General features: G+C 53.7%; 42 protein-coding genes (2 of these 42 running past the window's edge). 17 read left to right on the top strand and 25 right to left on the bottom strand.

Going from position 1 to position 57671, the window contains the following annotated elements; genetic code table 11:
• On the top strand, positions 1-561 hold the 3' portion of the coding sequence (locus tag RCJ00_RS09475) for a nuclear transport factor 2 family protein (RefSeq protein WP_316221591.1). It extends 234 nt beyond the left edge of the window; only the last 561 of its 795 coding nucleotides appear in the window; its start codon lies beyond the left edge, outside the window; its stop codon occupies positions 559-561.
• A gap of 6 nt (positions 562-567) precedes the next feature.
• Here RCJ00_RS09475 and RCJ00_RS09470 read toward each other — a convergent pair whose 3' ends face one another.
• From RCJ00_RS09470 to RCJ00_RS09445, 6 genes are all read right to left on the bottom strand, one after another.
• Positions 568-1299: a sugar transferase gene (locus RCJ00_RS09470; RefSeq protein ID WP_316221590.1), complete on the bottom strand. Its 732-nt coding sequence runs from the start codon at positions 1297-1299 to the stop codon at positions 568-570.
• A gap of 516 nt (positions 1300-1815) precedes the next feature.
• The gene (locus RCJ00_RS09465) at positions 1816-4095 is read right to left on the bottom strand and encodes an O-antigen ligase family protein (RefSeq protein ID WP_316221588.1); all 2280 of its coding nucleotides are present in this window, start codon (positions 4093-4095) and stop codon (positions 1816-1818) included.
• Positions 4092-5201, bottom strand: a complete 1110-nt coding sequence (locus RCJ00_RS09460) for a glycosyltransferase (RefSeq protein WP_316221586.1) — start codon at positions 5199-5201, stop codon at positions 4092-4094. Before RCJ00_RS09460 ends, RCJ00_RS09465 begins: the two co-directional genes overlap by 4 nt.
• A gap of 74 nt (positions 5202-5275) precedes the next feature.
• A complete protein-coding gene (locus RCJ00_RS09455) occupies positions 5276-6319 on the bottom strand; it encodes a glycosyltransferase (RefSeq protein ID WP_316221584.1) in 1044 nt (347 codons plus the stop codon).
• A gap of 106 nt (positions 6320-6425) precedes the next feature.
• Entirely contained in the window at positions 6426-7949 is a 1524-nt protein-coding gene (locus RCJ00_RS09450; RefSeq protein ID WP_316221583.1) for a lipopolysaccharide biosynthesis protein, read from the bottom strand.
• A complete protein-coding gene (locus tag RCJ00_RS09445; RefSeq protein ID WP_316221582.1) occupies positions 7946-8872 on the bottom strand; it encodes a glycosyltransferase family 2 protein in 927 nt (308 codons plus the stop codon). Before RCJ00_RS09445 ends, RCJ00_RS09450 begins: the two co-directional genes overlap by 4 nt.
• Before the next feature lie 509 nt (positions 8873-9381).
• Here RCJ00_RS09445 and RCJ00_RS09440 point away from each other — a divergent pair.
• On the top strand, positions 9382-10401 hold the full coding sequence (locus RCJ00_RS09440; RefSeq protein ID WP_316221581.1) for a glycosyltransferase family 2 protein: 1020 nt from the start codon (positions 9382-9384) through the stop codon (positions 10399-10401).
• A 344-nt stretch (positions 10402-10745) separates the two neighbouring features.
• Complete coding sequence (locus tag RCJ00_RS09435; protein WP_316221579.1) at positions 10746-11036, top strand: hypothetical protein; 291 nt, start codon at positions 10746-10748, stop codon at positions 11034-11036.
• Positions 11037-11108: 72 nt separating this feature from the next.
• Here RCJ00_RS09435 and RCJ00_RS09430 read toward each other — a convergent pair whose 3' ends face one another.
• Entirely contained in the window at positions 11109-12188 is a 1080-nt protein-coding gene (locus tag RCJ00_RS09430; protein ID WP_316221578.1) for a glycosyltransferase, read from the bottom strand.
• Between the two features lie 284 nt (positions 12189-12472).
• On the opposite strand from RCJ00_RS09430, the gene RCJ00_RS09425 reads away from it, so the two are divergent.
• The gene (locus RCJ00_RS09425) at positions 12473-12895 is read left to right on the top strand and encodes a hypothetical protein (RefSeq protein ID WP_316221577.1); all 423 of its coding nucleotides are present in this window, start codon (positions 12473-12475) and stop codon (positions 12893-12895) included.
• A gap of 51 nt (positions 12896-12946) precedes the next feature.
• On the opposite strand, the gene RCJ00_RS09420 is transcribed toward RCJ00_RS09425, so the two are convergent.
• Both RCJ00_RS09420 and RCJ00_RS09415 read right to left on the bottom strand, forming a co-directional pair.
• Entirely contained in the window at positions 12947-13351 is a 405-nt protein-coding gene (locus RCJ00_RS09420; RefSeq protein ID WP_316221575.1) for a VanZ family protein, read from the bottom strand.
• Positions 13351-13560, bottom strand: a complete 210-nt coding sequence (locus tag RCJ00_RS09415; RefSeq protein ID WP_316221574.1) for a hypothetical protein — start codon at positions 13558-13560, stop codon at positions 13351-13353. Before RCJ00_RS09415 ends, RCJ00_RS09420 begins: the two co-directional genes overlap by 1 nt.
• A 185-nt stretch (positions 13561-13745) precedes the next feature.
• Here RCJ00_RS09415 and RCJ00_RS09410 point away from each other — a divergent pair, with 185 nt between their 5' ends.
• The 3 genes from RCJ00_RS09410 to RCJ00_RS09400 all read left to right on the top strand — a co-directional run bounded on the left by RCJ00_RS09410 (position 13746) and on the right by RCJ00_RS09400 (position 17535).
• Positions 13746-14813 (top strand): calcium:cation antiporter, encoded by a 1068-nt coding sequence (locus RCJ00_RS09410; RefSeq protein WP_316221572.1) that lies wholly within the window; start codon positions 13746-13748, stop codon positions 14811-14813.
• A 232-nt stretch (positions 14814-15045) separates the two neighbouring features.
• Positions 15046-16026 carry a UDP-glucose 4-epimerase GalE gene (gene galE, locus RCJ00_RS09405; RefSeq protein WP_316221571.1) on the top strand — a complete coding sequence of 327 codons (981 nt, stop codon included), beginning with the start codon at positions 15046-15048 and terminating at the stop codon, positions 16024-16026.
• Positions 16027-16713: 687 nt separating this feature from the next.
• Positions 16714-17535 (top strand): IclR family transcriptional regulator, encoded by an 822-nt coding sequence (locus RCJ00_RS09400; RefSeq protein WP_316221570.1) that lies wholly within the window; start codon positions 16714-16716, stop codon positions 17533-17535.
• Here the strand turns inward: RCJ00_RS09400 and RCJ00_RS09395 are convergent.
• The 4 genes from RCJ00_RS09395 to RCJ00_RS09380 form a co-directional block, all read right to left on the bottom strand.
• Positions 17503-19635: a malate synthase G gene (locus RCJ00_RS09395; RefSeq protein ID WP_316221569.1), complete on the bottom strand. Its 2133-nt coding sequence runs from the start codon at positions 19633-19635 to the stop codon at positions 17503-17505. The two genes, RCJ00_RS09400 and RCJ00_RS09395, sit on opposite strands and share 33 nt — an antisense overlap.
• Before the next feature lie 134 nt (positions 19636-19769).
• Positions 19770-20015, bottom strand: a complete 246-nt coding sequence (locus tag RCJ00_RS09390; RefSeq protein ID WP_316221568.1) for a hypothetical protein — start codon at positions 20013-20015, stop codon at positions 19770-19772.
• Positions 20016-20427: 412 nt separating this feature from the next.
• Positions 20428-21360, bottom strand: coding sequence for a UDP-glucuronic acid decarboxylase family protein (locus RCJ00_RS09385; protein WP_316221567.1), 933 nt, complete (start codon positions 21358-21360; stop codon positions 20428-20430).
• A gap of 95 nt (positions 21361-21455) precedes the next feature.
• Positions 21456-22517 (bottom strand): mannose-1-phosphate guanylyltransferase/mannose-6-phosphate isomerase, encoded by a 1062-nt coding sequence (locus RCJ00_RS09380; protein WP_316221566.1) that lies wholly within the window; start codon positions 22515-22517, stop codon positions 21456-21458.
• Positions 22518-22709: 192 nt separating this feature from the next.
• Between RCJ00_RS09380 and RCJ00_RS09375 the strand changes: the two genes are divergently transcribed.
• A complete protein-coding gene (locus RCJ00_RS09375) occupies positions 22710-23873 on the top strand; it encodes an AGE family epimerase/isomerase (RefSeq protein ID WP_316221565.1) in 1164 nt (387 codons plus the stop codon).
• A 70-nt stretch (positions 23874-23943) separates the two neighbouring features.
• A complete protein-coding gene (locus tag RCJ00_RS09370) occupies positions 23944-26184 on the top strand; it encodes a glycoside hydrolase family 3 C-terminal domain-containing protein (RefSeq protein ID WP_316221564.1) in 2241 nt (746 codons plus the stop codon).
• A gap of 4 nt (positions 26185-26188) precedes the next feature.
• Here the strand turns inward: RCJ00_RS09370 and RCJ00_RS09365 are convergent, their stop codons facing one another.
• Positions 26189-27742: an amidase gene (locus tag RCJ00_RS09365; protein WP_316221563.1), complete on the bottom strand. Its 1554-nt coding sequence runs from the start codon at positions 27740-27742 to the stop codon at positions 26189-26191.
• Positions 27743-27855: 113 nt separating this feature from the next.
• On the opposite strand from RCJ00_RS09365, the gene cysQ reads away from it, so the two are divergent.
• Positions 27856-28635, top strand: coding sequence for a 3'(2'),5'-bisphosphate nucleotidase CysQ (gene cysQ, locus RCJ00_RS09360; RefSeq protein WP_316221562.1), 780 nt, complete (start codon positions 27856-27858; stop codon positions 28633-28635).
• Positions 28636-28639: 4 nt separating this feature from the next.
• Here cysQ and rfbA read toward each other — a convergent pair whose 3' ends face one another.
• The 4 genes from rfbA to rfbC are packed head-to-tail and all read right to left on the bottom strand — an operon-like array spanning position 28640 to position 32017.
• Positions 28640-29503, bottom strand: coding sequence for a glucose-1-phosphate thymidylyltransferase RfbA (rfbA, locus tag RCJ00_RS09355; RefSeq protein ID WP_316221561.1), 864 nt, complete (start codon positions 29501-29503; stop codon positions 28640-28642).
• Positions 29504-29512: 9 nt separating this feature from the next.
• Positions 29513-30403 carry a dTDP-4-dehydrorhamnose reductase gene (rfbD, locus tag RCJ00_RS09350; RefSeq protein ID WP_316221560.1) on the bottom strand — a complete coding sequence of 297 codons (891 nt, stop codon included), beginning with the start codon at positions 30401-30403 and terminating at the stop codon, positions 29513-29515.
• A 3-nt stretch (positions 30404-30406) separates the two neighbouring features.
• Positions 30407-31459 carry a dTDP-glucose 4,6-dehydratase gene (gene rfbB / locus RCJ00_RS09345; protein ID WP_316221559.1) on the bottom strand — a complete coding sequence of 351 codons (1053 nt, stop codon included), beginning with the start codon at positions 31457-31459 and terminating at the stop codon, positions 30407-30409.
• Between the two features lie 9 nt (positions 31460-31468).
• On the bottom strand, positions 31469-32017 hold the full coding sequence (gene rfbC / locus RCJ00_RS09340; RefSeq protein ID WP_316221557.1) for a dTDP-4-dehydrorhamnose 3,5-epimerase: 549 nt from the start codon (positions 32015-32017) through the stop codon (positions 31469-31471).
• Positions 32018-32189: 172 nt separating this feature from the next.
• On the opposite strand from rfbC, the gene cysD reads away from it, so the two are divergent.
• Both cysD and cysN read left to right on the top strand, forming a co-directional pair.
• On the top strand, positions 32190-33104 hold the full coding sequence (cysD, locus tag RCJ00_RS09335) for a sulfate adenylyltransferase subunit CysD (protein WP_316221556.1): 915 nt from the start codon (positions 32190-32192) through the stop codon (positions 33102-33104).
• Positions 33104-35032: a sulfate adenylyltransferase subunit CysN gene (cysN, locus tag RCJ00_RS09330; protein ID WP_316221554.1), complete on the top strand. Its 1929-nt coding sequence runs from the start codon at positions 33104-33106 to the stop codon at positions 35030-35032. The genes cysD and cysN overlap by 1 nt, the downstream gene beginning before the upstream one ends.
• A 41-nt stretch (positions 35033-35073) precedes the next feature.
• Here cysN and RCJ00_RS09325 read toward each other — a convergent pair whose 3' ends face one another.
• Together RCJ00_RS09325 and gmd are read right to left on the bottom strand one after the other, a co-directional pair.
• A complete protein-coding gene (locus RCJ00_RS09325) occupies positions 35074-35982 on the bottom strand; it encodes a GDP-mannose 4,6-dehydratase (RefSeq protein ID WP_316221895.1) in 909 nt (302 codons plus the stop codon).
• A gap of 61 nt (positions 35983-36043) precedes the next feature.
• On the bottom strand, positions 36044-37081 hold the full coding sequence (gene gmd, locus RCJ00_RS09320; RefSeq protein WP_316221552.1) for a GDP-mannose 4,6-dehydratase: 1038 nt from the start codon (positions 37079-37081) through the stop codon (positions 36044-36046).
• A gap of 168 nt (positions 37082-37249) precedes the next feature.
• Here gmd and RCJ00_RS09315 point away from each other — a divergent pair, with 168 nt between their 5' ends.
• The 4 genes from RCJ00_RS09315 (at position 37250) to RCJ00_RS09300 (ending at position 41825) form a co-directional block, all read left to right on the top strand.
• Complete coding sequence (locus RCJ00_RS09315) at positions 37250-39223, top strand: aldo/keto reductase (RefSeq protein ID WP_316221551.1); 1974 nt, start codon at positions 37250-37252, stop codon at positions 39221-39223.
• A gap of 159 nt (positions 39224-39382) precedes the next feature.
• Positions 39383-40192: an ABC transporter permease gene (locus RCJ00_RS09310; protein WP_316221550.1), complete on the top strand. Its 810-nt coding sequence runs from the start codon at positions 39383-39385 to the stop codon at positions 40190-40192.
• A gap of 15 nt (positions 40193-40207) precedes the next feature.
• On the top strand, positions 40208-40999 hold the full coding sequence (locus RCJ00_RS09305) for an ABC transporter ATP-binding protein (protein WP_316221549.1): 792 nt from the start codon (positions 40208-40210) through the stop codon (positions 40997-40999).
• Positions 41000-41015: 16 nt separating this feature from the next.
• Complete coding sequence (locus tag RCJ00_RS09300) at positions 41016-41825, top strand: glycosyltransferase (protein WP_316221547.1); 810 nt, start codon at positions 41016-41018, stop codon at positions 41823-41825.
• Positions 41826-42242: 417 nt separating this feature from the next.
• Here the strand turns inward: RCJ00_RS09300 and RCJ00_RS09295 are convergent, their stop codons facing one another.
• From RCJ00_RS09295 to RCJ00_RS09275, 5 genes are all read right to left on the bottom strand, one after another.
• Positions 42243-45173 (bottom strand): glycosyltransferase family 4 protein, encoded by a 2931-nt coding sequence (locus tag RCJ00_RS09295; protein WP_316221545.1) that lies wholly within the window; start codon positions 45171-45173, stop codon positions 42243-42245.
• 314 nt (positions 45174-45487) lie between these two features.
• A complete protein-coding gene (locus RCJ00_RS09290) occupies positions 45488-46642 on the bottom strand; it encodes an FkbM family methyltransferase (protein ID WP_316221544.1) in 1155 nt (384 codons plus the stop codon).
• Between the two features lie 7 nt (positions 46643-46649).
• A complete protein-coding gene (locus RCJ00_RS09285) occupies positions 46650-50846 on the bottom strand; it encodes a glycosyltransferase family 4 protein (RefSeq protein ID WP_316221543.1) in 4197 nt (1398 codons plus the stop codon).
• 1 nt (position 50847) lies between these two features.
• Positions 50848-53001: an FkbM family methyltransferase gene (locus tag RCJ00_RS09280; RefSeq protein ID WP_316221542.1), complete on the bottom strand. Its 2154-nt coding sequence runs from the start codon at positions 52999-53001 to the stop codon at positions 50848-50850.
• Positions 53002-53165: 164 nt separating this feature from the next.
• Positions 53166-55262, bottom strand: coding sequence for a capsular polysaccharide export protein, LipB/KpsS family (locus RCJ00_RS09275; RefSeq protein WP_316221541.1), 2097 nt, complete (start codon positions 55260-55262; stop codon positions 53166-53168).
• A 1367-nt stretch (positions 55263-56629) separates the two neighbouring features.
• On the opposite strand from RCJ00_RS09275, the gene RCJ00_RS09265 reads away from it, so the two are divergent.
• Positions 56630-57671: the 5' portion of an efflux RND transporter periplasmic adaptor subunit gene (locus RCJ00_RS09265; RefSeq protein ID WP_411267530.1), read on the top strand. It continues 116 nt past the right edge of the window; only the first 1042 of its 1158 coding nucleotides appear in the window; its start codon is at positions 56630-56632; the stop codon falls past the right edge of the window.

Here is a 57671-nt window from a genome sequence, read left to right as displayed (position 1 = left end):
CCCATCCTGGACGGGACAGTGAATGGCGATGAGATGTCGTTTCGCATAGAGGGCGGCGGTGGCATCATCTTTGTTCTGCACCAGAAGGCGGGGCACATCATCGGCACCGCCAAAAGTAGCCGGGTGAACGCAGTGCTCGACCTGACGCCCGCGCCGGGGCTTACGCCCCACGATCAGCTTGTCGCGGAAATAGCAGCAGCGGATGAGCAGAACTTCGCTGCCTACGATACTTGCGACACCGCTGCCTACACAGCGTCCCTGAGCCCCGAGCTGGAGTTCTACCAGGACAACCAGCCCGTCAAGACCCGCGATGCCGTGCTGATCGCTCTCGGCCAGCGCTGCGCGGAAGGCATCAAATTGCGTCGCGAACTGGACGCGTCGTCACTGATTGTCAACGCGGCCCCTCCAGAAGATGCGATCGAGGCGGGCCTGCACCGCATTTATTCGATACAGCCAGATGGCAGCGAACATCTCGACGCGACGGCGCGCTTCACCATGGTGTGGAGCAAAAAGAGCGGCAACTGGCAGCTGCTACGGGTGATCAGCTACGACCATCGCTGAGCGTGGTCAGTATGATCCGCGCTGGAGGAGGACGGCCGGCAAGGTCATGACCAGGATGTGGAAGTAGGTGACCACACCGGTCTTGCGCACAAACAGGCGATCCATCGCCACACGACGAGAATAGGTTACGTCATTTCTTCCGGCAACCTGCCATAGCCCGGTAATACCCGGCCGTACCGACGCATAGTGACGGATAGACTTGCCGTATTTCTTGACTTCTGCCTGCACGATCGGACGAGGCCCAACCAGGCTCATCTCACCCACCAAAACGTTCCAGATTTGCGGAAACTCATCGATGCTGGTCTTGCGCATAAAACGTCCGAGCTGGGTGATCCGCGGATCGTTCTTAAGCTTGTGATCTCGCTCCCACTCGCAGCGTGCCTCCAGGGACGTTTCCAGAAGTTGCTTCAGTCGGCTATCGGCGTCGACGAGCATACTACGGAATTTGTAGCACTTGAAGGTTTTGCCATTTTCCCCAATCCGGACCTGCCCATAAAATATCGGACCGCCGTCCTGAAATTTCACCAGCAGCCCCGCAAGCACAAGAATCGGCAGGGTGAAAAAGAGGATGCACAGGCTCAGGATAATATCGAGCGCGCGTATGACCAACTTCCCAGCGGTACGCGACGAGGTGCGCGACGGCCCTCTTTCTTTGCGACGACGTTCGTGGACCATCTCAAAAGACGAAGATGGCATGATGACTTTCGATCCCATGGTTCCTGCCTTTATCCAATCCATATTTAAATTCCCGGACCTGTCCGATGCAATACATCTACGTTCCTGACTGATTATTTTGTCAATTATTTTTTTGCAATGCAACAAATATGCCGAACGAGGATCGACATCTGCCTGATGTCTTGTTGTGCAAGAGCCATACCAGTTCACATTTTTTTGACGGCGCCGTTAAAAGTTGCACAAAGTCAGATAGATATAGACCCAAACAGCTTGCGCGGCCACACTTAATATCACGGAGAATTCATAAGTTGCGCCGAAATGCACCTGATCGGGCTCTCAAAAAAGTGCGTGAGAATTGTCACAATTGTCTTTTTAACTTTCTTGCAATGCGCAATTGCACTCGGTCACGAAGCCGTTAACAGCCCGCTCACGCCGCCAATTCGCGGCACGGCCGGCGATTTTCGACGGTCATAGGACTGGCGCGATCGACATCGACCGGGCCTGTGGCAAGACGCCATAGATCTGTCCCCGAAGGCGGTGTGTACCATTTTGAAACGTTTGCCTGCCTTAACGCCGGCGCTACTTTCTCTGATTTGTCGCCAAGGCAAGGTTGCTGCCCAGAATCAAGGCAACGAATGCGGCAATCACCGGTTCCTGCAACCCAAAATCTGTCAATCCATGAAGCAAGACCACCACGTAGGCAAAAAGGACGACCGCCACACGACGCCCCACACTGCCCCGGGTTCGAGCCGCCATAATCATTGGCGCCAATATAGCTATGTTCAGGGACAGCAGGGCAGCAATGCCGACCAATCCCGTTTCTTCGAACCATTGCAAATACACATTGTGGGCTGCGCGAATGATGGACAGGGCGGGATAGTTTGCCTGGTCAATGATCAAATTGTTGACCGTATTAAAGGAGCCAAGCCCTGATCCAAATAAGGGCTGTTCAAGCGCAATCTGCCAATGCGCGTTGAAGATGACAGAGCGCGTGCCGGCATCATCTCCAGATTGCCCCATACGCGCGACAAGTTCGGAAAGGGGATCGTGGAAAATGACCGCAGCAATAATGAGGATACCGGCTCCGGCTGCCACCGCCCATTGTACCTTTGTCTTGCGCCATAACATATAGACCAAGGTCGCAATCGAGGCGATCACCGTGGCCATAACGCCAGCGCGGGACAAGGTCATAACCAGGCCCACCCAAAACAGAATGAGCAGACACAGATAATAGGGCTTTATGCGGTGCAAAACGCTTCGACCCTTTGAAGAGAGGTACCGCGAAACCAAGCGTCCAAGCGCCAGAACACTACAGAAACCTAATAGGGTCGCTGCGCTGTTTGGCGAACTAAAGGCGCCTGCCAGGCGCCCAGAGGCCCCCTCATGGTCACTAGCGAAAGGCCCGATTGAATATATGTCGCCGACGATCGCCACCAAGGCCCAGGTGCCGGCAGCCAGCAGGAAAATGTCACCCAACTTCTTCGCTTCACTGTCTGACGTCGACAGCCGGAAGCCTAAGGCAAATGTGGCAGCCAGCCCTCCCAATTTGATCCACTCAATCCATAGACTGGAAGGGTCCACAGCGATGGACGCCGTTCTTGACGGTGCGAAAAAGACGGTAAGGACCGGGGGGAGAACAACGGCCAGCCCGAGACACATGGCACTCACTAAAACAGGGAGCAACTCTCTACGCAAACCAAGGGGCGGCGTTTCCTTCAGCTTCACGCACCAGGCCAGACAAGACAAAATCGCAAGCACAGCATATAGGGCAAATGCCTGCTGGTTAACATTACCGTAGGGCACCACAAGACCGACGAAGACTGTAAGCGCACATGCCCCTGGTAACGCCCAAGCCTTCAGAAATCGCCCACGCGATAGGTTGGGCGTACGTAACCTCTGCGCCAGGAACCCCGCAGACCAGGCGAAATGCATGATCATCGCTGCTGGGCCAGCAAACCAGGCGCATGCCTTTTTTTGCCGGAAGCCGATATAGGACCCAAAGCCCAGGCAGGCTGTGACCCACAGCAGCATGGGAACACAGGCCAACCAGACGAGCGGCGTCAGGCCGGCAAACAAAACGGCCGGAAGAATACAGACGGGCCCTAATTGTCGCAATTTCAGGGGCAGTTCATGCTTAGCGACGGTTCGCGCCCTGCCACGTCCATAGTTATAGTATTGCTTAAAAAGGCTGATTGGATCCCGACGGGGAAAATAGGTTATGCCGTTATGTCCATCCAACCAGATCTTGCCACCCAGCAGCCTGAGCCGGGTGTCGAATTCGGCGTCTTCATTGTGGCTAAAGGTCTCATCATAGCCGCCAATTTTCTGAAACCACGCCAGGTCGAAAAGGGCGTGATGGCCGTGATCGACAAACAGACTCTTTCCTGCGTGGCGGTGGGCCGAGCCGCCGGTGCCCAGAACCGAATTCTGAGCGGCCGCCACGCCCGTCTGAAAGCAATGCTGGCCTGCGGTGGTCATAGGGACCACAATGGACTGCGCCGATGACCGCGCTACGGCTTCGACAAGGTTTTTCACATAGTGTCGCGGATAACCGGCATGCGCATCGATCCGGACCATAAAGCGGTATTTATCGCCATACACGGCAGCGGCCAGATTGACGGCAGCGCTTTGAAGCCGCATTTCATTGTGTAACAATCTAAGCGAAGGATAGGTCTCCATCATGGATTGGACGATACTTACGGTTGCGTCGTCGCTGCCACCGTCGGCAACCACAACCAGATCGACATAGGCTTTTTCATCCCCACAAAAGCGTTCGATGAGACCGCCGATGTGATCGGCCTCATTCAGGGTCGGTATGACAAGGAGAACCCCCTTACGCGAGGAAGTGATAGGCTTCATGATATCAATTCCTGCACGATCGCGCGCGCATCGGCGTGCGTAAAGGCAAGGTCGGCATAAGGGATACCCATGCTGGCTTGGTGCAATACCCTATAGGCCTCGGGCGTCAGGCTGTCGATAAAGGCGGGCAACTCCGTCGCCGGATCATCAAGCAAGACCCCGGCCTGTCTGGCCCTCAGCCAGGCGCCGGTTTCAACCGCCGCCAGAGCAATCGGAACCGATCCGCAGATGCCACCTTCGTACAACCGGTTGGGAAGCAACCAGCTTGAGTTCAACCCTTCTTCGAAATAGTCGATCGCCCACGTGAAGTGGACCTGATCGTAAAGTTTCGGAAAATCACTGGGCGCATAGGGGCCGGTAAATCTCATATTGGGAATATCCGCAATTCGGGCGGCTATATCTCCAACCTGCCCCAGGTCGGGTTTTCCGGCAATCAACACACCAATCCCCGGCATCCGTCGGGCCAGGTCCATCAATATCTCAAGACTTTTCCCACACCTCAAGACACCGAACCAGCCTATCGTCCAGGGCGGCTGGCCGTTTGATTGCATCGAAACGCGCGGCTCGCCGACCGTTTCCAGACATTTGTTTTCGAGCAGTTGCACCCGTCCTTCATACCGCTGCACGCCGACGAAATAGGCGTCTCTGAATGCTGGAGAGCTAACGACCACGGCACGGGTTTTCTTTAGAAGGAACCTCTCCAAAGCCCGCAGGCTTCTTGAGACCAGCCCCTGCCCCAGCATCTTCCGGTGGATGTCCAGACATTCATAGACCAAAGGGGGTTTGGTGGAAAAAAGCTCACGCACCCAAAACGCGAGTAGCAGCATTTCGAGATTTCGGGCAATGACGACCTCGGCATCTCTCACCTGTGCAAACAGAGCCGTGCGGCTGAGACAAAAGCGCAGCGTCGTAAAAACGCGGCTCAGGAGCTTCGCATTGTAGGTGCGTGCCAGAGGCACAACTTCACAATCCAATGATGCACTCGGCGGCGTTTCGCTCCTGTAAAACCCCACTGCCTTGACCTGAGCGCCCCCCCATTTGAAAATGGTAATCCGACGCAAAACGGCCGCGTCGCTTAGGTCGTGCACAAAATATGCGATCTTCATATAGCTTCAATTCCGGTTGTGATCGCCTGGCTTTTACGAAATGCGCAACAGGTTATCTTGCAGGTCAGCGCCGGCTACCGCCGCGCCAACTCCGCATAGGCCTTAAGATAAATTTCCCCTGCCTTTGGCAAGGATAAGGTGTCTTCAACATACTGACGCGGTTGAAATGTGCCAAGCAAACGCCAGAACGCCTCATAGACAGGCTCGAACTGATCAATCTTGAACCGGCGGCCGCACGCGTCGCTAAAATACGGAACACTCGAGACCTCAGTGTTCTCAAGAAGATAAGGATGAAGGACCGGGTCGATCATCTTGCCCTCATCCCACGCCAGGACTGGAATATTCGCCGAAAGGGCTTCTTGATAGGCCAGCCCTTGGGTTTCATGTTCGCACAGGAAAATCAATGCCTTGGACTTCTTCAACGCCGCCTTGAATTCGGAATGGTGATGGGCACCATAACGCAACACGGTGAAAGAGCGCCCGTCCTGCTTCAAACGTCGCGTAACTCTGTCAAGCACAGCGGGGACTTGTGTGTCTCTGTTCCACCGAATTTTATCATAGATGATAAAGTCGACGGTCTTGGGCTCGTTTGCGTAGTCGGGCCAATCGCCCGCGTCTATGCCGGCAAACCACGTCAGAACCTTGTCGCCACACAAGGGCACATACATGTCGGATATCCAATCCGATGGCTGGATTATCTTCTTGAACCTTGGGTCTTGGATTGTCCGAGCGGCAGCCGGCGGCAACCCGGGATCCCCGGGGCCCAAGATTACAGGATTGGGCAGGTCAACCTTCGAAATAACCGTCGGATATCCCGCAAGTCCAATGGGATAGCTGGGGCGACGACGGGCTGCGGCAAAATCGTTGATACGAATGTCGCAGCCAACAGCCTCCAGGCTTTTTACCAGACCGAGGAAGGCCGTATAAAAGCCGGTCCTCACCTGCTGCCGCATAGCGCTGCGTTTCAGAAACCTGGCAAGACGTAAAGATTGCGATATGAGCTCACCGCCAAAGCCCGGGATAACCTTACGCTCATAGCCATCGTAAAACAGCAGAACCAAAGGCCCCCGCGCGGTCCGCTCTAATCCGTCAGCGATGTCCGCCACGTTGCTGGTCACCTTCATCTCATCTCGTCCCTTCGGCTGCCACACTCGTACTCATCTCGCATCTGCAACACAGGTGTCAACTACAACCGTGCCGCAGGCAAGCCCAGAGGAGTGCGATTCATTTTCGACGCCTTGCGAATTCGACCAAACCCATTAGACGATTTCGGGCGAAAACCAGCATCACAGCACTATAAATCAAAGCACCAGCGCCAATTTCAATGAGCAATTTCCATATCGCATTGAGGTCGCCAGAGATATAGCTCGCCACAACCACCGCAACCACCATCAAGGCAACGCCGATCAAAGGCGCAGCCACGGCTGTAAAGTAGTCTTTTAACTTCACGTCGATAAGTTTAAAGGCAAATACCAGCAATGCGGGAGAAAAAATTATGGATTTGACCAACAAACCGTAACTGAATACCATAATTCCAAATTTAAAACTAAATAGAACGGTTAGCGCAACGGCAACTCTGTCAAATATATTATACCACATCCACCACTTCGCCTTACCATGGCCGCGGATGACGGCAGATTGCAAGGGAAGCAGGCTATCGAATATACCAATAACACAGTATAGCTGAACGATAGTCACGGCAGTTATCCAATGTTGCCCAAACAGCAAGGGAATTAGCTCTTTGGAAACAAGCGCAATGCCTGCGAAAGCGGGAAGAACTATTGCATTGGTGGCAAATGTCAGGTCCAGAAACAGCTTCCTGCCCTTAGCTTGATCGTCTTGCAGGGACGCCATCAACGGGTAGGCGACCGTCCCTATCGGGCCAGGTATCAGATCGGCTATCAGCTTGGTAATACGGGTGGAAAAGCTGACAAGACCAAGGCCCAATGTACCGATAAGGCTTCCAATGAGAATTTGGTCGAGATTCAGCATGGTCAACATGCGGCTCGCGGAGGCGAATACGCCAAAATGGGCCAGTTCCTTTATCTTGGAGCGATCAAAATCGAAGCCGGGCCTCCATTTCACCGACAAAATCGTGCCGGCGAAGGATACAATCGATGAAGCCAGCTGAGACAAGGCGAGCGCCCATATCCCGAAACCCATCAGCAATATGCCTATGCACAGGACAGCGGCAACAACCGACGCTGCTGTGGTCCGAATTGCCATGGCCCGGAACGACATAGTCCGGGACAAAATCGCGCTCGGCACACAATTGCTCAGATCGAAAATCACCTTCAGCCCGACAACGGGAAGAAGAACCGCCAGCTCCTTTTCGTTGAGCAGCATTGAAATGGGCCACGCCGCCCCGACAAGAATGAGGTAAATCAGTATCGCCGATGCAAGGCATAACCAAAACACCGCATCCAGATGCTTCTTGACCAACTCCTTGCGCTGGACAAGCGCATCACCGAAGCCAGCAGGGGCAAAGGCATTGGCAAAGCTGGTGATGCTGTTTGCAAAAGCAATCAGGCCAAACTCGACAGGGTGCAGGTAGCGTGACGAGACCATGAAGACCGCCATGCCGATCATGCCCGGCGCGAAACTATTGATCGAACTCCACACCGCTCCAAACGCGGCCTTACGTCCGTGTCCAGACGTAATTTGCGCGTATTCAGAGTCGACGGCCGGATCTTCCGCAGACGAGGTCGCGTTGAGCTGCGGCAGCCCCGAAGTTGGCAACTCGGTCATCTATTCTCTTCCTGTCCATACTGGACAATTTCTTTACCGCCAAAAAGGCCATTTATTGCGCCAAGATGCAACGAACCTCTCAGCAGATTTTTATTGAAACGTGAGCGAGAGTAGCCATTAAGCACGGCCGCAAATGCGCAAAAAAGCGCCTTTGAAGCGGTGATGCCAAGAATCGCTAGTTTGCGCGGAAGCGATGGTGCAACGGTTTCGACAATCAGGCGGCCATGAGTCTGTCCGGCACGAAATTTCCGCCGTGCGAGCCAGCTAAAGTTGGCGCGGTCCACCGGCACGGGCTCCCTGACAACAGCTGAGGGCGCATAAGTGATTTTACCACCATCCTTGAAAACACCGTAAAAAAAGTGCGTGTCCTCACCGCCACTCTTGCCGCGTCCGAGATCAAAGCGACGCCCGACGATACTCGGAGCAGCAAGGTTCAGCAGAACGTTGCAGGTGTATCCCGTCTGAATGTCCCCTTTCACAAAAACCGGATAGGTCGAATGTGTGTCGCCCGCCCTTATCCAATCCGGCGTCACATCCGGATACACCGCTTCCACAGGCCCGAGTACAACGGCAGACTCCGACGTTCTCGCCTGAGCGATCATCGCGCCAAGCCATCCTGGGCCGACAACTTCATCGTCATCTATAAACAGGCAGTAATCACCTGACGCCTCATCAAGGCACGCGTTGCGCGCAACCGAAATATTATGAGCCGGCGCATGCAGGTAGGTCAGGTTTAGGTTGAGAGCGGCAGCGTGATCGGTAATTGCCGCCTTTGCTATCGGATCCACGTCGTTGTCGGCGACGATAACCCTTACGGTCCACCCGTCTTTGATTTCGAGTGTTGAAAGCGACGTCAGGGTGACGAACACATGTTCACGTCTATAGGTACAGACGCAGATTGATACGTGCACGTCGTCGGTCATTTATTAAGTCTGTTATCCGGGGGACGGAGGAGATGGGAACTGATCTGATATTAGATAATAAAGTCAAAATATAAAGCGAATTTAATGAGTGGATTGTTTTAATTTACGCTGGAAGACATGTGCGACGAGCGAAACCGAAAAAGTACACTTTACGGTGCCAAATCGAAATTTCACGCTTGCATCGGCCAGCTCTTCGTCCATCACACTGACAGCCTCCCATTGTGCGACTGTATGCAACGCACGACATGATAAGCAGGCTTGCCTAAGCCAAAATGGCTATTTTGGCGAGCCCAAAAACCGAATGGCCCGCCCTTTTACTGAAATATCGCATTTGAGGGATAAATATGGATCAAGATTCGGTAAAAGCCACGTCCGTGGCCCTGAAATTGCCACTGACGTCTGTAGCCGTATTTTTAGAGGTATCCGTTATACGTTATAGACACTCCTTGAATTAGAACGTTATACGGAGCAGTTGCAGAGGTAGCTGAAAGCATGCAGAAATACCAGCCATGAATATTGCCGTCATCATAGCCTCATATAATGCTTCAAGCACTATTTTCAGAGCCGTCTCTTCGGCGTTGAATCAGGAAGAGGTTGTTGAGGTCATCGTCGTAGATGACGCTTCCATGGACGACACTGTGACCGTGGCGCGTGCCGCCGACGATCTCTCAGGCAGATTAAAAGTACTTCAACTCGCCGAAAACCGCGGCTGTTCACACGCCCGCAACGTCGCCATAGAGAATAGCTCAGCACCATATATAGCTGTGCTGGATTCGGATGATTTCTTCCTACCCAATCGTTTCAAGGTTTTTGAGAACTTGACCAACTGGGACTTGGTGGCCGACAACATATGTTTCGTTCCCGAGCATGGCTTTGGCGACCGTACCGAACTGAACATCCAGCAATTCGATCCGAGCTTTACCAAAATCAGCCTGGAAGACTTCATCACCTCCAACATCTCGCGAATGTTTCGACCGAAGGCAGAGCTCGGCTTTTTAAAACCTGTCATGCGGCGACAGTTCCTGGATGATCATGCCGTTCGCTATATCGAAGGCGTGAACTTCGGCGAGGATTACGATTTATACAGCCGGTGCCTCGGCCACGGCGCGCGTTTTTACGTCACCAATCAATGCGGCTATGTTGCAATCGAACGAACAAATTCCCTGAGCAGCACGCCCAAAACCCATGCTCATCTCGTTCTGGTTCAAATAGACGATGCACTCATAGAAATGCCGAATCTGCAATCACAAGACATCAAGGCGATTGGCCGGCACAGAGAACATTCTGCCCGAAAGTACCGACTGAGAACCGTTTTAGATATAAAGAAGGGCCGCGGCCTGCGTACTGCACTGAAAAAAATGCTGACAAGTCCGGTACACTTTATCGAGATCAGCACTGACATCTTGATGGATAAGGCCTCCGCAATCTTGCCAAAGCGAAATGGAAGTTCGGACACGCGCCAGCTTCGCTACCTCCTCAACAGCAACAGAAGCGCTCAAACCCAAACTGTCTCTCTCGACGCCCGTTAAAGGCCTTACGGCATGAAAACGGGACAGCGTCTCAGGTCACGTACCTCCCGCGCGCACTCCTAACTTTGCGCGTGAGAACGACGCTCGCCTGCATGTTCGACTGATGGTCGCAATCGATTTACGCGCAAGATTGAACCAGACGAAGTTACGAGTGTCATCAGGCCGAGTTCCGAGCGCGGCAACATCGAAGCCAGTTTTTTTATGAGCGCCCATTATACCTGAAATGGAGATTTTCAGATCGTCCATACCCATTAAAGGGAAGTATAATAGTTAACCTTACATTTTTTGCCAGCGTTAAGCATTGATAGGTATACTTCATTATCCGAAGAAGAGAAAAGATCAGTATGCCAAGCGTCGCAAAATCCGCTGTAAGCTTTGACCACGATGTAGATACCGTAGCTCCGATCGGCGAAACCTCCGCCACGGAGACGTCCCACCTCACAATGGTGAGCGACGGTACCGCCTATATTGGAAATGTGTCTGCCGTGCAAACGATGCAAGAGCAGCTGGTTCAGGAATTTTCCAGCCTGCCAGAGCCCGACGTTGGCCCTAAATACCCCGCAAAACTCGTCCTTGCTGGGGTCGTTGCTGTTTGCGGCGCCTTTTGGTTTATTGTTGCGAAACTCATCTTTTAGGACCGCCGCTCAAAACGGCTGCGCCTAGCATTCAAGCCCGTTTGTCACCCGAAACTCAGCTCGCAGCGGCTGTTATTCAGCCTGGCATGATACTTTTTTCGCGGCGTCTAACAACACACCCTTCAGCTGATCATACTGATAAGCCGGATTGAGCGCTTCACGACGCGCATATTCGACGGCTCGCGCCGAAAGCTGCTCGTAAACCTCTTGATCCTTCCAAATTAAGTTCACGGATCGCACCCAGTCCTCGATCGGCGCGTCTCTTGAGATCACCACGCCACCGGGACCAATTGCCTCGCCAAGTCCACCGCAATCCGACCCGATAACGGGAATGCCGCTGCAATGCGCCTCGGACGCAACCCGTCCCCACGCTTCTTCCCATTGGCTGGGCGCCAACAATATTTTCGTTCGGGCATAAATATCCCGCATGTCATTGGACCGGCGGATCAAGGTTACGTTTGGCAAACCGGCAATATCCCGGTTGATGAGTTCCACGCGCTCATCTGACAAGCTCCAGCTTTCCACAAACATAAACGGAATCTCGGGACACGCTGTGGCAATCGCCAACGCCGCTTCATACCCTTTTTCAATATTGGGATTGATGAAGGTAACCATGTCCTTTGGCCCTTCGGTTGCATACTTTTCTACCTCAATCATCGGCGGAATGACGACGCTTCGAACGCCGGCTATTTTTTGATAAAAGGCGGACGTGAAGTTGGAATTTGCGATAAAAGAGGTGTTCCGCAGGCTGCCTGGATTGCCGCCCAAAAGTTCGTATTCCATGTGCCGAAAGTACAGTACCGTTGGAACGCCCTGCGCTTCCATAGATCGCGCTATGGCTACGCTGCCGTTACCTTGCGCAAGAACAATATCTGGCTGAAAATAGGACACCACATCTTCGGCTGAACCTGCGACATCCCACGAACGCATCGTTAAATGCCCCATACGCCGATCGATGGCAAATTTTCGCCTAAACAGCTTCATTTGCAATTTTGCGCCGAGGCCGAACGCCCCACCGCCGTAAAGTTGACAGGTTAGTGCCGCGTCGTTGCCGTCGGCAATACAGCGCGCAATCAACGCGGCTGTACTATTTTCCATGCCCCCATTCTCTTGGGGTGGATAACCGTTGCCGTTCGCGAAAAGTATTTTCATACCGTCCATTCTCCATCGGCATACCAGTTTGTACAAGCTGTAAAGCACAATCCGGTCGCCGATTGGGTTACGTCGCGCCAACTCTACGGACGCACTACCCTACTTATGGGCGACGTTGACGCCGGTGTCCAGACATGGATTTGCTTCTATCTTCCCGCAACTAATCGTTAACCGCACTTGCGTTTGCGCCTAAATGTCTTCAATACGCATTTCTATATTGCACTGCACGGGGTGCATACGCTTAATAGGCGTATTATGAGCGTACGAGTTTTGGGAAACGGGCCATGCCTTCAATGAAGCCAATAATTTGGAGCAATGCGCCGCTCATTTTGACGTTCTTAGGGCTTACGGCCGTGGCCGGCACGATTGGCTATTTTGCAATTGTAAAAACGGATCCTGCCCAGTCTCAGTTTGAGAGACTGGTTAAACAAAATCTGCCGAACTCGAAGAACGCCATCTTTCAAAACATCGAGGTATTTGTACTCGTTGACGGGTCAAAAGCCATGTGTGCCGAAGTCAAAACGAAAGATGGATCAGGGAAGTATGGCCAATATAGGCGGGTTATCGCAAAGCCAAAAATGGTCATAGCTGAGTTTACGGATACCTACGATACAACCTTCGTACAGGCTTGGACGAATACGTGTATCTATCATTACGCCAATCCAATGACTCCGAGTGCAATGGAAACGGAGTTGAGCGCTGAATAGACCAGGCACCGATGGACACCTTCAAATCCACTGCCGGCATCCGAGTTGGAGCTAGCCGCGTTTGGCGCGTTCGCGTCTCCAATCACCCCTTATACGGCGATGATAAAGGCGAGCGAAAATGAGCGGTAATAGCGCCATAGCTACGCCAAAAGAATCGGCCACCCAGTCGGCAAATTCAGCATCCCGCCCTGTAAGCCCCTGAATAATTTCAATTGCCACGCCAAAAAGCGAACAAAGTCCACCGATATAGAGCTTAGGGACTCTTGGCGCCGCCATAAAAAATAAGAGTGTCAGACAGTAAAAAGCCAGAGCATGGGCTTCTTTATCACTCAGAAAGAAAAAGCGTTCATCGCCTTGAAAGGGTCCAAGGGTTACGACGCAGACGGTGAGCCACAGTAGGACGAAAATTATCCGGAAACATAAAAGTACGAATCGGCTGGCCCTGACGCTTAGCATCACACGCTCCTGACACCAATAAATTCAACGGCGTCAAACATCACGCCCCCCAAGAAAAACGATATCCCTAAACCACTTGTTCCGACGAACGAGCAGTTATTACGCGTATCGCCCACACGACGGATAGCAAAGCCCTTATATTTCAGAACAGCTTCAAACGCATGACGCTGTCGGAACATATCTAGTAACTGCCCTTTGAGGTCAGCCATTGAAGGTTCTGGCGACCCGCCCGAGAGCAACACTATATTTTGCAACTCTTTTTTCTAAAACATTCTTTCAGAACGCGTATTTCAAAATTCCCACCTGTCCAAACTGGATGGTAGGTCTCGCAGAATGACGGACAGGTCATATTGACAACCGTCTGGTCCCTGGCGTCTAAGAATTTATGCTGCATATGCTGAAACAAGAAAAGAATCTGCTGATTGGCGTGCTCACAGCGCTAATCGCCTTCACCTTTGAACACACTATCCTAGAAATGGGACAGGCGGCCTCTTTGATCGCCGCCTCTGTCTTGGTTGTCGCGATCATTATGGTATCGCTGCGCGTCGCCCATCATGCCGAGGTGCTGGCCGAAAAATTCGGCGAACCCTACGGCACCATGATCCTGACCCTCTCTGCCGTCTTGGTCGAAGTCATTATTCTGGTGATGATGCTCAGCCACACATCGTCTCCAACTTTGGCGCGCGACACCATCTATTCGGCAGTCATGCTCGACATGAATGGTATATTGGGCCTAGCCGCCATTCTGGGCGGCCTGCGCTACGGCGAACAGCCGTACAATGTCGATTCCGGCAACACCTACATCGTCATGATACTGACGGGGATGGGCGTCTCCATGATTGTCCCGGAATTCATACCGAACGCGCACTGGCAGGCCTATTCCGTCTTCACGATCTTTATCATGCTGATCCTATACGGCGGCTTTCTGCGCCTACAGACAACAAAGCACAGTTACTTTTTCAGCTATACCTATGCTGAAACCGGCGAAACAGACCACCATCGCGCGGGAAGCGCGCGCATCTCAGGGACATTACTGGTCGTAGGTGTGGTGCTGATCGGCGCACTTGCCGAAGTCATGGCCAAGACCATGGACCACGGCCTTACCGGCACCGGAGTGCCACCCGTTGTCGCCGCCATCCTGGTGGCGGCCATCTCAGCCAGTCCGGAAATCCTGACGGCCCTGCGCGCGGCTCTGGCCAACCGCATGCAGCCGGTTGTCAATATTGCGCTGGGCGCCTCGCTGTCTACGGTCATCCTGACCGTACCCGCAATTGAGATCATGGCTCTGATCAATAATCATCCCGTCACCATGGCGCTAACCCCAGTCCAAACCGTCATGACATTCCTCACCCTGATCGTCGCCGCCATCAATCTGCACGACGGAGAGACCAACGCCATTGAAGGCGCCACCCATTTCGTTCTCTTCGCCACCTTTCTTATGTTGTCTCTGATGGGATTGTAATCGATTTGCGGCAATACGGTTTTTTGAGCGGTACCCGATCATCAGTCCGCGCCGGAAGGAGATTGACACAGCCTCGACCGAAAACCAGAAGGATGGGCCAAATGGGTGTTGGCCGGCATTAAGACATATTAACATCCACTCGCTATTTTCTGTTCGCAATTGCGACATATTCCCGATAGATATATCCCACTGACGGGTGGGGGACGCTCTACGTACTTAATTCAGGGTTCCCATGACTGAGGCTGTTTTGGTTGCTGGCGGCGCCGGCTTTATTGGCGCGCAGACTTGCAAAGCGCTGCATCAGGCGGGATACCTTCCTGTAACGCTTGACAGTCTGGTTACCGGCTACAGACCCGCCGTGAAGTGGGGGCCGCTCATCCACGCGGATCTGCGTGACAGGGCTGCCATTCTCAGCGCTATCAAAACCTATGATATCAAAAGCGCCATTCATTTTGCCGCATTCAGCCTGGTCGGCGAAAGCACGCGCGAACCGGCCAAATATTATGACAACAATGTTGGCGCTGCCCTGGCGTTCACCGAAGCCCTCATCGAAGGCGACGTTGACGCGCTGGTCTTTTCTTCCACGGCAGCGGCTTACGGTACGCCTCAAACCTCACCGATCCCGGAAACGCACCCGCTTCTGCCCATAAATCCGTATGGCGCAAGCAAGGTGGCGTTTGAACAGGCCCTGCACTGGATGAGCGGCGCGCACCCCCTGCGATACACCATCTTGCGCTATTTCAACGCCGCCGGCGCAGATCCCGATGGTGAGATCGGCGAGAGCCATGTGCCGGAAACCCACCTCATTCCACTGATTTGCCAAGCCGCGTTAGGCAACGGTAAGCCGTTGACCATCTTTGGCTCGGATTATGACACGAAGGATGGCACCGCGATCCGCGACTATATACACGTCGTCGACCTGGCAAATGCGCATGTCGCAGCAATAAAGCGGCTGCGTACCGGAGGCGACAGCCAGGTCTTCAATGTCGGCACCGGCGAAGGGGTGACTGTCCTCGAAACGCTGCAAACCGCCGAACAAGTCATGCAACGACCGGTGCCGCACAGCTTTGGTGCCCGTCGAGCCGGTGATCCCGTCGCCTTAGTCGCCGATGTTAGTAAAATCCGCGGAATGTTGGATTGGACACCGGAATACAGCGACTTGCCGAACCTGATCCGGACGGCAATGCGCTGGCAGCGAGAAAAGTTGTATTAGGGTGTGTGTCGAAACGTGTCGTGAAGCCCTGGGAAAAACGCACGTAACGAACGTTCAGATGGCAAGACACTCGAGATGGCAGGCGTTAAGCGACCGATGCACAATCGCATCGCTTGCCACTATTGCTGATAATAATGACGGCGTACTTTTTTAATACGATATAAGGGCTTTGGCGCAGGCAACCCCATACGGCTTGCCAAAAAACCGGCAATTTTCCAAATAATTAGCTTAAGACGCCATACCACAAACGGCGTTCCATGCCTAATATATGCCATAAGGTGCGCTCCGTTCTCAACACTATAACGTCATATTGTTGCGCCGCAACATGGCAATAGTGGGGCTTAGATATAAGGATTTTATAAACTCAACTCCTCCCCTTCCCTTGAGGCAGTGAGAAGACATACTCGGCACCGGATAAGCTAAACGCCGCGGCGAATAGGTCCGGCGCGGGTTTCGGGCGGACCAGGAATACAGGTGGCATAGTCAACGCCGAAAATTTGAAACCGGCCAGCCTAAGGATGAGGGTAAAATCAATCGCTTAGAAGGGTGAAGATATTTTCCATTTATGCCGGGGAATGCTACCCTACCGCATTCAACGCATGCTGTAATTTGACATAATGCGATAGAATGCTGTTTTGCGACATTTTATGTAAATATGCGCCGCATTTTCGAAAGTCCTTCGTCACTATGAAAGCCGTTACTGAGCCGCAGCGCCGTCCGCGGGGTCGTCCCCGTGAGGACCCGTCAGACACCAAGACAAACCAGTCGCTGGAGAAGGCGCTTGGCATACTTAAATCTCTGTCCGACCATGACGGCCTGACTCTGACAGAGCTTTCGGAGACAGCCGGGCTGCCGCCCTCAACCGCACATCGTCTGCTTGGCACCCTGGCCGCTCATGACCTGGTAGCCCAGGATGAGGCGACACAAAAATGGTCGATCGGCATTGAGGCCCTTCGTATCGGCATGGCCTTTCAACGCCGGAACCAAATTTTGATCGCGGGACGCCCCGCGATGACCGAGCTGATGGAAGGGACGGGTGAAACGGTCAATCTGGCCTTGCTCGACGACTTTCAGGTCGTTTTCGTATCGCAGGTTGAATGTCACGAGCCCATTCGCGCCTGTTTCCGCATCGGGGAACGGCGCGCCCTTCACGCCTCCGGCATCGGCAAAGCCTTGCTGGCCGAAATGCCTGACGCGCGCCTCAAACAGTTTCTGCAACGTCCACTGCCGCGCCTGACGGATAAAACCATAACCGACCCCGACCGGCTGACCGAGGAGTTGGAGCATATTCGTCGGCAAGGTTGGTCTGTCGATGACGAGGAAGCCAACCCTGGCATGCGGTGCGTGGCCGCGACCATCTATAACGCATTTGGCGAGGCGCACGCCGGCATCTCCGTGTCGGGCCCATCAAGCCGCATCACGCCCGAACGTTTGAGCGATCTTGGCCAGAAGGTGCGCGACACCGCAGTTCGAATTTCAACCCTGATCGGCGGTCACTTGCTGGCCTGATTTGGCTTTCGCCCGGTAGGCATGCAAAATCGCCTCGGTATAGCCGTTGGGTTGGTCGCATCCCTTAAGCACAAGGTCGCAGGCCGCCTGAAAAGCCAGACCGTCGAAGTCTGGCGCCATTGGCTGATACAACGAGTCATCGGCATTTTGGCTGTCAACCACACCCGCCATGTGACGCATCCGCTCCCGCACCAGAGCTTCGGTTACCAAGCCGTGACGCAGCCAGTTGGCGACATGCTGACTGGAAATCCGTAAGGTGGCGCGATCCTCCATTAGGCCCACGTCGTGGATATCGGGCACCTTCGAGCACCCTACTCCCTGGTCGATCCAACGCACAACATAGCCCAATATACTCTGGAGATTATTGTCCAGTTCTTCTGCGATCTCCGCCGCGGAAAGGACGCGATCGAGCAAGGGCGGCGTCAGGATATCGTCCAATGATGCGGATGTTCGTCCAGCGATTTCGGTCTGACGCGCCCGCACATCGACCAGATGATAGTGCATGGCGTGCAAGGTTGCCGCGGTCGGTGACGGCACCCAGGCCGTTGAGGCGCCGGCTTGTGGATGGCCGATTTTCTGCGCCAGCATATCGTGCATACGATCAGGGGCTGCCCACATGCCCTTGCCAATCTGGGCATGACCGGGCAGACCGCACGCCAGCCCGACATCGACATTTGCGTCTTCATACGCCCTGATCCACGGCGCGCCCTTTATATCGCCCTTCCGCATCACCGGTCCCGCCGCCATTGAGGTATGAATTTCATCACCCGTACGGTCGAGGAAGCCGGTATTGATAAAAAAGACACGGTCCTTGGCCGCCGCAATACACGCCGCCAGATTGACTGTCGTACGGCGCTCCTCATCCATGATCCCGATTTTAAGCGTTTGGGGCGGCAAGTTCAGGGCCTGTTCGGCAAAGGCGAAGGTATCGATCACAAACGCCACCTCATCCGAACCATGCATCTTGGGTTTGACAATATAGGCAGATCCCGTGCGGCTGTTCGTTCCCGCATCGTGACGGGCGATCAGGGCTGTTACCATCAAGTCGATCAGGCCTTCCGGAACTGGCTTGCCCTCTGCATCGCGGACCATGTCACTATACATATGCAGGCCGACATTTCGGCTCAGCATCAGACTGCGGCCAGGCAGGATGAGTTGCCCGCCACCCGGCGCGCTATAAACACGATCCGCATTCAGACGACGCGTGACTGGGCGGCCCGCCTTGGAGAAGACGTCCGTCAACCTGCCGGTTGTGAGGCCCAGCCAGTTCCGGTAGCCAACAACCTTGTCTTCGGCATCGACCGCGGCGACGCTATCCTCCATATCCATAATCGCGGATAAGGCGGCCTCGACGATGAGGTCGGCCACGCCCGCTGGATCGTTGCGACCTATCATGTGGTTGCGATCGATGACGATGTCGATATGCAAACCGTTGTGACACAAGAGAATTGAGCTAGGCTGGTCGGCGCTTCCGTTAAAGCCGACAAACTGAGCAGGGGTTTGCAACGGCATGCCGTCCGCTGTTAGTTGACCGCCGTGGCACCGGTAGGCTTTGACATCGACATGACTGAGACCATGCAACGGCACAAACCTATCCAGCCATAATTTGGCCTGGTGTGTCACGGCTGCGCCCCGGCCTGGGTCGTAGTTACCCGCGACCACAGGGGCCAATGCATCGGTGCCGTACAAGGCGTCATATAAGCTGCCCCAGCGGGCATTGGCGGCGTTCAGGGCATACCGAGCGTTCGAGACCGGAACGACCAGTTGCGGCCCGGCCAAGTCGGTGATTTCGATATCAACCGCTTGGGTGGCTACCGAAAAGGGCGCTGGAGCGGGACGCAGATAGTCGATGTCCGCAAGAAAGCGTTTGTATGCCGCTGGCTCGAATGGATTCGCCCCATGCCAGGCGTCGATCTGATCCTGCAGATGATCGCGATGTTGCAAAAGCCTGGCGTTAGGTTCGCTAAACCTGTCGAGCAAATCCGCCAGTCCCGCCCAGAACACGTCGGCCGACACACCTGCACCCGGCAGCGCTTCGTCCATAATGAAACGATGGAATATATCGGCGGCGGTATAACGTCCGAAAGCGACCTGAGGCATGACACGTCCGTATCTGAAGGAAGAGCCCCAGATTAAGACTGCATGCGCGCATCGTCAATTTTTCTGAAAATTATTTCCAATTTCAAAAATAAAATCTAAACTCTTGAAAAGAATAACGAATTTATTTTCCGAAATTAAATAGCGGGATCAGCGTTACCGTCGTAGTGAATCCGTAGCCCGGCCTCACGTGCCGATTGCAGGCTATGAATAGCCGTTATACGCGGCACAAGGTCCAGGTTTTTAATCGGACGTCCGTCGATATCGTACTGATGATCTCCGACAGTGAAGGCGGCCGGGTTACGTGGGTCCTTGCGAACCTGCAGCGGTTGCTCCAGGCCCTCTACGACGACCCATGCGCTGTCATATAAGCGAATTCCCATGCGAACCTGTCTAACCCTCATTTATTAAGAATGTTTTTAGAGTCTTAAGGCTGCCACTGCAATAAAAAAGCCCTGAACTTGGAAAGGATAGGTTGACAGCACAAGCCGCTCTCTTGTCGGACGATACCGTGCGATCGTCTCGGCGCCCCCCAAAGTGCGCCAAGACGACACCTTCACAGTCCACTTCGCCCCCCAGCGACTTAAACTGCGCAGTTACACGGAAGCCATCGACGACGAGGCTTTCCCCGAAAGTTAGCATAGCAATAAGGTCGACACAATTCGGCCCCTTTTTGCAGTCTCTACCTGCGGATGTGCGAAACAATATAGCAATATAATGGACTTAGCAACGCGCCCACAGGGCCATTTGTGTCTTTTTTCTGGCGACACAATCGTAAGCCTCACGACCATCGCGTCAAAGCGTACGGCGAAAATAGTCAACCGTCCGCCTTAATCCCTCGTCAAGCGAAACGGTTGGCTGCCAGTCAAGCTTGGTCTTCGCAAGGGTAATATCAGGCTGTCTTTGACGGGGATCATCAGCCGGCAGCGGCATATGAACGAGGTCAACCTGCGCGCCCGTGTGTTCAATGACTTTTTCCGCCAGCGCCCGCATTGTAAATTCAGACGGGTTTCCGATATTGATGGGGCCGGTTACGTCGTCCGGACTATTCATCAGGCGAATCATGCCCTCAATCAGGTCGTCGACATAACAGAAGCTGCGGGTCTGGATGCCTTCACCATATAACGTAATCGGCTCCCCGCGCAGGGCCTGAACAATGAAATTGGATACAACGCGCCCATCGTCCGGATTCATGCGCGGTCCGTAGGTGTTGAAAATCCGCATGATCTTGATCTTGACGCCATGCTGACGATGATAGTCCGAAAAGAGGGTCTCCGCGCACCGCTTCCCCTCATCATAGCATGCCCGCGGCCCAAGCACATTGACACGCCCCCAATAGCTTTCCGTCTGCGGATGCACTTCGGGGTCGCCATAGATTTCACTGGTGGAGGCCTGAAGGATTTTCGCCTTTGTGCGCTTGGCGAGCCCCAGCATGTTGATGGCGCCGAGCACACTCGTCTTCGTGGTCTGAACCGGGTCAAATTGATAATGGACCGGAGACGCCGGGCAAGCCAGGTTGTAAATCTCATCGACTTCGACATAGAGTGGGAAGGTGATGTCGTGCCGCAACAGCTCAAAATTCGGGCTTGCGATCAGGTGCGCGACGTTCTGCCGTCGCCCGGTAAAAAAGTTGTCGACACACAGAACCTCATGTCCTTCGCCGAGCAGGCGCTCGCATAGATGAGACCCCAGGAAGCCAGCTCCGCCGGTTACCAATATCTTTTTCACTAAATCCCCACTTCTACCGTTTGCGTGGGGCACCGCCTCTTGATTCCCTACGAATGGCAATACCCGAATCAAGTGGGTATTGTGACCGCCAACTGTCACCGCCCTTTGCGCTGCTTGGCGGCTTCCGCGGCCAGCTTGACATCTTGCGCACGCGCAATTGGCGCCACCAATATGCCCGACGGCGTGGAAATGACCATGATATCGGACAGACCGATGATCGAAACCACAGGTCCAGAATTATGCACTAGGCAATTTTCCGCATCGATCAAAATGGCTTCGCCGGTAACGTGATTCGCGTGCGCATCCTTTTCCCCCAACCGCCACAATTCGGCGAAGCCGCCAACATCCGCCCAGCCGATATCGCACGGAACGACCGCCGAGCGGGAGGTGTTTTCCATGACCGCATAGTCGATGCTGATGGACGGGACTTGGCCGAACGCCTCTTCATCGAGATGAATAATAGCGCCATCGCGTCCGGCCTTGTCGTACGCATCCTTGCAGGCGGCCAAAACCTCAGGCGCGTAGAGGCTCAATTCTTCCAGCATAACCTGGGGCGAAAACAGGAAGATACCGGCGTTCCAGTCGTGCTGCCCCCCTTGGACATAGCGCTGCGCCGTTTCGAGATTGGGTTTTTCCCAGAATTTTTTGATGGCGAAAATACCATCTGACAAAGGCTCGCCACGTTCGATATAGCCAAAGCCAGTCTCAGGATGCGCTGCTTTGATGCCGAAGGTGACAATGCGCGTTCGGGCCGTTTCGCTGGCCGTGACCACGGCTGCATGGAAGGCGTCGGGCTTGGTAATGACATGATCAGCTGGCACCAGCAGGACCAGAGCCTCAGGATCGATTTCGCGCCCACTCAAGGCAGCCATAGCGGCGACGGCTGCGGTGTTACGACCGAACGGTTCGAGAATAACAAGTCTAGGCGTCTTGTTGATAGCCGCCAGCTGTTCATTGACAAGATTGCAGTGGCCCGTCCCGCAAATCGCAACAGGCGCCAGATAGTCGTTACCAACGAGACGCAATGCCGTCTCTTGTATCATGGTGTTCGGCGTGGCCAGAGCGTGGAACTGCTTAGGCGCGGTCGGGATGGATAGCGGCCACAACCGTGTACCGGAACCGCCTGACATGATAACCGGAATGATCTTATTAGCCATGAACGCTTCAGCCCCTTAAATGAATACTTGCGATAGAACATTTCCATGGCCTGCCGCCAGATTTTTTTTCGATGCGGTGGCGATAATCAGCTTGTAAAGAGCGCGTAGGCACGTGCTAGTTCCATAACCGAACTGCATTTTTACGAATTCCGACCTAAGCCGACACTTCCCCGCATTATTCGAGACATGCCTATGACCGACATCGCCCAAAGCCTCCACACCAAGCAGCACGACCTGCGCCAATGGCTGTTCAATCACGCCTTGCCGATCTGGTGGGAAAAGGGGGGAGATCGCGAAAAAGGCGGCTTTTTTGAAAAACTCAATCTCGATACAACGCCCGACGATATCGACCGGCGCACACGCGTGGCGGCGCGTCAGGTCTTCTCCTACGCTCTAGCTCAGCGCATGGGATATGCAGGCGAGACTAATGCGGCCATAGATCAGGGCCTGGCCTGGTTGAATGGACCTGCGCGTAACACGCATACGGGTATGCTGTATGCCGTTCTAAAGCCAGACGGCACAGTCGTGCGAGGCGAATTCGATTTCTATGATCACGCTTTCGCCATGCTTGCCTATGCCTCAGCCTTTCGCGTGCGGCCGCAGGACCGCGCACTCGAATACGCCGCCGTGGCGATTCGCGACACGATTGTCGCCACCTATTCCCACCCGGTCCGCGGCTTCGAGGAATCAAACCCCCGTACCCTGCCATTAAAGACCAATCCACACATGCACATGTTCGAAGCGTGCATCGCCTGGATCGAGGCCGGTGGCGACAAGACATGGCACGACATTGCCCAGATGATCGCCGACCTATGCGTCGAAAAGTTCATTCATCCGGAAAACGGCTCCCTGCGGGAGTTCTTCGACGGCGACTGGAACCCGATGATGGGTGAAATGGGCCGCATCATCGAACCAGGCCATCAGTTTGAATGGGCATGGCTCTTCATTCGCTGGTCGCGCATATCCGGTAACGCCAAATATATGAAAACCGCCATTCGCCTGATTGAAATCGCCGAAGATGCCGGTACCGATCCGGAGCGGAACGTAACTATCTTCGAATTGTGGGATGACTTCTCGGTCAAGGACGCCAAGGCGCGCCTATGGTCGCAGACGGAACGCATGAAGGCCTATACTGCACTGGCGCAATTAGCTGACAGCGATGAGGCACGCCGTGCGGCTGTGATCAAGGCGGTGGAAGCCAGCTCAGGGTTACAACTCTACTTCAATACCGAAGTCGTGGGCCTCTATCGCGATCGCATGAAGCCGGATGGCACTTTCGAAATAGAGCCCGCACCCGCCAGCTCCCTATACCATATCATCTGCGCCATAGACGAAGTCAGTCAGTTGACCGCCTGATTGAAAAAGCGGCTTCCCTTGAAAGCGCTTCGAATGTAGCGTGCCGTCAACGACATCCCGAGGAAACGCCATGAGACATTCGATCCGTAGCGGCCTGTTGGCCACGGCCTTGCTTGCCTTCGCTTCAAGCGCGGCATTGGCGCAGGTGCAGCCTTGGATGGACACGTCCAAATCACCCGAGGTACGGGCGGCCGCGGCCGTTTCGGCCATGACGCTCGATGAAAAATTGGGGTTGGTCATGGGCTATACGGATCCAGACCAACTCGTCAAAGAGCCGGATGAGATTGTTTCGACGCAGATAAAAGCCGACGTCGCCGCCCACCATATCAAGGGGTCGGCGGGCTATATTGCCGATGTTCCCCGCCTCGGCATCCCGGCCCAGTGGCAGACGGACGCGTCGATTGGCGTGCGTGTTGCCGGCATGGAACGCACCGCCCTGCCCTCGTCGCTCGCAACGGCGGCCTCCTTCGATCCGAAGGTCACCGAAATGGGCGGCATCATGATTGCCAATGAAGCCAGGGCGTCGGGCTTCAACGTGTTTCTGGCCGGTGGCGGCAATCTGGCCCGTGAACCGCGCAACGGCCGAAATTTCGAATACACTGGTGAAGACCCGGTCCTGACTGGCGAAATGACCGGCGGCCTCATTCGCGGCATCCAGTCGCGCCATATGGTCTCGACCATGAAACATTGGGCTGTGAATGACCAGGAGAGCCAGCGGACAACCGTGGACGCCCGTATCAGCAAGCCGGCCATGCGTCAGTCGGACCTCTTAGCCTTCGAACTGATCTATGACCTGTCCAGTCCGGGGTCCGCCATGTGCGCCTATAATCTCGTCAACGGTGATTGGGCGTGTGAAAACGACTATCTGAACAATCAGGTGCTGAAGCAGGACTGGGGCTTCAAAGGCTATGTGATGTCCGACTGGGGCGCTGTCCATTCATCCGCCAAGGCAGCCAACAATGGCCTCGATCAATTTACGGGCTATCCTTGCTGCGGCCACCATGGCGCCTTCTTCTCCGCCAAAACCTTGAAAGCCGATATCGCCTCCGGCGCCATTGCCATGTCGCGCATCGACGATATGGCGCAACGCATTTTGTGGCCACTGTTCGCCAAGGGTGTGGTGGATGATCCGGCCAAGGTTGGTCCTATCGATTTCAACGCCAGTGCGGCGGTTGCCCAGACAGCCGCCGAGCAATCCTTGGTACTTTTGAAAAACGAAAATGACCTGCTGCCCCTCGCTGCTTCGGCAAAAACGATCGCCATGATCGGGGGCAACGCCGACAAGGGGGTCATTCAAGGCGGTGGTTCGTCGGGTGTCACACCGATCGGCGGCAATGCCGTTGCGGGCCTAGAGCCAAAAACCTGGCCGGGGCCGGTTGTCTATATCCCTTCGTCGCCGGTCGCGGCTATGAAGGCCGTTAAACCGGATGCCACTGTCACATATATCAGCGGCGACAATATCAAACAGGCCGCAGCGCTTGCCAAAAAGAGCGATGTCGCCATCGTCTTTGTCACCCAGTGGATGGGTGAAGGCATAGACAATCCGCTCGAACTGCCAGGCAATCAAGACGCGCTTGTCGCCGCCGTGGTGAAGGCGAACCCAAAGACTATCGTCGTCGTCGAATCCGGCGGCGCCGTTCTAATGCCGTGGGCCAACCAGGTGCCGGCCATTTTGGAAGCCTTTTACCCGGGCAGCCGCGGTGGCGTGGCCATTGCCAACATTTTGACCGGAAAGGTCAATCCGTCCGGTCACTTGCCGATCAGCTTTCCGGCATCGAACGCTCAGCTGGCCCACGACGAGATACCTGGTTTTCATAAACCTGACGGCATCAAGGTATCGATCACCTATGACGAAGGCGCGGCCATCGGCTACAAATGGTACGACATCAAGGGCTTTAAGCCCTTGTTCGCCTTTGGCCACGGCCTCAGCTATACGCAGTTCAACCTGACAAACCTGAAGGCCGAGTTAGCTGGCTCGGACGTAAAGGTTCACTTCTCGGTGAAAAATACCGGTAAGGTCTCTGGCGCCACGGCCGCCCAGGTCTATGTGTCGGCCGAGCCTGCAGCCGGCTGGGAAGCACCGAAACGGCTGGGTGGGTTTGCCAAGGTCAAGCTGGAACCGGGCGCCTCCCAGACCGTTGAGGTCAAGATCGATCCACGCCTGCTGGCGACCTATGACGAAGCCACTAATAGCTGGGTCATAAAGGCCGGTACCTATCATCTTAGCCTGGGCGAAGCCTCAGACCACCTGTCAACCGCCACCGACATACAATTGCCCGAGACGAGATTCAGCGCCGTACACGCGCGCTGAAGCGTCATTTCTTAGCCGTTCGCGCTCGCTCATAGGCATATCCTACCTGCAGAAGGCGTGCCTCGCTCCACTTCGGGCCGATAAAAGACAGCCCAACCGGCAAGCCCTGAACAGTGCCCATCGGCACTGTCAGGTGCGGATAACCGGAAACCGCCGGAAGCTGCGTGGCCGATGGGCCGCTATACTGATCGCCGTTGACCGTGTCCGACATCCAGGCGGGACCATAGGTCGGCGCGACCAGGACCGCGATAGAATTCGCGTTCAAAAGATCATCCAGCCAGGCCGCCGCCCTGGCCTTGGCGCTGGTGGCCTTGATATAGATTGGGTCATTCAATCCCGTCGTGGATTGCGCGCGTTCAAATAGTTCCTGACCAAAATAAGGCATTTCCTGCGCCGCGTTTGCTGTGTTGAAGGCGATGATATCAGCCAGGGTTCGGGGCTTGACTGTCGCCGGTGTCGAGGCGAGATAGCTGTTCAGATCAGCCTTCAGCTCGTACATCATGATGTTCATTTCATCGTCACCGATGTCTGGAACGGAGCTATCCTTGATGTCGACCAACACCGCGCCGGCGTCGGCCAACGCTTTAAGCGCCGCCTCGAAGACGATGGTTGTCTTGACGTCCTTGCCGACCTGGTCGCGCAGAACGCCGATGCGAACGCCTTTCAGGCTTAAACCCGCCAGATTGGCTGTGTAATCCACCCTATGAGCATTGGCTTCGCCTGTGGCGGGATCCGCCGCGTCGCGCCCGGCCATGACACTCAGCATGACTGCCACGTCGGCAACCGAGTGTCCCATAGGCCCGGGCGTATCCTGGCTATGGGAAATCGGCACGACATAGGTCCGTGACACCAGCCCAACGGTTGGTTTCAACCCGACCAGGCCATTCATCGACGATGGGCAGGTGACGCTGCCATCGGTCTCCGTTCCCACCGCCAGAGGCGCCAGGCCGGCCGCGACGGCAGTGCCCGAACCGGAAGACGAACCACAAGCCGTACGGGCGTGATCATATGCATTCGCCGTCAGCCCGCCCGTGGCGCTCCAACCGCTGACCGAACGCGTGGAGCGAATATTGGCCCATTCGGACAGGTTGGTTTTGGCAAGAATGATTGCGCCCCCATTGCGGAGGTTGGCGACCACCGGTGCATCGCGATGGGTGATATTATCCTTCAAGGCAAGCGACCCGGCCGTCGTGGCGATAGGATCGGCCGTCTCTATATTATCCTTTATAAGGACCGGAATCCCCATCAACGGCCCCAGGGCTTTGCCCCCTTTACGCGCCGCATCCGACGCCCTCGCCTGTGCCAACGCATTCGGGTTGATCGAGATGATCGAATGGAGGTCACCGTCCTTGGCTTTGATCTGGTCAAGCGCCGCCTGGGTCAGATCTGCCGATGTATACTTGCCCCCAGCCATATGTGCCTGCATGTCGCTCACAGACACCCCACCTGTCAGGTCGGCCATCGCTACGCCATACCCGTCAGATGAAACGACCGATTTCTGACAGGCGCTGAGCAGCATCACGGCGGTGAAGGCAACAGCGAGCGTTCGAACGCGCATAATAAATGTCCCCAATTTTTTGTAACTTCACTACAGTTTTACGAAAGTGACAAGTGAAACAGTTGCGCTCGCGCGCCAGCGCGCTATGAAGACCGCCACAACAGGAGGCTCCTTTGGACCTGAACCCCATCATGCTGGCCGCCGGCGCAGAGATTATGCGCATCTACGCCACCGAGTTTACAGTTATCACCAAAGGCGATGCCTCCCCGGTCACAGAAGCCGACCAAAAAGCCGAAGCCATCATCCTTGAGGGTTTGAAGCATCTGGCGCCCGGTATTCCCATCATTGCCGAAGAGGAAGCCGCCGCCGGTCGCTTTCCGACTACGGCCGGACGGTTTTTCCTGGTCGATCCTCTGGATGGTACCAAGGAGTTCATATCGAAGAACGGCGAGTTCACCGTCAATATTGCCCTGATCGAAGACGGCAAACCCGTTTTGGGTGCCGTTTATGCCCCCGCACTCGGGAAAATCTACTGGGGCAGTGTGGGTACGGGCGCATTCATGGCGGAGGTCATCGATGGCGTTTTGAGGGGAGCGCGCTCCATTCGGGTTCGCGCGCCCGAAGGCAGCCTGATCGCGGTTGGCTCCCGTTCGCATGGCGGTGCAGAGACGCAGGAATACCTGAAGGCGTACGACATCGCCGATTTCGTGGCGGCCGGCTCGTCGCTTAAATTCTGCCTGATTGCCGAAGGCTCTGCCGACATTTACCCGCGCATGGGCCGGACGATGGAATGGGATACGGCGGCGGGTGACGCGGTTCTACGCGCGGCCGGTGGGCGCGTGGAAACGCTCGACGGGCAGCCCCTGACCTACGGCAAGCGTTTCCAGAATAACGACGGAGACTATGCCAATCCACATTTTGTAGCCTTCGGCGATGTGCCCACAGCCGCTTAGCGGGCTACCTCGTTAGCCGTTGCAAGTAACGGCCATAGTCATTGTTACCAAGCCGACTGGCCAGCAGCGCCAATTGATCATCACTGATCATGCCGCGCCGCCACGCAATCTCTTCTGGACAGGCTATTTTCATGCCCTGGCGTTTCTCGAGAACGCGAACAAATTCGGCCGCATCCAACAGGCTGTCCGCCGTGCCCGTATCGAGCCAGGCATAGCCACGGCCAATAGGCTGGACTTCCAGAGCCCCTGCATCCAGATAGGCGCGATTGATGTCCGTAATTTCCAATTCCCCTCGGATCGACGGCTTTAATTGTGCCGCAATGTCCACGACGTGACGATCGTAAAAATAAAGCCCCGTAATGGCCCAATTGGATCGGGGCTTCAGAGGTTTTTCTTCAACCGACAACGCCTTAAACGTCTGATCGAACTCCACGACGCCATACCGCTCAGGGTCCGAGACCTGATAGGCGAAAATCCGCGCGCCCGCGTTCAGCGTCGCCGCATCTTCCAGAAACTCCGTCAGGGATGAGCCATGATAGATATTGTCGCCCAAGATGAGACATGACGGACCATCGCCGACAAAATCCGCGCCGATAATATAGGCTTGGGCAATGCCTTCAGGGTTGGGTTGCGCCCGATATGACAGCGATACCCCCCACTGCTCACCATCGCCCAGGAGTTTCTGGAACAGCGGCAGATCATGCGGCGTTGAGATTATGAGGATTTCGGTAATGCCGGCCATCATCAATGTCGACAATGGGTAATATATCATCGGCTTATCATAGACGGGCATCATCTGTTTTGAGACACCAATCGTCATGGGATGCAGTCGAGTGCCGCTGCCACCGGCCAGAATAATGCCTTTCATAATACGCCCTTACTCCCGCAGCGGCGCTATTAGTTGGTCTAGACATCTATCCAGTGACGTCTGCCATCCATCTAAACGCAAGCCATATACATCATCAAGCTTATCACGACTCAAACGCGAGTTGAGCGGTCGTTTTGCCACCGCTTGATACGCCTGCGAACTTATATTGTCCACCTGTACGGGACGCCTGCCGCGCCTTTCAGCGCCTGCAAAAATGGCTCTGGCAAAATTCGCCCACGTCGTCTCCCCCTCCCCGGTCAGATTGAAGACGCCGCGCAGGGTTTCATCTCTGTCGTTTACGACCTGCTGAGCAATAACCAGCAAAGCACGAGCAATGTCAGGCGCATAGGTAGGACATCCAAATTGATCATCGACAACTGTTACGCGATCGTTCGTTTCCCCCAAACGCAACATGGTCTTTACAAAATTGTTACCATAGGGCGAATACACCCAAGCCGTACGCAGGATAACATGGTTGTCGGTCGCGTTCCTGATTTGCTGCTCGCCTGACAGCTTGGTTTTGCCATAGACACCAATCGGAGCCGGCGCATCCGTCTCCGTGTAGGCCCCCAACTTGTCACCAGAAAAAACGTAATCGGTAGACAGGTGCAGCAAAGGTAGTCCCGTGTCATTAGCGATCCGCGCCAACGCGCCCGGCGCATCGCCATTGATTTTTTGAGCGAGCTCCGGTTCGCTTTCAGCCTTGTCGACCGACGTATAGGCGGCAGCCGAAATAATCACGTCGGGCCGCGCCGCCCGAACTGCCGCGTCAAGCGTATCGATCGACGCCAGGTCAACATCGGGCAGGCCAACGCGCGTAATCGATATACCAAGCCTCTCGCCCAACCGCTGGATCGAGGTATCGATCTGGCCTTGCGTTCCAGTAACGACAATGCGCATGGGTTAACTTCCTAAAACGCCCAGGCGCTCCCCGGCATAGACGCCTCCGCGCAATGGACGCCACCAGGCTTCATTATTGAGATACCACTGCACGGTTTTATCTATTCCACTATCGAAGGTCTCTTGCGCCCGCCACCCCAGCTCAGTTTCGAGCTTGGTCGGATCGATTGCATACCTGTGATCGTGACCCGGGCGGTCATGAACAAATTCAATTAGCTGGTCGTGAGGTGCGTTTTGCGGCCGCACCTGATCCATGATGGCGCAAATGCGCCGGACAACGTCTATATTCGAGCGCTCGTTTCGCCCACCGACATTATAGGTTTCACCTAAACGCCCCCGGCAACAAATCAAGTGCAGCGCACGGGCGTGATCTTCGACATATAGCCAGTCGCGGACGTTGGCGCCGTTCCCGTAAACCGGCAGCGGCTTGCCTTCCATTGCGTTTATGACGTTGAGCGGTATCAACTTTTCAGGAAAATGGTAGGGACCATAATTATTAGAGCAGTTGGAAACGACGATAGGCATACCATAGGTGCGATACCAGGCCTTTGCCAAATGATCAGATGCCGCCTTTGACGCCGCATAGGGCGAAGACGGATCGTAGGGCGTCACCTCATTGAACAAACCCGTCTGACCCAACGACCCGTACACCTCGTCCGTCGAGACGTGGAGAAAACGGAACCGCGATTTCGCGCCCTTCGACAAGCCATTCCAATAGTACCTTGCCGCTTCCAGCATAGTAAAGGTGCCAACTATGTTGGTTTCGACAAACGCAGCCGCACCCGTTATCGAACGGTCGACGTGACTTTCCGCCGCGAGATGCATAATGTGATCGGGCTGAAAGGCGTTAATCGCTTCGCTGACGCTTACGGAATTACAGATATCCGCCTGAATAAATCGGTAGTTCTTTGCACCCGTTATTGGCGCAAGGGAGTGCAGATTTCCGGCATAGGTGAGTTTATCAAAATTAAGGACATCCGCCCCAATGTCTCTAACAAGATACCTGACCAATGCGGATCCAATGAACCCCGCACCACCTGTAACAAGAATACGCACAGCGATCTCCTAAGATCTGACCAGCGAAGCGAGGCTTGGCTGGGCCCGATCCTTCTCCGATACAATAGCCTCGCCGGGACTAACAGGCCAGTCAATTGCAATATCCGGATCATCAAAGGCAATACCGCGATCATGCGATGCACTGTACGGCGCGGTAACCTTATAGAATACGACCGCCCCATCTGTCAGAGCGCAGTATCCATGCAGGAAACCTTCGGGCACCCACATCTGTTCAGCACCATCCGCAGTTAGATTCGCGCCCACCCATTGACCGAAGGTCACCGAGCCGGGCCTTATGTCCACGGCCACATCAAATATCGCGCCCGAAACACAGCGGATCAATTTTCCCTGCGGCATGGGATCCGCCTGGTAGTGCAACCCCCTGATCGTTCCCGCCTGGACAGATAGCGCTTGATTATCCTGCACAAATGCGACGTCGGCAATAGTGTCCCGAAACCAGCCGTCCTTGAAGGTCTCCATAAAATAGCCTCGGGCATCGGCGAGAATTTTAGGACGAATTAAAACGGGTCCATCTATCGGGAGGTGTGTAATGCGCATGAAAGCTCCAAACTGAGCACGTTCTTAAAACGTGCCTCCATTCCCTGCAATCTTCAAATTCGGCTATGCTTGGGATCATAGATTAGGATTGCTGAACTATTCCACCACGCTTAAACGTTTGTGACGGGAGGGCGGTGTAGCTAGAAGGTGCGTCCGAATTGAGGTTTCCTGTATGACGATCACACCCGAACGCATGACCCACCTGAAACGGCTGGAAGCCGAGTCGATCTTCATCATGCGCGAGGTCGCCGCCGAGTTCAAAAACCCGGTCATGCTCTATTCGATCGGCAAGGATTCGTCGGTTATGCTGCACTTGGCCATCAAAGCCTTTTATCCATCCAAGCCGCCCTTCCCGTTCATGCATGTCAATACGACATGGAAGTTTCGCGAGATGATCAAGTTCCGCGATGACACAGCGGCGCGCCTGGGCCTCAACCTGATCAGCCACACCAATCAGGAAGGCGTGGCCAACAATATAAATCCGTTCGATCACGGTTCCAACGTCTTCACCAACATCATGAAGACGGACGCGCTGAAGCAGGCGCTGACGCAATATGGTTTCGATGCGGCGTTTGGCGGTGCCCGCCGGGATGAGGAAAAGAGCCGCGCCAAGGAACGCATCTTTTCCTTCCGGACACAAAATCATGGCTGGGACCCCAAGAACCAGCGGCCCGAATTGTGGAACCTGTACAACGCGCGCGTCAAACCCGGCGAAAGCATCCGCGTCTTTCCGATATCGAACTGGACCGAGCTGGATATCTGGCAATATATTCTGATGGAAAATATTCCAATAGTGCCGCTCTATTTCGCCAAGAAACGTCCGGTCGTCGAACGCGGCGGTCAATTGATCATGGTCGACGACGAGCGCCTGCCGCTCCTGCCCGGCGAAGTGCCCGAGATGAAATCGGTTCGGTTCCGCACGCTGGGCGACTATCCGCTCACGGCCGCCGTTGAATCCGAAGCTGACACTCTAGAAGAAATTGTCGCCGAAATGCTCGTGGCGCGCACGTCCGAACGGGCCGGCCGCATGATCGATCATGATGAAGCCGGATCGATGGAAAAGAAGAAGCGTGAGGGGTATTTCTGATGAACGCGATTGTTGCGGAAAAAATGGAAACCCAGGCGCTTATTGATTACCTGGCCAGCCATGAACAAAAAAGCCTGCTGCGTTTCCTGACCTGCGGCAGCGTCGACGACGGCAAATCGACCCTGATTGGCCGCCTGCTCTACGATACAAAGTTGATTTTCGAAGATCAGCTGGCCAGTATCGAAAAGGACTCAAAGAAGCACGGCACCGTCGGCGACGATATCGACCTGGCCTTGCTTGTCGACGGCCTTCAGGCCGAGCGCGAACAAGGCATCACCATCGATGTGGCCTACCGCTTCTTCACGACCGAAAAACGCAAATTCATCGTTGCCGATACGCCTGGTCACGAACAATATACCCGCAACATGGCGACCGGCGCCTCCAATTCGGATTTGGCCGTCATCCTGATCGACGCGCGCAAGGGCATTCTGACGCAGACGCGCCGGCACTCCTTTATCGTGTCGCTGCTTGGGATCAAGCATGTCGTCCTCGCGGTCAATAAGATCGACCTGATGGACTACAGTCAGATTGTATTCGACAAAATTGTCGCGGACTATAAGGCGTTTGCGGCCGATTTCGGCTTTGAAACCCTTCAGGCAATTCCCATGTCCGCACGCTACGGCGACAATGTCTTAGCGCGAAGCGATAAAATGCCGTGGTATGACGGTCCCACCCTGGTCGAGCATCTGGAAACCGTTCAGATCGATCAGGATCTGAGCGACAAACCGTTCCGTTTACAGGTGCAATGGGTCAATCGCCCGGACCTCAATTTCCGCGGCTTCTCCGGCACCATCGCGTCGGGCACGATCCGCCCAGGGGACGAAATCATCGTCGCCAATTCCGGCAAATCGTCAACACTCAGATCAATTGTCACCTATGACGGCGAATTTCCCGTCGCCGGCGCTGGCCAGGCCGTAACCTTGACCTTGGCCGACGAGATCGACATTTCGCGCGGGGATGTGCTGGCCGCCAAGGAGGCACGGCCGGAGGTGTCCGACCAGTTCCAGGCGCGCCTCATCTGGATGAGCGATCAGGAACTGATTCCCGGTCGTACCCTACTGATCAAGATCGGCGCCAAAACGGTTTCAGCGTCCGTGACAGAGATCAAGCATAAGACAGACGTCAACACCTTCGCCAATTTAGCCGCCAAGACATTGAAGCTGAATGAGGTCGCTGTCGTCAACATCGCGCTCCAAGAACCCGTAGCGTTTGATGCCTATGCCGACAATCATGCCATGGGCGCATTTATCGTTATCGATCGCGTCTCCAACCTGACGCTCGGCGCCGGCATGATCGATCACGGTCTGCGCCGCGCCACCAACGTTCATTGGCAGGCGCTTGACGTCAACAAAGCGACGCGTGCTGCGGCCAAAAACCAGAAGCCTGCGGTCTTGTGGTTCACCGGCTTATCAGGCGCCGGGAAATCGACGATCGCCAATCTCGTTGAGAAAAAACTGCTTAGCCTCGGGCACCATACCTATCTGCTGGATGGCGATAATGTTCGCCACGGTCTGAATAAGGATCTGGGATTCATAGATGCCGATCGCGTTGAAAACATCCGCCGTGTCGCTGAATTGTCAAAGCTGATGGTCGACGCCGGACTGATCACGCTCGTTTCATTCATCTCGCCATTCCGTGCTGAGCGGCAAATGGCACGCGAATTGTTGGCCGAAGGTGAATTCATTGAGATTTATGTCTCGACGCCACTCGGTGTGGCAGAACAACGCGACGTCAAAGGTCTTTACGCCAAGGCGCGTGCAGGTGAAATCAAGCACTTTACCGGCATAGACAGCCCATATGAAGTTCCCGCGGCGGCTGAAATCAATGTCGATACCACGAGCACGACGCCGGAGGCGTTAGCCGAGCAAATTGTGCGCTATATGTTCGGAAATGGCTATCTCACGACCGCCCCTGAATACGAGATCTGACGGAAGGAGGGCCGGGCATAATTCAGGCATTCCAAGCCGATCTATGCCTCGCTGTCCAACATCCAACGAAGGGTATCTTCCATCGTAAAAGTATCGATCACCCCAGCAACTGCATGCAGCTTATGCGGATTTCCGACCAGCATCTTGACGTCGTTAGCGCGCTGAAACTTTGGGTTGATTATGACCTCAATCTTATGCCCGGAAATGCGTTCGCAAATATCGATTATGGACTGAAGGCTTACAGGACGGCCAGAACAGATATTGTAGACCTGCCCAGAAGCTTGCGGGAGCTCGAGCAACCTAGCTAAATATGCGACGACGCTGCGCACGTCAGAGAAGTCGCGCGAAACGTCCACATTTCCAAGCTCAATGACGCGCTGACGGCTTTTGAAGTGATCCACAATCTTCGGCACGAGAAAGTTGCCTGCCTGGCCCCGCCCCGTGTAGTTGAACGGACGGGCGATCATGACATTCATCCGATGTACGAACTGTCGTGACATTAACTCCATGCCGAGCTTGCTGACCGCATAGTCGTTGGCAGGGTTCACCACGTCCGTCTCTGCCAGGACTTCACGATCCGAGTTCCCGTATACATTAGCGGAACTCGTCAAAAGGACTCCGTCAGGCTTTTCCGGCATCTCGACCAGCGCCCTTAGTAGGTTTCGCGTCCCCACTATGTTCACGTCATAGATTTCACGAACATCCTCGTGGGCAACGAATGATATCGCCGCCAGGTGAACGACATGCGTTGGGCGGACTTCGCGTACGACAGACATCACCTCGTCAAAGTTCAGAAGATCCGCCGGCAATAGTTGACAAAAACCATCAACATTGGCTCTTACGGGATCATGAGAAGTCCCGACGACATCGAATCCTTGCCCAGACATTAACGGCACGAGATGCCGTCCGGCAAAACCCGCGGCCCCAGTAATCAAGACTCGTTTTTTCATCGTCAGCACCACACCACTTTGTTGTTATACCGCTGGCGTTTACAATGCCAACGACGAACCGTTAGAAGGAGGCACCCGCCTTATTCCGGCGCAGGTCGGCTTCAACCATCAGGCTGCACAGCTCTTCAAGCGGTGTCTTCGGCTCCCATCCAAGCTTTTGTCTCGCTTTAGAAGCATCACCAATCAGCAGGTCGACCTCAGATGGACGATAAAACTTCGGGTTGACGCGAACTATGGTCTTACCGGTGTTGCGATCGACCCCAACCTCTTCTTCAGCGGCACCGCGAAATTCTAGGTCGAAACCGGCAGCCTTACCTGCCAGCGCAACGAAATCGCGTACCGGAACCGTTCGATTTGTTGCAAGCACGAACGTATCGGCTTCGTCCGCTTGCAACATCCGCCACATGCCTTCGACATATTCCTTGGCGAAACCCCAGTCACGTTTCGCATCTAGATTCCCTAGTTCCAAAACATCACGCTTCCCCAGCTGGATTTTCGCCATACTGTCAGTGATTTTTCGCGTCACGAACTCTTGTCCCCGCAACGGTGATTCATGGTTAAACAGAATGCCGCTCGATCCGAAAATATCGTAGCTCTCACGGTAGTTCACCGTCATCCAGTGTGCGTACAGCTTCGCCACGCCGTAGGGACTGCGCGGATAGAAGGGCGTCGTCTCCGACTGCGGAACCGCCTGAACAAGCCCGAACATTTCGGAAGTTGATGCCTGATAGAACCGGATCTTCGGATTTACGATCCGAATAGCTTCCAAGATATTGACCGCCCCAATACCTGTTATCTCAGCGGTTGTAATCGGCTGATCAAAAGACACGCCGACAAAGCTCTGTGCCGCCAGATTGTAGACTTCGGTCGCCTGGCTGCTTTCGACCAGACGGATACTCGACGACAAGTCGGTGAGATCGTGTTCGACCAGATGCAGGTTGGGGTCCTTGTCGACACCCAGCTCTTCGATACGCCAGAAATTAACAGAACTTGTGCGCCGGTAGGTGCCATAGACCTGATAACCTTTTTCGAGCAAAAGTTGTGCCAGATAAGCACCGTCCTGCCCCCCGATTCCCGTGATAATCGCAGTTTTCGACATGGTTTCCTTACTCTCACAGTCTACTGGCGCCATGCACGGAGCCACAAAATCCCGCCCTTTTAGCGAAGTTAGCCATACATTCAAGTGAGTTCTTGCCGCGCCCTTGACAATTAGACTCAGGAACGTATACCCGAAACGCGACACCCAATACACGCAGGAGGTCTAAGCTTGAATTTCGTTGGTTCTAAAGTCGGGCTTGGATGCGGCTTGGGCGCAGGCGTATCGCGTGATGTCCTCGTCAAAGCGCTTAAATCGGGAATAAGGTATCTAGACACGGCTTCGTTTTATCAGGTCGGCGCCTTGTCGGAGTTGGACGAGATCCTGCTTGAACTGGGTATCCCCAGGGACGAGGTTCATCTCAGCCAAAAGTTGTGGGTGACGGACCTCGGCAGAAACCGGTCTCACGACGGCGAAGCGCATCTTATGTCGCTCAAGTCAATTTACGAAGGGCTGCTGCAGGATTTCAGTGCAAAACGCTTCGATTCATTGATCATTCACTGGCCTTTGAAAACGGACGATGCCGGATTTGCAGATGAATTTCGTATCGAGGAAGTCTGGCCTCAGCTTGAGGCACTCGTATATGACGGCTGCGTACCTAATATAGGCGTATCGAACTTCAATATTCTTGAGATGCAGCGCCTGCTGTCCATCGCCCGCATCAAACCCTATTCGGCGCAGATTGAGTTCAATCCGTTCGCTCATAATAATGCACTTTTACAGTTTTGTCAGAACCAAGGCGTGAACGTGGTGGCACATACACCCTTTCACTTCGGTCAAGTCAGTAACCATTTAAATTTGTTCTCTGATCCTTGTATCAAGGCAATAGCAGAAAAGTACGGACGTCCACCCGCTCAAATTGTTTTGAGCTGGATCATGAGACACGGCATCTTTCCCATACCTGCAACCAGCAAAGTCGAGCACGTTGACGATTATGTACTCGCGGCCAACGACGCATATCTTGATTTTGAAGATATCCAGGCGATATCAGCGTTGAATCGCGACCAGTTCAGCTATCTTGGAAACCTGAACGCCTTCAATCTCACCCATCACAGGAAATACCACTGTGCAGGAGCCGCCCCGCACGCGCTGGTGCCCCCCCATGAAGGCCTGGGTGGTCTGCGCCCTGTTTCCATCTACGACCCCCAATTCATCAGGGAGACGAAAAAAGCCCTGACGGACGGTGCAGGCTTCGTGGTGTTACCCGGTGCGCTGGCGGCTGAGGTCCGCGCCTTTAAAGAAGGCATACCCCGGTTCAACCTGCAAAATGCCGGTCGGTACGAGGTTGGGCTATTCAATGCCGGGACCGAAATCCTGGAAATTATCGATAACCCTCTGGTCGCGCTTGTTGTCGAAACAGTACTGGGCTGGGACTGCATAATCGACAATATTGCCATGTCGACGTCCAGACCCGCCCCGGATAGTGCGATTTTCGGGCCTCACCAGGACTCCCCTTTCGACCGAAAGGTAGGCGCCCCACTACCTCCGCCCTCCTACCCAGTGGTGCTGCAATGCATAATTGCCATGGACGAATTTACCGAGGACAACGGCGCACTTTACGTCATTCCCCATACCCACAAGAAGCAACAGCGCATAACGCTGCCGTGGCAAGGCGGCCTAACGCCGGGCACGATACCGGACGGAGCCGTTAAAGTCATCTGTCCCGAGGGCTCTGTTGTCGTCGCTGTCGGCCACATCTGGCATGGTACTTTTGCGAACGTGACCGACACCCCCCGCAAAGGGATGCTTATCGAATTCGTCACCTCGTTCTGCGAACCGGCCCATAAGTTTTCGGCTGATACCCTCAGCAACGCGTTTGTGGAGAATTGCTCAAAACGGGTTGTCCGCATACTTAATAATGGCTCGGGAATCTTGCAGGCCTATAGATCGGTCCGCGAGGGCAAGCTATCGGGTTTCACCAAGCCGCCTCGTTCGACCCCGGTCCCGGTCCCAGATCCGCCCGCCGGTCAGCCCGAATCAGCTCCGGTTGGTCTACAGTTTGCCAAGCCTGAATCGATTACCGCAGCGTCGAATGCTGACCTAACCGAATTGGATCTGGCCCGTTTACCCGAACAGGTAAAGTCTCGAACCTCGCTAAGCCGGACAATAAGGGGGCTTTTTGGCGCTGTTTTGCATTCAAACTAGTCCTCGCATATTCCCCGCCCGTTGCCTCAAATTTGACACAACAGATTTGTGGACAAGTAGCCTGCTATAATAGTTACCTGTAGGCGCACCTTAACCTTGACGGCGCTCAATTGAAGTTGCTACTAGCATCCGCCGCCAACACAAATATGTAAGTTCACTATGTCAGAAATGTTAAGTGTTTCAACCCGCACCTGGAATGGTTACGCCGACCTTCTGGACGGATGCAGAAATTGGCGCCTGTGGCTTTTCCTAGGTTACCAAGATGTTCGTCAGCGTTATGCACGAAGTATATTGGGCCCCTTCTGGCTTGTCATGGGCTTGGGTGTAACAATTATTGGCATTGGCTTTCTGTATAGTCAAATCATGAAGACTGATCCAGGAAAATTTCTACCTTATATTGCTATCAGCTTAGCCGCGTGGAATTTTATTTCTGCCGTAATTAACGAGTCGACTTCAATTTTTCAGGCCAGCGCCAGCTTGATTAAGTCAATAATGGTTCCTTATTCGTCGGTTATACTAAGAGCAATTGTTAAAAATTTAATAGTCTTCGCGCATTACATGGTCGCTGTCGTTGTAACCTTTGCTCTGACCGGGTATAGTGTTGACTATAAAATCATTTTCGCTATTCCAGGCATATTGCTGATCTCACTAAACCTTGTCTGGATTTCAATTATTCTAGGAATGATGTGCGCACGCTTCCGTGACATGGCACAGATGACCCAATACGCCATGCAGCTTGCGCAATTCGCCACCCCCGTAGTTTGGATGCCGTCTCAGGTTCATCCGAATAGCCCTTATCTTCTTTTCAACCCGATATATCACTTAATCGAGCTTATCAGGGCTCCAATATTTGAACACGTAATTCCCGGCACAAGCTTCATTTTCTGTACAGTCATGCTTGTCGTCGGCACGGCTGTCACCCTCGTCGTTTTCAATAAACACAAGAAATTAATCAACTTTTGGCTGTGAGCTCTGGCTGTACCGATGACCATCGAATTGAGATCCGTTACCTGTTATCTGCCCGTATACTCCGTATCGGCAAAATCCTTGCGCCGCACAGCTTCGAGCCTGGTCGGGGGGACATTGTTCAAGTCGAGCAACGACATCGTTAATGTTCGCGCCCTTGAAGATATCGACCTCATCGCCAACGACGGCGACCGGATTGGCTTGATCGGGCATAATGGGGCCGGAAAGTCAACGCTTCTTAAGGTAATGGCTGGCGTCCTTGCGCCCTCTTCTGGACTTGTTAATGTGAGAGGCGAAATATCTGCCGCCCTAAACACGACGCTGGGTCTTGATATGGAGCTCTCCGGCCGGGAAAATATATTCCTACTTAGCTATTACAGAGGTATCACTAAAAAGGAAGTGCTAGCCAATATCGACGAAATTATCGCGGCAGCGGATATTGGCCACTTCATCGAGCTTCCGGTATATACCTACTCATCTGGAATGCTGGGGCGCTTAACCTTCGCCGTGGCGACATCCTATCGGCCTGACGTAGTGCTTATGGATGAATGGCTCCTAGCCGGTGATATCAACTTCCTGGCCAAAGCAATCGAACGCACAACTGAATATGTAAAACGCTCACGCGTCCTGGTTCTTGCCTCTCATTCTCTCGGCATTATTCAGCAGATATGCAATAAGGCAATATACATGAAAAAGGGCCGTATTGTCGCCGCCGGCGCGGCAGCCGATATGGTTAAGCTTTACGAACAAGACCCAGACATCATAGCGGGACATTTTGTTCCGGAAGGTGAACAGGGGGCAACGCAGTAAGCGTTAAGGAAATTCCATGTCACTTACATCTGTCCTCATTGCTCACAATGAACAAGCAATGCTCCCTATTACCCTGCCGCCGATAAAGGCAATAAGTGACCAAGTCATAATTGTTGACATGGGCTCTACAGACAGAAGTCACGAGATTTACGGTGACCTTTTAGGTAAAAATGATCTGGTACTAACTTATCCGCGCGAGAACCTCTATTTCTTTGGATTTGCGCACCCCCGAAATTATGGGGCCAAGCGTGCAAAAACGGACTGGATACTCGCTATAGACTGCGACGAGTTAATCCAGCCGGAGGAGTTCCTTGCTGTTAAGGACACGCTCAATGACACCCTCACCAATGTCTTCGACCTCGAGCGTCTCAACTATGTAAAGGAAGACGGCTACTCACTCGACAATATACCCGACGTTTTGGCGTCAGCTCGCTCTACAAAAGAAACCCATCGCCGACTATATCGCAATCTACCGCGCACGCGATGGGAAGGCATGATACATGAGGAAGTCTGGATCGGGGAGATTAACGCCTACTACGATTGCGAGCCGTTTCCGCTGCGCCTTCACCATCTCAACCAGTTCAAGGTGGACATTTCGGCGCACCTGAAGTTCGGGCTATATAGCTATTTGACGTTGCAGGCTATAGAGTTTCCGGGTCTCAGATACGGCACCAACGAGTTCTGGTTCCTCACCTTCCCGACGACTAATATGGGTGCTATGCTCAATGCCGCTGGGGATTATGCCAGGCTTCATAACTTGCCGCCGATCAACGAAGGCAATGTTCGCAAACAACTCGCCAGTGAAGGCGTAGAAATAGTAGGCTGAAGATAGCCGCCAGTTTATGCGCCCAAGCTTAAGCCTTATGCAGCTGAATATTATTTTGTGCGCCACTGATTGTCGTTCTTAATATAAAGGAACAAGGCGTGACGTCGCACGAGTTTTGGCTGGGTTACTCGCAGTGTTCAGTTTCAGCCGAAGGTTAAGCATGCCCCTTCCACAACGGTAGGCCATTAATCACTCAGAGCCTCAATGCTGGCTATCCGATAAAGATCCACCATAGCGCTAAGTTGCTACAAGCAAAAATTTCCATGCTAGACCCGGCCAACAATTTTTTTGTGACGCAGTAGGCCTAGCCTAGTATAGAGACGTATCGCTATGCGCTAAGACAAACTCGCCAAAAATTTTGCCGCAGCAGTCGCCACTGCTATAGCGATAGCTTTGTCGGCTAATCGACGTCCGAAACTAGTGCTGTCCCTCTTGGCCCATTGCTGGCATGGGTGGCTGTAGCAAATCCGGAGAATTCGCACCATCAGCTATTACTTCTATTAGGCTATGGGCGCTCTGCTCCCATGTCATAAGGGGAAAGTCGGACTTCGGGTGCTGATTTGCATTGTAAAGCGCGAGCCATTTTTTTAACGAACTCGAAAAGATACCTGGTGTCTCGTCCGTAAAATAGAAGGCGTGTGAACCGGCAATTTCCTTAAATACAGGTATATTGCGCGCGACGATGGGAAGGTTCCACCGCGCGGCTTCGACCAGTGGCAGGCCGAAGCCCTCCCCTTCGCTCGGCAATAATGCGGCCGTCACGCGCCGATAAAGCCGCGCAAGAATTTCGTCAGAGGCACCTTCAAACCAGAAGAGCCGACACCCAAACTCTCTATGACCCCGTATCCGCGCCACCAATGCATCTACGGCCCAACCTGTTTTTCCGACGATTATAAAGCAGCCTTCAGCGCCAGAAGCCCAGAACGAGTCCGCGCCGTCCAAAAGCTTGTGAATGCCCTTTCTGGGTTCCACTGTCCCGACGGTCAGGAATATGGGCATATCCACAGGAATAGCATCCAGCGCTGCTTGTTCGACCGAAGACACACCTTTGGTGGGCATACTGCCTTCCAAGTCTGCCCCTAGATGCCACCACGAAACCTCGGGGCCCGATGAATCCTCTGCTCGGCGCCTTGAATAGTACGCCTTGACCTCATCCGCGACGGTCTTGGAAATACATATCAATTCATCGGCATAGTCCCGCAGATGGTCTACCCAGGTGGAGACTGCTCGAGCCAGTCCTGCATCGAACCATTCAGGCCGTACTACGGGCAAGATGTCATAGACAATCCATACCAGTCTGACCCCACGGCACTGATGGCGTTTCAGAACGTCCAGGGCTTCCGGCGTAATTGTCGCGTCGAGATCCAACCCGAGGAAAATATCGCCGGGATTAAAGACCACATAGCTATCGGTCAGATTTAGCGCCGACAAACCCAAGAACCTAGCTGTGAATTGCCGTGCATATCGGTAAGTCGTCCCTTCCCTGTATATGGGCTCGATCCGATACAGCTGCGATTTAGAAAGAAAGCTCAACAATATGCTTCTTACCACTCGTTGAATACCCGTCTTGGCATCCCGATGGACAAGTTCCGATATGTCTACAAGGAGAGTCCGGGGGCGGCCGCGAGGCGAAAAATTGGCTCCTATCACCTGAGACAATTCGGCGGCTTCATCAGACCTAAAATCCAAAGCCATCGCCCGGATCATGTCGGAAATAGTGGTGATATTACTGAGTGCCGGACCGAGGAAAGGTTCCGCCTCCTGTCTAGCCTTGCGCTGGTTTCCTGACAGGCCTCCGCTGTCTACGCCCACGGCATTTTGCATATTTTTCAGACTGTGCGCGGCGACGGTAACCTTATCCAGACTTCTCGTCGACGACAGGGCACCGTAGCCTTCGCAAAAATAGGCTAGCTCTCGGGACACGCACAGCTTTTTCAATCCTTTCGCAAAAGTCGCTCCAAAAGGCCCATTCAGGGCTGCAGCCTCCTGAACAGACGACAAATCCGATTTCTTTATCTGCAGGAGTGGGATCGACACAATACCGCCGGACCGTCCGGGTGAGACCGATGGCGTCGTTACAGCATCCATGACATAGTATCTTGTAATCGCCGCATTGGTACGCCGTTCATGCGCCTTCCAGCGTTCTAACAACGCAGTTACCGCAATATCGGCCGAGCTTTTCCAAGAAAAACGAGCCTGTTGCTGTAAAACATAGTGTCGGGCCGCAGCGGCCGCGGCGGGGTTTGTTAGCAGGGTGAGCATTTTGGCGCTCAGGTCTGAGGCGTTTCGAGGGTCGAAAAGGTAAGCGTCAGCTCCCACAACTTCCGGTATACTTGCTGCCTTAGCCCCAAGAACCGGCGCTCCACAACGCATGGCCTCCAATAGTGGAAGACCAAAGCCTTCCTTCAGAGAAGGCATGACAAGCAATTCCGTGATGTTATAGAGCTTTATCAGATCTAAATCGTTCAGGAAGCCTGCGAATACTAGCTGGTCTTGCCTTATGCCCAACCGTATTGCATAATTTGTAAGGGTTTGCTTCTGTAGGTCCGTAGCATTTGCAACCAAAACAATCTGGTGCTTACGACAGACGTCTTGGGGCATCTGTGCAAATGCATCCAGCAACAGCCGAACGTTCTTTCTCGTCTCCAGAATTCCAGTATGCATGACGAATGGTCTGTCAATACCGATGCGATGCAAAAGCGCTGCGCGATCATCGGCACACACTGTCAGCGGTTTGAATTTCTCGTCCGTGTCGGAAGAGATAGCTACTATCTTATCTGGAGATATTCCATACTGAATCGCCACATTGCGGGTGTAATTGGAAATCGCAAACAGACAATCACAACGCTTTAGGCGCTCGAAGCGATCTTCAAACCATTGCCTATATCTAGCGTCGGCAAGATATAGATCCGGCTCCTCGAACGGAATAAGGTCGTATAGCGTGGCGGTTTGAAAGATGCCGGGATTTATATCGAGGCGCGGGTCTCCCATCGCCGTGTCATCACCCATGCCGTCGAATGGCGCCGAGAAATGAATAGCATCCACATCCAAACTCTGAACGTAGCCATCATAAAGCGCAGACGAAAACCGCCAGCGCCGCTGATTATCCGCGATTAGCCCCATGATCCTGTCAAGGCCATGGTATGCACAAATATTGTGGCCATGACCGTTCTGTTCGGCCCATTGCACCGCGTGATCGAAGCGAGCTGTAAGGGCTGTATTCAGTAGGAGCTTGAGGGCGACGCGGTTGTCCTCCAAGATCGCCTTGGCCAATCCTGCAGAATACCGGCCTACGCCGCGGTCAGCGGACTCTCCTTGCAGGACCTGAAGGTCCAGGCACAACCTCATCTTCGATTTCCTCTGAAGCACCAGGCACCCAGGCCATTAAGCGATCATAAATCCATCTGTCCTCGCCAATCAGATGCGGATCAAAATTTGGATTAGAACCGCTTAACAGGCCGGCTTCGACCGGACTCGCCGGCGCAATTTTTTGAAGTTTACGCTGTATGTCCTCAGGGAGCATGCCAACAAACTTCCGCAAGACGCTGCGCATTGCTGGCTGGCTACGTACAAAACGCGCGGAAAGTCTTATTATCCGTCCTATGCTAACCTTGGTCGCGGCAAAAACCGACATTCATAATAACCAGAATTTTTAACCGCTGCTACGAAAGGCTGGCCTTAACAAACGACGGTATCTCGTCCTTATGAAAACACAACAGGTCACCAATGCGCTTGGACAGGCTTGCGGGTTGAAGTGTTATTGGGTCATAAGGCACGTAATCGATAGACTTGATTACATCGAACAGATCGCGGTCGTCGTCAGGCGCAAACCAGGCAAACCATTCGACAAACAAAACCGGTTTGGACTTGGCGAACAGGTCACGGCAGGGACGAATAATCTCCTTGTCGTATCCTTCGCAGTCAATTTTGATAAAGCCTACGGGCTGGCCAATATCGGTTTCAATCTGATGGAATAACGTTTCCATACTTACACCGCGGGCCTTGTATTTGACGCCAGCAACATCACGCAATTTTTTTGCAAGATCTGCGGACAGCCCGCCTTCGAGTACCCCACCGTTGCACTCTGCATTGCCGTGATCGGCCAGTTCTATCTCATCCATATCGGAGTTGGTAATCGCGGCCTCGACGACGTAGAAGTCACCAATATGTGTATTCATTGCCAGGTTGACATGCAGCACCGGAAGAACCGCAGGATTTGGCTCAACAACAACCACATTGCTCTTTGTTTTCGGTACCGCATCATACCCGATTAGCGCCATAGGGATCGCCGTGTCACCGGAATGGCCACCAATATCGACAGCAACTGTCCCGCGCTTTATCACAAAATCCCAATGATAGTCCAAGGGCGCATGTACAATCGACGTTAATGAGCGCCCGCTTTCACCCGGATGATTCCATTCGCCCCATACAGCTCGACCGTTTCCTCCTGTCCACCTTTCAGTGGGCACAGAATGAAGCTTTCTCAGAATCCCTAAGTCGTAAGTCGTCTCTGCATCATCGAGCGGGATTATTGCGCGCAGAATTTGATCAGTCATTTGAAACCTATAAGTTCTTATGTCGGAATTTCGACAATCCCCGCCAGCTTTGGCAATCACCAAAAGGAAATTTTTCCTACCTCTTTCATAAGAAAGAGGTAACCAAACACCAATGAATGAGACATTGATGATGTTTAAAGCATACTCCCGCGCCCAGAACAAGATGACAACCTCGATGGGCGCAACAAATTCTTGCTCGCCGAAATGCACCAGGTTTTTGACTAGAGGCGATCCGAACTGGCTTTGTCTTTCGGTTGCCATGGGTGGGTTAGTGTGCGACTGCCACTTCAGCCTGGTTAGTTACGTTCACTTGGGTAACCTCGACAATATCGCCTGCTCCCGTCCAGACTCGTACCTCTAAGTCCTGGATAGATTGTGATGGTGCAACGACAAATGATGCCAAAACCCCATCCTTCTGCGTCCCAAACGGGACCCTTGCCAACACTTGCGCTCCGCGGTCGTAAGCGACATCGACATAGCTGGACCCACATTCCAATTTTTCGAGATGTCCATTAACCTCGACTATATATGACCCGACCTCCAGGGGTACATATGGACCGAAAAGAAGATACCCAGCATCGCCACTGCTCTTAACCCCACCCGCAGTTGGAATACCGTTTAGGCTGCCAAATCTCCTGTCATGCGCCTTATACACCTTGCGCCCTTCGGCCTTTCTTATTTTGTACCACTTTTCATCGAAAAGCACGGCTTTAAGCTGCGCCGCACTTTCGGCCCAGCTGAGCCCCGATACGTCAAATTGGGTAACCAGTTTGTTTTCAACAGGCCGCTCGAGCCAGTCACCAAGGACATCGGCCAAATTATCCGGGTCCAAACCATTGAAATAATTTGGATAATCCCCTCCGACTTCGCGAAAAACAGGCAAGTCACGCGCAACAACAGGCAGATTATGCTGCATCGCTTCAACCAGCGGGAGCCCGAATCCTTCCCCTTCGGAAGCGAATATCAGGCAGTCCGCTGACCGATACAATTCCTCAAGGAAGCGATCGCTTACGTTCTTCAGCCAAAACAGACGCTTGCCAAATTCCGCATGTTTCACCATGCGATCGGACAACGCTTCAACATTCCATCCTTTTGCGCCGACGACAACCCAACAGACGTCCTTACCGTCCGCCCACAGCCGCTCCATGGCCTTAAGCGTTTGGAGATGCCCTTTGCGCGGCTCGACGGTCGATACCGTTAAGAAAATCCGATTATGTTTGATGGCTGAAATCAGACGCTGATCCTCCACGCTCGGCCCTTTTATACTTTGCTCTCCGCGTATATCAGAGCCAAGATAGAAATAACCGATATTCAGCGCGTTACCATCGGCATAGCTTTTATCTAACCAAGTGTTCAGCTCATCCGCCACGGTTCTCGAAATGCAAATGATACCGTCGTGTTTTGCAATACTTCCCAACCAATTCATGTAGGCCATTTCTGTCCCCTCTGGGAAATAGGCCGGCAAAATCAAGGGTAGAAGGTCATAGACAATAAAATAAACCTTGGCGCCGGCTTGCCGCATTTGCGAGAGAAAAGCTTCCTGTCGTGGCGCGATGACCAGATGAAGATCCAAGCCCAAGAAAATGTCGTCAGGCTTAACGTCGATAGGTTCCTCCGCCAAGTCTAGATCAGGCAAACCCGTAAAATTAAAAAGAAACTCCACCGCCGAACGATAGCCATCTGCTTTTTCGCTAGCGCAAACCGGCATGACCCTGTAGCCCGGCGGCGGCGACTTCAGGAGTTCACGAAGTATACCTCTCGTAACTCTCTGAATACCGCTGCGCGAGTCCTTCCTGACAAGTTCGCTGACGTCGACAAACAGTGTATGCTCCCCCCTCTGGTCGCTCCGTCGCCCCAACATCACACTTGCTTTTGCTGCAAAATTGGACAGGTCCGTATCAGTTGCATCCTGTCCTGAACTCCGATTCCATTCGGTCTGCCAGCCGTCTTTCAAAATTAGGTTCAACAGGTTTTGCGCACTTTGCATCCAGGTTAGCCGCCGCAGGCCGGAGGTTGTCGGCACCTGTCCCTTGCGGCGGAGCTCGAGCCAATTTAGAAGCGAGCTATACAAATCCTCCGCTTCCAAGCCGGAAAAATAGTGGGCATGTACTCCGGCAATCTCCCTAAAGACAGGAATATCGCGCGCAATCAGCGGCAAGCCGTGGGCGGCAGCCTCAACGACCGGCAGCCCGAAGCCTTCGCCTTCCGAAGCCGCAATTAGGCACACCGATGCAGAATATACTTTGTTGAGATACTCGTCACTTATCCCCTCAAGCCAGAATAATCGGCCGCCAAGTTCTTTATGCGTACGCAAGGCTGAACCGAGCGCCTGAACATTCCAGCCCTCACGGCCCACAAGAACCAGATTGACGTCTATCCCATCGCTCCATAGGCGGTTAAACGCTTCGAGAATCTGCTTTTGCCCCTTTCGCGGCTCGATAGTGCCGACAACCAGGAACGTCAGCTTTCCCGCTAGCTTCGCCAACACTTCTTTTGCGTCATCCGGAAGCCCTTCATCGGGGCGCGACCCATTAATATCCGCAGCAATATGGGACCAGCCAATTTTCAAGGGACGCAACCGAGTGGGGCCACTCCGGTCAAGCCAAGTCAGAAATTCCCGCGCCACGGTCTCGCTGATAGACACCACACCGCTCGCCCGGGCCAGAATCTTTAGCCAGTCGGAGTGGAGCTCACCCATATGCGTCTGGAATTTCTCAGGCATAAGCACCGGCAGAAGGTCGTATAGCATAAAGTACACGCGCCCACCCCGACTGCGCATCTCGGCAAACGTATTCCTGTTCGTCAAGGTGACGTCATGTTGAAGGTCCAGGCCGAGAAAGATATCGCCCGCCGAAAAGCGGATGATTTCGTCTTCGTAATCACAATCAGGCAAACCTAAAAACTGGCACCGATACTTCCGTGCATAACGATATCCTGGCCTGTCATGCGCGCCGTATACCATCTGGACGTCGTAGCCCATGGGTGGATTTTGCAGAATTTCGTTTACTAGGCTACGAGTCACTCTCTGGACACCACTTCTGGCATCGTGACGCGCCAATTCCGAAACGTCGATCAACAATTGGCGCACGCCCGTCTGGTAATTGTTCGCTATGTGACGCGATTGCTCACGCACCACCTCCGCCGGGGGCTGAAGCATGGACACCAGCGGCACAACCTGCCTGGCCATCTCAGGAATGAGGTCGGCGACATAGGCCGGCCGGTCGCTGAGGCGTATCACGTCAGCGCTTTTCACGCTATTTTCCATCGCCGCCAAGGTCTTCCGTGCACTGATATCCCAAGAGAATTTCTTTGCCTGGTTTAGGCTGTGAGTCCTCAGCAGATCGTTGAACGCTTTATCGGTCAGCGCCTGGCTCATCTTGGCCGCGATTGCCCCTTCCTCGAACGGATCAAACAAGGCGCTTTCTAGGCCGATAACCTCCGGGATGCTGGTATTGTTCGAACCAATAACGGGTGCGCCGCACGCCAAGGCTTCGAGCGCCGGCAGGCCGAAACCTTCATGCCAAGACGGAAAAACAAACAAGTCCGTCGTCGAATAAAGTTCGACCAGTTCCCTGTCTGTAACGCGGCCGGTAATGACCAAATCGCCGTCATTGAGGCCATAATCCCTTGCCTCCTGCCTGAATCGAATATCATGCTCTCGGGGGAGGCTGCCCACAAAGACAAGCTGATGATCTTTCCGAATGGCGGTTGGCAACAATCCAAACGCCCGGATCAGCCTTAGATGATTTTTCCGCTCGTCCGTCGCACCAGAATACATAACAAACGAGTCTTTTATACCGAACTTACGTCGTATAGCGTCCTGCGCATTTAAATCCAGCTTCTGAGGCACGAACTGCTCGTCGACAGCCGCCATTATATTTGCGATGCGTTCGGGCGGGATCGAAAGATAGTCGACAAGCTCATGCCCCGCAGACTCCGAAATCGCTAAGAAGAGGTCGGCTTTTTTGAGGAACTCTACTTTTCTATTATAAAAATGTTCGTATGCCGGGTTGGGATCTAGGTAGACTTCCTTTTGTGCCAGAGGGATGAGGTCGTAAAACGTAACCGCAGTCGCTATATGCCCCGGCAAACGCCCGATCGACGTGACAACGTCGTCTCCAAATCCTTCAAACAGACTTGATATGTGAACAAAATCGGGCTCCAAGCTCGCCAGAAATGCTTCCCTCGTCAACTCGGCGACTTCGCACTGCCATTGCGTCCCCGCGATCAGGGGCGTCGTTGGTCCGACAGCATTCCAGACCTTAATATTCTCTTGCGGCAATAACCCGTCGAACGCCGCGCGAATGGGCTCGATTGTTTCGGAGATCATACCGTTGAGCGCTATAATAACTTCATGGCTGCCACGGTTTTTCACAAGAGCTTTTGCTAGGGAAAGGCTATACCTGCCGATTCCGCGGTTCCGGCTTTCGCCCTGAACACCTTGGAGGTCCAGAACAATTTTCATCTTACCGCGCCCCTGACTCATTAGACATAACCAAATCGAAAAATGTTAGTTCGTTAATTTTCTGCGTTTTTTCAGAAATTCGACCAAACTTCGGGCCAACACCGACGATCATCGGCTTAGAACTCGCTGGGACGGCAGGGACTTCTACGGCAACTGCATTCGACGCTTTCTCAATTATGGGCGCCTCAAGTTTGGTATCGATGGCCCCACTATATTGAGCTTGTCGGGCCCGCAATATTCCAATCTGGTTCTCCAAGACCCTCACCGCACGTTCTATTGCGGCTCTGCCAGTAATCTTCCACCACAAATTTCGAACAGAGCTTGCGGCCGCCCTCATCCTAGAACGCGTAGCAATAAGTCCCGGCAATACAGCATTCACCGACCTGCCTTCAGCAGAGGTTCTGATATCAAAAACGATACGACGCTTATCATCCCCGCGACGAACACGTTCTAAATTTTGTGCAAGCCCTCCCTCGTCCGGCTCTCGCCTCAGTACAGAACGATAAATCGCAAATACAAAATCGATGTCAGCGAGCCGAAGCAAATCATTTAGAGATTTTATCTCGATGGCTGGAGTTGCGCCATCACGACCACTTTCAATCGACGGGTACGGATCCGACGCATGACCTAAACGCAATCTTTCCGGCGGCCAGATGAAGCGAATGACGGAATTATCTTCAATTGCGGCCGCTCCGGACGCCAGTCGCTTAAGCGCCCGTAGCGGCCGTGTCAGCTTCCAAGAGTGACTGGTTTTGACCGCCACCAATTGCTCCTGAATTCCCAAAAAGTGGGTGTACATTTCATTTGCCGCATCAGAAAGCAACTCAGACTGGAGCTGTAAGGTCCCAAAAGTCTCAGCCATCTCAGTTTCGCGCCCCGCCGCTTGCGCCAGAGATGCCTGCAACTGGTCCATCCTGTGAAGCCATTCCTTTTGGGCAACTTCGAAACTGTCCCGAGCCTGATCGCGCTCCGCCTGCGCCTGGACGAAACTCTCTTGAAACTCACGCAATAAGCCTATATTTTTAAGCTCCTGAGCCTTCAGCTGACTGATTTCATCTTTTAAATCCAGCTCACGTGCGGCGAATTGCGATGCAGACAGCCGTAACGTTTCGTTAATCTGCAAGATCGTTCTATTTAATGCCTGCTCACGATCTGCTGCAGCGTTTTCACGCTCCACTGACCGCTTCTGCGTTTCAAGCAATTCCGTGGTCAGAGATTCGATTTTGGTCCTAAGACTGCCCTCGCGCTCCCTCGCCTCCCTCTGCACCTCGATGAGTTCGCTGGCGATTGCGCTTAACTTTGCTGTATGAAGCTGATCCTTGCTGCGTTGTACAGCGACATGCTGGCGCTCGGATGCCTCACGCGCGCCCTTCTCGCGTACAACCGTCTCGTTGGCGGCTTGCAACTGCTCGTTAAGCTCACCTACGTTGACTAGCCCTTGCTCAAGGACGTGTCGGCAGAAGGGAGCGGAGGCCAAACCGCTCAGGCAGAAGTCATCGGTTAAACTTGCGCCATAGGTGAAATATCGAGCCAGGTCCTTTTTTTCCGGAGAAACGTAATATCTATTAAGCCCATCAAAATAGACAAAGACATAGCCGCGCTGAAGTAACAACGGTTCCCATTCGAAATGAGCTTCGATAGTTGTCAACGGAAGCGTACTTTCGACCACTACGATCCAAGGTAGGGCGTTCGAAGCTCCCCATCCCCGAAGAGCCTGCCACTCCATGCCCTCAATATCCACCTTCATCCAGTGGATGTCTTGGCCGCGTGCCATTTCAAAGACGTCCGCCAATGTAACAGCCTGGACCGATATTTCCCTGACCTCGAACCCGCTCTGACGATGTTTTTCCGCAATCTCAGCATCGCCAGTTGAAATTCCGGTCCCCGGAATTTCATAAAAAATTAGCTGTCCGCGCTGGTTGGAGGCGGCGGCTTCAAGCACAACGTCCCCCGTGCGCGCCGCGCGCAGCTGTCTCGCGTAATCTGGTGTCGGCTCGACATGAACACCACGCCACCCCTTGTCATAAAAAAGCTTAGTAACCGAATCTATTACCGGATCTTGCGCGCCAACATCGATATAGAAGCCGTCACTTACTGTTTTTAAAGCGCGCCATAGAAGCACATCTTCAAAATTTTGCGCGTACGAAATCAGCATTTTAAGATTTTAACTCTTCAGAAAAACGGGAGGCGGCATGCCCCCTCAGGGTTAGCGCCGCCAAACTAACCTAAACTACAGGGCGGAGAAAAAAGAGGCAATCTCGGGTATCGATTAACAATAAACTCTGCGTCAACCTGCCCCGAAAGGCCAACCCATACCTCTTAGTCCGCCGAAACTATACTAATACACTCTATTGCGACTGTGAGATGCCGGACATCCTCGTTGATTCCGACCTGAATCGGAACTCCCCCGCCATTTGAGACAATACCCAGAAACTGATATCCGGGCTCAACTCGCTCCAATCCAGGAACCTCTAAAAGGAACTCCGCCATCTCTGGATGGTCAATCTCGATCTCAGACGTTGCGTATCCATTGAGCTCAAGTCTAAAAGAGGGTTTCGGCAGGCCGGCGTATACAAGGCCGCGGCACCTAATACGAACCGAAACCCCTCCGCTTACCATAGTCGACACATAAATAAGGAAGGCGGACCTTCCTGCGGGCAGCCAAGTCCCCCAGGCTTCGGCTTCATGCGGCCCAAGAACCGGAATAAGATTTTCGCTCCCGGCGCTGAAATCGACGTCTGTCCGCTGATCTTCTTCACGTCCCCCTATAGTCGCAGGCATAAAATTAACATCGATCGGCAAGCTAACACGCGGCTGACCCGTCTCCACGGAGTAGAAAAGCGCGCGGGCAAACTGATCCCCCATCGGGTCGTATGACTTTATGCGACGGATCTGACGTTGCCAGTAGTCAATTTCCGTCGCTTCATCGAATTCACCCAAAAACGTTGAGTAGATATTAAACAGTACAACTTCGTCAAATATGAATGCCGCAGCTGCATCACGGCTACCGGGACTTTCGGGACGTCCCTTGATGACATCAAGCAGCATCCGGAAATAGGCATCACGGCTTTCCGCGACCCTTGCCAAGCCCAGGTCCGAATAGAAACCCCGACCACATAACACCACTGGTATACCCAGATAGGCGGCCAAGATGCCAGGACTTCCACGGACCGTGGTTGCCATGTCTGCAATAAGATAGCAGACTTGAGGGGATATGCCGTGAGCCAGAAAATGTATGTGGGAACAGTGCTCATATTGCGCTATGAGCCGCCGGACGGCACCGGTTGTATTGTATATCTCATCGTTCGGATGAACCCTTATCACCCAATTAACTTCCGGATGGCCATATGCAAAGGCCAGCACCTCTTCCAACCAGACATAATTATCGGCGAAGATTTGGGTGTCGTTCAACGCGATATCGGAAAATGTAATCGTATACAACACCACTGTCGGAGCCGCAGGATCGAGATTCAACGCTTGCAATATGAACGATTGCGCCGCCCTCAACGCTTCCCCCTCAGGCCTCGCTACCGACTGTGTCAAAGCTCGGTGCGAGAGGTGAAAACCGTGTGAGCATACCAGATCCACATGCTTGTAGATATGGTCTCGACCATTGGCAATAAGGGTCTCATATTGCTTCTGGAGCATTGAAACGCTTTGCTCTCGGATCTTTCCCTGAAGAGTTTGTCCGAGCTTCGGCGCCCCCTCCAATATATGCGCACGGACAAAACCCTCGTTGCGGATGAAAAGAACCTTCCCCTTCCGCCTAAGCGTCCTATCCGCAATCAATCCATAAGGGGAATAATCCGAATGACCGGTTACAAACCATACGGGCTCCCAAGCGGAAAACTGAATATCCACTGCCTGAAGCAAGCACAGCAGATTCGCCCCTACCGCGACAACACGTTCGTCTACGAAATCCAATGTTTCGATACAATAAATTCGCAGCACGCTATCGTAAAGCAATCTGCCGACAGGCAAGCCATCATCGAGAGTCCAGGTACGGAGGAAATCGCGCATCGCACTCCCCCGTGCCTCTATATCCAAACCAGCAGAATGGAGCGCGTCCTTGAGAAGGACCAGAAAAGCGGCGGTATCCTGCCAGTTGTCAAGGGTAACCAACTCGACACCAAACGACTGTGCCAAAATGGCAAGTGCCGAGGCCGACCGGCGAGGGCACGAAGTTGGGACAATGCCAAACTCCCCAGTTAAGCCGATAACAGGGCGCCCGGTTCTAAGGCCAAGCAATCTTCCCGCTAAGATATTCCGGAGAAGATACCCTGGATGGTCATGCATTAGGTCGACATAAATGGCACCGAGGCCTACCTCTCCCGCCAAGTCATATTGCTTCCAAAAGACAGTGTTCAGACCGGCCCATGCGCGAAAGTCCTTAACACATGCATCATGAACGTTCATTGAAGATGCCCTTCTGATATATCATACGCTATACAATAAAATAAAGCATTTTATAAACAATGTTTAGATCATAGAGATCGTTTCTCGACTAGCAAGCGATAGTTTTGTTATTTAGCAGTAGAAATATGCGCCCATAACGACAGCCTTAGAATAATCGCGCCTTTGGGATTCCGATTCGTGCTCAAGACCCTTTAAATTTTTTGCTTCTTCTTTATTTGGCCGATCCACTTAACGCCCGGAGGTTCCTGGGTGGGAGTAATTTATTTTTGCTGAACGAAGCACAGATGCACCGTGTTGATTCGTATTTTTCCGTCATGTGGAATTGCGCGTGCGAATCATCGGCTGATTGTCAGCGGGATAATCTAGGTAATTCGAAAAGCGTTGCGCTTGCCCCGATACTCCGCACGCGGTTCGCACGAGCCAATCTAAAACCGGTTTGAAGCGCACCGGATTGGGCAGGGGCCCTAGCTCGTGAGTAGATTAAGACCATAACGAACAAGACGACGAATGAATTCCCCCCCAGAGCTGCGACCACTTTGTACGGAAGGCTCTGGATCACGAAGCCGATTACCCATCGCAATGCCCCCATCTTGTCTGTGGCCCAGAAGATCGGCTGTATTAGGCATGTTAAACCACTTGATGAGGAAGACTGAGGTCGACAGCGTAAGCGTGCAGGCGCCTCGCCTGATCTGGCCGAGAAGATGAACGTCCTGGAGCGCGAGAACCAGGAGCTTCAGCAGGCTAATGAGATATTGAGCAGGCCTGCTTATTCGCCTAGGTGGTGCTCGACTGCCCGTTCAAGCGCTGACTGCGTTCATCGACGATGAGACATACGGGCGTAGTCACATCAGCGCCATCGGTGCGAGCCTGATGGCTATGGCCGATCTGCAGGTTTTGCCGATTGCCTAGTATACCTATTTTGAACGCATCGTTCAGCATAATGATCCTGCTCCACCGTCTGCGCGGGTGAAGCGTGACCTTAAACTCAAGCCAGAAGTTGCACGCGGTTTGCCGGTAACTACCAGACTTATAGCGTCGATGAGGTCTGGCAACTGATGAGGCCGGCGGGTATCGAACCATTGGTCGGAGTGTTTGCGGTTTCTACGACAACGCCTAGGCTGACACCGTCAACCGGCTTTACAACGCCAAGGTCATTCATCGAAAAAATCCATGGCGAAACTTGGAAAATATAGAATATGTCGATTCGCTCTCCAACCGAATGCTTCTTAAGCACATATGCAATATACCTCTTTTCGAGCGGTTAGTAATTATCACCAGACAAAAACTGTCATCATTCGCGTATTTATATTTTTTCGCCGGATTTGACGCGCGATAGCGTTAAGGTGACGGTATATAATGAGGCCTCGATGTTGAAACCCGCTTTTGTCCCTGTCGCCGCGTTGATGTTGAGCGTCGCTTGTCTCGCCGGCTGTGCAAAAAAAGACGACGCCGGGGGTAAAAGGGGACCAGGGGGGGCGGCCAATGTTAGTTATGTCGTGGTCTCGACCCAACCGCTGAGTTTGACACAAGAATTGTCGGGACGGACTTCGGCCTACCTAGTATCGGACGTGCGGCCTCAGGTGGGGGGCATTATCAAATCGCGCCTGTTTACCGAAGGCGGAGTCGTGTCGGCGGGGCAGTCGCTTTACCAGATCGATCCCTCGACCTACCAGGCGGTGCTGGCCAGCGCACAGGCGCAACAGGAACAGGCCCAGGCTAATTACGATGCCGCCAAACTGAAGGCTGATCGCGCCAAGCAGCTGATCGCCATCAAGGCCGTCAGCCAGCAGGATTATGACGACGCCCAGACCGATCTGAAAACCGCTGCGGCGACGCTTGCCCTGCAAAAAGCCAATGTGCAAACGGCCAGCATCAATCTCAACTATACCAAGGTCGCCTCTCCTATTTCCGGCCGAATCGGCAAGTCTGCGGTCACGCCCGGCGCGCTGGTGACCGCCAATCAGACGACACCTCTGGCCACGGTTCAGGATCTGTCTAAGATTTATGTCGACATAACCCAATCTGCCACGGACGTGCTGAGGTTGAAGAAATCCCTGATGAGCGGTGAACTCGGCGCGGTTGATCATGCCGACGTCAGCCTGACGCTAGACGACGGTTCGGCCTATCCCCTGACCGGCCGTCTGGAGTTTTCGGACGTCAGCGTCGATCCGTCGACCGGGTCCGTTACCCTTCGCGCGGTGTTCCCCAATCCTAACGGCCTGCTGCTCCCGGGCATGTATGTCCGCGCGCGTATCGTCAAAGGCACGGTGGCGCAAGGCATCCTGATCCCGCAGGCTTCCGTAATCCTGGACGCCAAGGGCGGCGCCAGCGTGCTACTGGCCGGTGATGACAACAAAGCGCACAAGCAGGTAATCAAACTAGGCCAAATGCAGGGCAGCCAGTGGCAGG

Origin of the sequence: Asticcacaulis aquihabitans, assembly GCF_032490435.1 — a bacterium.
Taxonomy (GTDB): domain Bacteria; phylum Pseudomonadota; class Alphaproteobacteria; order Caulobacterales; family Caulobacteraceae; genus Asticcacaulis.
The sequence above is the reverse complement of the archived record's forward strand: the minus strand, read 5'-3'. Positions and strand labels throughout refer to the sequence as shown.

Coding starts and splice junctions, on each gene's coding strand:
- RCJ00_RS09395 (WP_316221569.1), bottom strand. CDS start 19,635: ATGCCTCAGGTCGCTTTCGGACGTTATACCGCCGCCGATATATTCCAT.
- RCJ00_RS09280 (WP_316221542.1), bottom strand. CDS start 53,001: ATGCTGATTTCGTACGCGCAAAATTTTGAAGATGTGCTTCTATGGCGC.
- rfbA (WP_316221561.1), bottom strand. CDS start 29,503: ATGAAAGGCATTATTCTGGCCGGTGGCAGCGGCACTCGACTGCATCCC.
- RCJ00_RS09410 (WP_316221572.1), top strand. CDS start 13,746: ATGCTGAAACAAGAAAAGAATCTGCTGATTGGCGTGCTCACAGCGCTA.
- cysD (WP_316221556.1), top strand. CDS start 32,190: ATGACGATCACACCCGAACGCATGACCCACCTGAAACGGCTGGAAGCC.
- RCJ00_RS09300 (WP_316221547.1), top strand. CDS start 41,016: ATGTCACTTACATCTGTCCTCATTGCTCACAATGAACAAGCAATGCTC.
- galE (WP_316221571.1), top strand. CDS start 15,046: ATGACTGAGGCTGTTTTGGTTGCTGGCGGCGCCGGCTTTATTGGCGCG.
- RCJ00_RS09285 (WP_316221543.1), bottom strand. CDS start 50,846: ATGAAAATTGTTCTGGACCTCCAAGGTGTTCAGGGCGAAAGCCGGAAC.
- RCJ00_RS09290 (WP_316221544.1), bottom strand. CDS start 46,642: ATGGCAACCGAAAGACAAAGCCAGTTCGGATCGCCTCTAGTCAAAAAC.
- gmd (WP_316221552.1), bottom strand. CDS start 37,081: ATGTCGAAAACTGCGATTATCACGGGAATCGGGGGGCAGGACGGTGCT.
- RCJ00_RS09440 (WP_316221581.1), top strand. CDS start 9,382: ATGAATATTGCCGTCATCATAGCCTCATATAATGCTTCAAGCACTATT.
- RCJ00_RS09460 (WP_316221586.1), bottom strand. CDS start 5,201: ATGAAGATCGCATATTTTGTGCACGACCTAAGCGACGCGGCCGTTTTG.
- RCJ00_RS09430 (WP_316221578.1), bottom strand. CDS start 12,188: ATGAAAATACTTTTCGCGAACGGCAACGGTTATCCACCCCAAGAGAAT.
- RCJ00_RS09450 (WP_316221583.1), bottom strand. CDS start 7,949: ATGACCGAGTTGCCAACTTCGGGGCTGCCGCAGCTCAACGCGACCTCG.
- RCJ00_RS09305 (WP_316221549.1), top strand. CDS start 40,208: ATGACCATCGAATTGAGATCCGTTACCTGTTATCTGCCCGTATACTCC.
- rfbD (WP_316221560.1), bottom strand. CDS start 30,403: ATGCGCATTGTCGTTACTGGAACGCAAGGCCAGATCGATACCTCGATC.
- RCJ00_RS09380 (WP_316221566.1), bottom strand. CDS start 22,517: ATGGCTAATAAGATCATTCCGGTTATCATGTCAGGCGGTTCCGGTACA.
- RCJ00_RS09375 (WP_316221565.1), top strand. CDS start 22,710: ATGACCGACATCGCCCAAAGCCTCCACACCAAGCAGCACGACCTGCGC.
- RCJ00_RS09415 (WP_316221574.1), bottom strand. CDS start 13,560: ATGGCTGACCTCAAAGGGCAGTTACTAGATATGTTCCGACAGCGTCAT.
- RCJ00_RS09390 (WP_316221568.1), bottom strand. CDS start 20,015: ATGGGAATTCGCTTATATGACAGCGCATGGGTCGTCGTAGAGGGCCTG.
- RCJ00_RS09420 (WP_316221575.1), bottom strand. CDS start 13,351: ATGCTAAGCGTCAGGGCCAGCCGATTCGTACTTTTATGTTTCCGGATA.
- RCJ00_RS09365 (WP_316221563.1), bottom strand. CDS start 27,742: ATGCGCGTTCGAACGCTCGCTGTTGCCTTCACCGCCGTGATGCTGCTC.
- RCJ00_RS09465 (WP_316221588.1), bottom strand. CDS start 4,095: ATGAAGCCTATCACTTCCTCGCGTAAGGGGGTTCTCCTTGTCATACCG.
- RCJ00_RS09470 (WP_316221590.1), bottom strand. CDS start 1,299: ATGGATTGGATAAAGGCAGGAACCATGGGATCGAAAGTCATCATGCCA.
- RCJ00_RS09435 (WP_316221579.1), top strand. CDS start 10,746: ATGCCAAGCGTCGCAAAATCCGCTGTAAGCTTTGACCACGATGTAGAT.
- RCJ00_RS09275 (WP_316221541.1), bottom strand. CDS start 55,262: ATGAACGTTCATGATGCATGTGTTAAGGACTTTCGCGCATGGGCCGGT.
- RCJ00_RS09400 (WP_316221570.1), top strand. CDS start 16,714: ATGAAAGCCGTTACTGAGCCGCAGCGCCGTCCGCGGGGTCGTCCCCGT.
- RCJ00_RS09370 (WP_316221564.1), top strand. CDS start 23,944: ATGAGACATTCGATCCGTAGCGGCCTGTTGGCCACGGCCTTGCTTGCC.
- RCJ00_RS09425 (WP_316221577.1), top strand. CDS start 12,473: ATGCCTTCAATGAAGCCAATAATTTGGAGCAATGCGCCGCTCATTTTG.
- RCJ00_RS09325 (WP_316221895.1), bottom strand. CDS start 35,982: ATGAAAAAACGAGTCTTGATTACTGGGGCCGCGGGTTTTGCCGGACGG.
- RCJ00_RS09295 (WP_316221545.1), bottom strand. CDS start 45,173: ATGAGGTTGTGCCTGGACCTTCAGGTCCTGCAAGGAGAGTCCGCTGAC.
- RCJ00_RS09445 (WP_316221582.1), bottom strand. CDS start 8,872: ATGACCGACGACGTGCACGTATCAATCTGCGTCTGTACCTATAGACGT.
- rfbC (WP_316221557.1), bottom strand. CDS start 32,017: ATGCGCATTACACACCTCCCGATAGATGGACCCGTTTTAATTCGTCCT.
- RCJ00_RS09310 (WP_316221550.1), top strand. CDS start 39,383: ATGTCAGAAATGTTAAGTGTTTCAACCCGCACCTGGAATGGTTACGCC.
- cysN (WP_316221554.1), top strand. CDS start 33,104: ATGAACGCGATTGTTGCGGAAAAAATGGAAACCCAGGCGCTTATTGAT.